The following is a 57671-nucleotide window of genomic DNA, read 5'->3' as shown; positions in this document are numbered from 1 at the left end:
AATGGAAATGCCGGTCCCAAATTCACCGTTGCCGATAACGGTATCGGTATCAGTCCCGAACATATTTCACGGCTGACAGAACGGTTTTATCGGGTGGATAAGAGCCGTTCCAGAGAGACACAGGGAACAGGGCTGGGATTGGCGATCGTGAAGCATGTGTTGTTGCGCCATAAGGCCACATTGCTGATTGACTCCGTACCTAATGTCGGCAGTAAATTTTCTGTTCAGTTTCCCGCCAGTGCGGTCATTGAAGCCTGATGAGGCTGATTAAGCCCCCTTCCTGTACGGAATAACAAACGATAAATTTTGTTATTCCCATTATTTCTCCAGATGTAATGCGGTACACTCAAAAAATATTGCTGCTGAAGATAGCAGGCTTACTGCTGACCAGAGTAGTCCTGGAGGGGATGTTCGATGAAGATGAACGTTTTAGTGCTCGATGATGCGCAGATTAACGTTACATTGTTGTGTCTGCTACTCAAAAAAATCGATCAATGTGAAGCGGTCAGTTTTGTTGAGCCAGAGCTGGCGCTGAAGTGGTGTGATAGCCATGTGCCGGATCTGGTGATGGTCGATTATATGATGCCAACGATGGATGGCGTCGAGTTTATCCGTCGCTTCCGGCGGCTTCCCGGCTGTCACGACATCCCGGTTTTGATGATTACCGCTAACAGCGAGCTGGAGCTTCGTTATCAGGCGCTGGATGTGGGTGCCAATGATTTTCTGATCAAGCCGATCGATAAAATTGAATTTTTGGCGCGGACCAAAAATATGCTTGCATTGCGCAAGAGTCAGCGTTTTTTGCTGGACAGAGCCAGCTGGCTGGCCGTCGAAGTAAAAAAAGCCACCACGGAAATTCGTGCCAGGGAAAGAGAAACTATTTTCCGTCTGTCTAAAGCAGCAGATTCCAGAGACCCGGAAACCGGAGCGCATATTCTGCGCATGGCAAATTATTCACGGATTATCGCGGAATACCTCGGATTACCCGAAGAGGAGCAGCAATTATTGCTGGAAGCAGCACCCATGCATGATCTGGGAAAAGTCGGTATTCCCGACAGCATCTTGCTCAAACCTGGAAAACTGACCGAGGATGAATTCGAGATCATGAAACGGCATGCCCGGATGGGGTACGATATTCTTGCCGGAAGCGCATCGGAAATGTTGCAGGCAGGGGCACTGATTGCTTTGTCGCATCATGAAAAATATGATGGCACAGGGTATCCGGATGGCTTGAAAGCAGAAGAAATCCCCTTATTGGCCAGGATTGTTGCTGTTGCAGATGTGTTTGATGCATTGACATCCGAGCGTCCTTATAAAGCAGCCTGGGACGTGCATGATGCGCTGACCTTCCTGAAAGAGGGGGCAGGAAAACATTTCGATCCGGGCTGTATCAACGCGTTCATTGCCGGCTGGGAGCAGGTGCTTGAAATCCGCAACCGCTATCGGGATGAAACCTCAGGAAGCACTGTTGCATCTCAATAAGCTTTCGCGTTAATCCAATAAAATGATTTGCCCGGTCTGCGTTTCTGATTGATCAGAGTGATCCGACGGTAAAAAGCAGATGGCTTTTTACCTGGCCTCCTGACATGCCTATGAAAATCGCACAAATTCTATTAAAAAATATCCCGGTAGATATTTCTATACCTTCCAGACTGGAAGAGTTGTCTGCTATTGATCCACAGTTGTTATTGATTTTTGGCTGTGTCAGACATTTGACTGATCCGTTATTCGTTGAGTCTATCAACCGGGTTTTCCCGTCGCTGGCCAAAATCGGTTGCACAACCGCCGGTGAAATTAACCGGGACGGCGTTCATGATGAAACAACGGTCATCACCGCATTGCATTTTGAGAATAGCCGGTTTCAGATCGCTACTGCGCAATTGGCGAATATGGATGCCTCATTTCATGCCGGGCAGACGCTGGGCGCAGGACTTTCACGTGAAGGACTGCGGGCTGTCATGCTGTTGGGACAGGGGGTCAATATCAATGGCAGTGCGCTGATCGATGGCGTTGTGAGTATTCTCGGTCAATCTATTCCGGTGACCGGCGGTCTGGCTGCGGATGGCGGTGCTTTTTCCCGGACGTATACCTTCTCTCCGGCAGGGGTGTCATCTGAGGCGGTGATAGCGATAGGGTTTTATGGGGAGAAATTATTTTTTTCTCATGGCAGTTATGGTGGCTGGAAAGCCTTTGGCCCGATCCGGAAAATTACCCACTGCGCCAACAATATCCTTTACGAGCTTGATGGGAAACCAGCGCTGGAAATTTACAGGCGATATCTGGGGGAATATGCAAAGGACTTACCGGGCTCAGGGTTGCTGTTCCCATTTGAAATGCTGACGGACATGCGGGAGTCTTCAGGAAGTATCCGCACGATATTAGGCATTAATGAAACAGACGGCAGCCTGATTCTGGCAGGTGAGATCAATCCAGAAGGATATTTACGCCTGATGCACGCACATACCAATGACCTGGTTGATGGAGCGGAAATCGCTGCGCAGGCCGTCAGGAATAACCACGAAATGCGTCAGGGGCAGGCGCTGGCAATGTTAGTCAGCTGTATCGGACGCAAACTGGTGATGGGGGGGCGGGTGGAGGAAGAAGCTGAAATCGTCGGCGAAATTCTGGGAAATGATGCGGTCTTATGCGGTTTTTACTCCAATGGTGAAATTTGTCCCGGCCACCAGTTGCATGTCTGCAGCCTGCATAATCAGACCATGACCATCACTTATCTTGCAGAGAATCGCTGATGTTACACAAGCTCTCTCTGCGCCAGTACAAGCGCTTGTTCGGTATTCATGATGAAGACCAGCTGGAACAGGCGCTGGCCGAGCTGGAACTGTTTGCCGCTTCGGAGCAGCTCAGTATCACCGCGCGAAAGATGCTGGGCGGCTTGCGCAGTTTTTTGATTCAGGCAGATGACGCCTATCAGCAGGCTGACCGTGATCTGGCGCTGGGTAAGCTGAGTCTGGAGCTGAGTTCTGCAGAACTGGTGCAGCTCAATGAAACCCTGCGTCAGGACGCAGAGCAGAAAAAACAGGTTTTACAGACACTCAGAAATACGGTGAACCAGCTGCTGATGCCGCTGGGAAAACATCTGCAGGATGACAGTGATCTGGAAAGCCTGAGTCAATTATTGTCCGGACTGGTGCAGGAATTGCTGTCCACCAGAAAAGATCTGGAAGATGCGCTTGAGAAAGTCCAGAATCAACAGTTTGCCCTCGATCAGCATGCGATTGTCAGCGTCACCGACGCGAGTGGAATCATTCTTTATGCCAACGAGAAATTCTGCCAAATCAGCCAGTATGCGGCCCATGAACTGGTCGGTAATAATCATCGTATCGTCAATTCAGGTTTGCATTCAGAAGCATTTTTCCGCAATCTGTGGCTGACGATTTCGTCGGGGAAAGTGTGGCACGGGGAAATCCGGAACAAAACCAAGAGTGGCAGCTTTTACTGGACTAATGCGACCATTGTCCCGTTTCTGGATGGGAATCATCAGCCGTATCAGTATATTTCGATTCGCACGGATATTTCAGAGCAGCTGCGCTTGCGTGAAAAAATCGAATCCAGTCAGACATTACTGCAAAATGTGATGAATACACTGGGGCAGGGTATTTATACGCTGGATGTGAACGGATGCTGTACCTACTTGAACCCTGAAGGTGAAAAAATACTGGGGCGCCGGTTTGGAGAAGTGCAGGGAAAAATTCTGCATAACCTGATTCATTCCATCAGACCTGATGGCATGCATGTACCCGATGCGGAATGCCCGATTTCGCTGGCGACACAGAGTGGCGAGGTTTATCGCTCCGAGCTGGAGTATTTTCAGCATCAGTCGGGTATTTTGTTTCCTGTCTCCATCGTGGCGTCGCCGATTTACGATAATGATGTGCTGGTCGGATCTGTTGCCGCATTTAAGGATATTTCGGAACGTATTGCTGTCAGCCGTGCATTGAAAGACAGCGAAGCCAAGCAGAGGATGTTGCTGGATAACGCGGCCGATGCCGTGTTTGTGGCCGACTCCAATGAGTGCTGGATTTACGTGAACGACCTCGCACTCGATATGCTGGGCTACCGCAGGGAGGAGTTGATTGGCACCAGTATGTATGAAGTGCTTCCCCCTAAAGACAGACCTGCAGCCAAAAAACATTTCCTGTTTAAAATTCTGTCCGAAAAGGCATTGCGCACTGAACTGACTCTGATCAGCAAAAGTGGTCAGCTGATTCCTGTTGAACTGAATGCCGCACTGCTGCCTGATGGCAGTATTTACGGTTCCTGCCGTGATATCACCGAGCGCCTGCGTTTTGAGGCAGACCTGGTGCAGGCAAAGAATGATGCCGAATCAGCCAATAAAGCAAAAAGCGACTTTCTCGCCACGGTCAGCCATGAAATCAGGACGCCGATGAATGGCATTATCGGGATGACGGAATTAGCGCTCGATACCACCCTGACGGCAGAGCAGCGAGAGTATCTGGAACTGGTCCGGCTCTCCTCGCAATCACTGATGAGCATCATTAACGATATTCTGGATTTCTCAAAAATAGAATCCGGGAAGGTTGTGCTTGAACGCATTGATTTTTCCTTGCGTGAGCTGATTGCTGCGACACTGAAAGGAATCGCGGTCCACTCCTCTGAGAAAGCCATTGAGCTGGTGTATAAAATCGACCCGGCTATTCCGGAAATGCTGGCTGGCGATCCGGGACGTTTGCGCCAGATTATGGTCAATCTGGTTGGTAATGCGATCAAGTTCAGCGACGCGGGCGATATCATTATTGATGCGCAACTGGTACATGAAAATAATGACTGGATCGATATTTACTTTTCGGTCACCGATCATGGCATCGGGATTCCGAAGGACAAGCAGGCAACGATCTTCAGCGCATTCAGTCAGGTGGATGCATCTACCACGCGCAAATATGGCGGAACGGGGCTGGGGCTCAGTATTTCTTCCCGGCTGGTTCAGTGCATGAACGGGCTGTTGGAAGTCAATAGTGAGCCCGGAAAGGGCAGCACTTTTTATTTCACCGCCAGGTTTGGCAAGGCAGATGAACTGTTACCGATGCAAAAGACCGTGAATCTGTCCGGTTTGCATGCACTGATCGTGGATGACAATGCAGTCAACCGGCTGTTTTTTTCCGATACGCTGAAAAAATGGGAAATGCAGATAACGCTTGCTGCATCCGGACAAGAGGCCCTGACAGTGATAGAGCAGCAGGCTCCGGACAGCCAGTTTGATGCGGTATTGCTGGATGTCTGTATGCCTGAAATGAATGGATTTGATTTTTGGATGCGGTTGCATGACAGGCACGAAGTGCTGAAAAAACGGATTATTTTATTGTCCTCAGCCGGTTCCAGAGAGGATTTTGCGAAGTGTCAGGAACTGGGTGTCCAGCATTACATCACTAAACCGGTGAGTCAGTCGGAACTGTACGACGCAGTGGTGTCTATGCTGGCAGGTGGAAAAGAGCGTCATGAAGAACTGCACGTATATAAAACCGTCAGCCAGTCAGAAGACATGCCCTCATTGCGCATATTGCTGGTTGAAGATAATCTGGTTAATCAGAAGCTGGTGTTATCGCTGCTGAATAAATGGGGATTCGTTGCCATTGTTGCTGAAAATGGTTTGATCGCTTTGGAGAAGTTTTCGCAGGAGCCGTTTGATGTGATTCTGATGGATATGCAGATGCCGAAAATGGGAGGCATTGAGGCAACGCAGCGTATTCGTCAGACAGAGGCAGAGTGGCACTTGTCACGGATTCCTATTATTGCGATGACCGCGAATGCGATGCCGGGCGACTGGGAACGCTGCCAGGCGGCGGGAATGGATCAGTATGTGTCCAAACCGATTAAGGCTGAATTACTCAGGGATTTGTTAATTCAATTTCAGACAGAGCTTAAAAAGAATATGAATGAAAAATCACAGGAAATAGAATCTGCTGCGAGTCTGCTGCAAGGCCAGCATGTGCAGGAATTTGATTACGATAAAGCACTGCTGAGTGCCGATGTGGAAATTGTCCGCATCATTGGCGACAGTTTTTTAGAGGCATGTCCGCAGTATCAGGATGAAATCATGGACGCCATCCAGCGACAGGATAGCGAATTGCTGTATCGTTCCGCGCATACCCTGAAAGGTCTGGTGGGGAATTTCGGGGCGGAGCCAGTGGAATTTCTGGCGCGAGACCTGGAGTTGTCCGGGAAAAACAATCGCTTTCAAGGCACGACAGACACACTGCAGCATTTGTTGAGTGAGCTGGCTTTAATGAATCTCGCCCTGAGAAAATTCCTGGCGTCGCAGGAATAACAATGATTGAACGGCATCGTGCGGTGAAGTGCTGTCACCGTACTGCTATTTCAGCGGCGTCAGATTCAGCGGCGTCAGATGGCGATCAGCAAATAATTCACCAATGCGCCCCCTGCGATGAGCCATATCCATAAACTGGCGGATAAAAGAAATGGCGGCCAGCCGGCCTTCAGCACGGTGCTGATCTGCGTATTGACTCCCAGGGCAAACATTGCCATGGACAAGGCAAAAGTATCCGCCTGAATCAGGCTGACCCGGTACGCTTCGCCGATCCATCCAGTCGAGTTAATCCCCACGACCAAGATAAATAACACGGCAAACCACGGCATCCGGACTGAGGTCTGTCCATTTTTCTCGCATGGCGTATGAAAGTGACGCAGACCGGCGGGCAATAAAAGAAGAAATGGCGCCAGCATCATCACTCTGACCATTTTGGTGATGATCGCCGTGTCTGCCGCCAGATCACTGACGGCTTTTCCTGCGACGATGACTTGTCCTGCTTCATGAATGGTCGAACCGGCATAAATTCCATACGCTGTCGGACTCAGGTGAGTCAGAAGCCGCGGGAATATGGGGTAGAGCAACATGCTGCAACTGCCAAACAGAACGACCCCGGCAATTGCCACACTGACTTCTTCCGATTTACCTTTGACGACCGGCTCCGTTGCCATGATGGCTGCAGCCCCGCAAATCGCACTGCCAGCGCCGATTAGCATACTCAGCTCCCGGTTCAGGCGGAATACTTTTGTTCCCAGGAAGAGGGCGATTCCAAACGTGCTGCAGACAATCAATGCATCAATCAATACAGCCAGCAGACCGATATGGGTAATATCCTGCAGGCTCAGACGTAATCCGTATAAAACAATGCCTGAACGCAGTAATTCCTGACGTGAAAATTGTATGCCCTTGCCAAATTGGGCGGCATGCTGCCTGAACAGGCTGTTGCCGAGGCAGATTCCGGCAAGCATCGCGATACTCAATGCGCTGAGACCGTGTTGCTGCATCCATGATTGCTGCGCCATCAGCAACGCACCCAATGCGAAGCACGCGCACAAAAACACACCAGGGGAAAAAAGAGAGACATTTTTACCGAAACGGCGGGCAGTGCTGAAGGTGGTGTATGCGGGCATGATCTCTGTGTCCAATGAAGATGCTGTGCAGCATAGGGGAATATATTAAAATTAAAAAACGGATTATTTTTGTATAATCAACCTGAAAAACAGGTTAATTAAATTTATTTAAATGAAATTAAGTCTCCGTCAATTACAGGTATTTCTCGCAGTTGCAGAATCGGGCAGCACGGTCGCCGCATCGGAAGTCGTTTCCTTATCGCAATCGGCTACCAGTGCGGCCTTGAATGAGCTGGAGCATGTTTTGTCCCATCAATTGTTTGACCGTATCGGCAAGCGTCTGATGTTGAATGACAATGGACGGTTGCTGTTGCCGCAAGCGCGTCTGCTGCTTGATACCGCATCTTCCGTCGAGCAATTATTTACGGAAGGAGATGATCGCTGGTCCGGCATCCGGATCGGCGCCAGCATGACGATCGGGAGTTACTGCTTACCGGCATTGCTGGCGGATAGTCAGAGGGAGCGCTCATCTGCACGGCAGCAGGCTGATTTGCCGGATTATCCCCAGTTATACATCGCCAATACGGCAGAGGTCGTGAGTGCAGTCGCAGGATATGCTGTGGATTGTGGTTTTATCGAAGGGGCCTGTCACGATACGGAATTATCCGTGGAGCCGTGGCTGGAAGATGAAATGGTGATTGTCTGCGCACCAGATCATGCCCTGGCAACACGCAATCATGGCCGCGTTACTTACCAGGATTTACAGTCGGCAAGGTGGTTGTTGCGGGAACCCGGTTCCGGCACCCGAGAACATGTTGAACAGATGTTGCTGCCCCATTTTTCTTCCCTGAAAGTTGCGGGAGAGTTTGGTAATCCGGAAACGATCAAACATGCGGCTGCCGCAGGTCTGGGACTGGCGTGCATTTCCAGAATCGTCGTGGAGGATTTGCTGGCGCTTGGACGCTTATGCGAACTGCAAACGGAGTTGCCTGCCTTGCGAAGGCATTTTTATCTGGTTTATCACCGGCATAAATTGCTTTCCCCCCGGTTGCAGCACTTTCTCCGTTATTGCAGGGAATGGGTATAAAAACCATGCCGCATGGTGATGCGGCATGCAGGCTTAATGCGAAATTTAATGCGAAATAGGTTCGGTACGTTCCAGCAGCCAGTTCAGGGCGGCGCCGGAAAGTCTGGACGCGAGACGTTGCCGGACCGTTGCATGGTAATCGTTCAGCCAGGTGATTTCATCGGCTCTCATCAGTGCAAGCTGAATGCAGCGCGTATCAATCGGGCACAAGGTGACTGTTTCAAATTTCAGGTAATCACCAAATTCCGTGCTCACAGCCGGAACCGTCAGCAGCAGATTTTCAATCCGGACACCCCATTTTTCAGGGCGGTAGATCCCTGGTTCATTAGAGGTGATCATGCCTTCTTCCATGGCAGTATGTGCTTCTGCCAGCGCACCGGAAATGGATTGTGGTCCTTCATGGACATTCAGAAAATAACCGACGCCATGACCAGTACCGTGACCGTAATTGATTCCTGCCTGCCAGATGGGCGCGCGCGCTACCGTATCGAGCGCCGGGGAAGGGGTTCCACGCGGGAATTGCATCTGCGACAGGTTGATCATACCTTTCAGGACCAGTGTAAAGTCATTTTTCTGTGCTTCGGACACTTGGCCGACTGGCATGACGCGGGTGATATCGGTGGTGCCATTCAGGTACTGCCCACCCGAATCAATCAGTAATAAACCATCACCTTCAATCACGGCATGCGATTCAGGCGTTGCCCGGTAATGCGGCATGGCGCCGTTACCGTTAAAACCGGCTATCGTACCAAAACTGGGGGAAATGAAATGGGGCTGACGGGCGCGGGCCGCGCAGATTTTTTCGTCGATCGTGAGTTCGGTCACTGTTTCCGTTCCCAGCGCAGATTCCAGCCAGCTGAAAAACTCACAGAGCGCTGCGCCATCCTGCTCCATGGCTTCCCGTATATGAGCGATCTCTTGTGCATTTTTCCGGGATTTTGCAAAGACGGAAGGATTAATGGCTTCAATGACGTGTACTTGAGGCGGCACGGCTTTTCTGAAGCCATCAGTCATGCGCCGCGGATCGATGAGCAGACAAGCATCGTCCGGCAAGCTGCTGACGGCTTTCCGGGCATCGGAATAATCCTGCACCGTGATCTGATCCTCTGCCAGCCGGGCAGCCAGTTCGGGGCTGATCTTTCCGGAAGAAACAAATAGCGTGGCAGCGTTTGTGCCGATCAGCGCATGTGCCACAAATACAGGGTTGTAACTGACGTCTGAACCGCGCAGATTGAAAATCCAGGCGATGTCATCCACGGTGGAGACAAAATGCCAATTGGCTCCTTTGATCTGCATTTGCCCGCGAATCAGCGCCAGTTTCTCCCGGCGGCTGGTGACGGCAAACGGTGCGACATGTTCAAAGACCGGAGACTGTGGCAGCGGTGGTCGCTGATCCCAGGTTGCCTGCAGCAGATCATGGCTGGTATCGAGCCGTATCCCGCGTTTTTGCAGGGTAGTTTCCAGCGCTCTTGCCGTTGCCAGTCCCAGAACCATGCCATCCGCACCAACGGTCTGACCCGGTTGCAGATGGTTGGCCAGCCAGTCAATATGCAGGGTTGCCGCCGCCGATGCGATCTTCATCATCTGGATACCGGTTGGTGCCAGCTCTTTTTCCGCCTGGCTCCAGTAACGGCTGTCCACCCATAATCCAGCAAAATCCGCAGTGACCACCAGTGTGCCGACCGACCCGGTGAATCCTGAAAAGTAAGTTCTGCCTTGCCAGTGGTCTGGCAGGTACTCTGATAAATGCGGGTCGGCAGATGGAATAATGCAGGCATCCAGTCCGCGTGATTTCATTGCATTGCGGAGTTGCAGCAGACGTGCAGGGATCGGGGAAATCACTGCGTGGGCAATAGTCGGGTTATTCATGAAAGAGTATTCCGGATCAGGGTCAGGACGAGTTAAGCAAGTCCGGTGAGTATACTGTAAATATATTAGCGCGTTGAAACTGTGCGTATTTCGTCAGCTTTTCAGAAAACGACGCATAACATAAGGCGCAGGTTCCGCAGGGTTGGCATGTGCATATGCCAGCCCCGGAGCCAGTTCAAACCCATAGCCGGCATAAAGCTGCAGCAAACGGGGCTGATCATGCCGAACAGCGAGGCGAAGTTCAGGAATGGAACAAATACCGGCAGCATGGATCACTGCTTCCAGCAACAGTCGTGACAGTGCCTGCTGTCTGTGCGCAGGCAGGACGCCCATGCGGCGTATTTCCCACAGATGAGGATTTGTATCCGGTACGGCCCAACGGACAGAACCGACCGGCTCTTGAGCGGCGAACAGTAAAAATGCTCCGCCGCCAGATAAATCCTGCGCCACGATAGCTGGCGTCTCACGATGCGCAGCCGAGCTGGCCGCTACGATTCCTGCCCAGCACGAGCGGGTGAGTGCCGCAATTAAGGTTGCATCTGTAATCGTGGCTTCTCGTATCGTCAAGGTCATTGCGCCGGACGATATGCTCAATGGTGTTACCGTACCCGCATCCCAGGTTGCGCACCCGGCCAGGCTTCCAGAATGTAAAGGCCCGGATTGGCTTTTTCATCGGCGGCGGATGCGGCCAGCACCATGCCTTCGGACATGCCGAATTTCATCTTGCGCGGTGCCAGATTCGCGACCATCACGGTGAATTTGCCGATCAGCTGTTCAGGCTGGTAAGCTGATTTGATGCCGGAAAACACATTCCGTGTTTTACCTTCACCCACATCCAGCGTGAGGCGCAGCAGTTTGTCGGAACCATCAACATGTTCGCAATGGACGATCTTTGCAATGCGCAGATCAACTTTGGCGAAATCGTCGATCTTGATTTCTTCGGCCAGTGGTTCGATCGTACTGGTTGCCGTGGATGCGGCGTCTGCAACCGCCGCTGGAGCCGCCGTCGGCGCATCAAATAACTGATCGAAAATCAGAGGATCAACACGCTGCATCAAATGTGTATAAGGGTGGATCACATGCTGATCCGGCATCGGTGTGGTGACATCGGCCCATTGCAGTGGTGCGAGATTCAGCTGTGCTTCGACCTGGGTGGTGAGTTGTGGCAATACCGGTTTCAGGAAAATCGTCAGGATACGGAAAGCCTCCAGCAGGCGGCTGCACACTTCTTGTAACTTGGCATCGTTTTCCGGTTTTTTCGCCAGTTCCCAAGGTTTGTTCGCGTCGACATAAGCGTTCACCAGATCGGCTTGCTCCATCGCTGCACGCAAGGCTTTACCGTATTCACGCGCTTCAAACAATGCCTGAATTTCTGGCGCGGCATTGCGCAGATTGGCGAGGAAGGCATCGTCAGACGTTGCCCAAGCTGTACTGATGACGCCGTTGAAACGCTTGCTGATGAAGCCGGCAGCGCGGGATGCGATGTTGATGTACTTACCGATCAGATCGGAATTGACACGGGCAACAAAATCATCCGGATTCAGATCTAAATCCTCGACTTTCGCGTTCAGTTTAGCCGCGAAGTAATAGCGCAACCATTCCGGATTCATGCCGATTTCAAGGTAGCGTAATGGCGAGATGCCGGTACCGCGCGATTTCGACATTTTTTCACCGGAAACGGTCACGAAGCCATGTGCATACACATTGTCCGGCGTTTTGTAGCCGGAGAATTTCAGCATTGCAGGCCAGAACAGCGTGTGGAAATAGGTGATGTCTTTGCCGATAAAGTGAATTTGTTCGGTGGACGGATCGGCCATGAAGGCGTCGAAATCGCGTCCGGTTTTACCGAAATAATTTTTCAGTGAAGCCAGATAGCCGACCGGCGCATCGAGCCAGACGTAAAAATATTTACCCGGCTGATCTGGAATTTCGATACCGAAATAAGGAGCGTCGCGGCTGATATCCCAGTCGCCCAGGCCATCTTCGCCTTCCAGCCATTCTTTGCATTTGTTCGCTACTTCCGATTGCAGGCGGTTATCTTGTAAAGCCCAGCCGCGCAGGAAATCAACGCATTGCTGGTCAGATAGTTTGAAGAAAAAATGCTCCGACGATTTCATGACTGGTGTAGCACCAGTCAATACAGAGTAAGGATTCACGACTTCGGTCGGCGCGTATACGGCGCTGCAGACTTCGCATGAATCGCCATACTGATCTTTGGCGCCGCATTTCGGACATTCGCCCTTAATGTAGCGATCCGGCAGGAACATGTTTTTGACCGGATCGTAGAATTGCTCGATAGTTTTGCTGGTGATGAAACCGGCGGCTTTCAGTTTGCGGTAAATGTCCTGCGACAGCGCATGGTTTTCCGCGCCGTCAGTCGAATGCCAGTTGTCAAACTGAATATGGAAACCATCCAGATATTGCTTGCGGCCAGCCGCGATCTGCGCAACGAACTCTTGCGGCGTGATGCCGGCCTTTTCAGCGGCAATCATGATCGGTGCACCGTGCGCATCATCCGCACCTACGAAATGCACTTCGTTACCCGACATTCGCTGATGCCTGACCCAGATGTCAGCCTGGATGTATTCCATGATGTGGCCGAGGTGGAAGGGCGCGTTAGCGTAAGGGAGGGCGGTGGTGACGAACAGCTTACGGGTCATGTTGATGCACTTTGAAAATGAAGGGACAAGTCTGTTATTTTAACAGTGAAATCCTCTTGCGATATTGATGGAATGCGTTCGACGGTTTTTGCGTCATTTTTACCCATATTGATGGGACTTACCGAAAATTATTTTGGTACAGGCGGAGCGTCGCAGGCAGCGCATCGGTGCGATCGGGTACGGCAATAACGTCATGTCGGTTTTGCGTAAATCCGGTGACAGGCACCAGATGGTTACACCAGCCAGCGGCCATCCCGGTAAATATTTTCTCCATCCAGCAGGACTGCTTCTGTAATGGCAAATACGTCGACATGATGCCTTCCTTCTCCGCGTTTAATATGCGACTTGGCGTAACTGCCATGTTTGGATCCCAGTGACAAATGGATTCCACACATCCTTTCATAGGTTCCGATGTCCTGTACGGTGCGTTCCCGGCTGAATGCCCGGTTCATACCAAAGCCAAGTTCCCTGACCCAGACAACACCGTCGTCTTTTCGTATATTGGCCAGAACCGTTTCAAATTCGGGTGTGGAATTTTTTGTCTCTGTAACCTGACCTTTTTCTACGATCAGCGTGATTGGCTGTGCTGGTTGGTTGATGCGGAAAGTGGTGTCGCCAAAGATGAAAATCCGGATACTGCCATGTACCGCTTCCAGATCAATCGATTCAGTAAACACTTCACCGATGGGAAATTGCCCGCCCACATTTTTCATGCCGCTGTAATCACCGATATTCATTTTGGCAGGCTCGAAATGGCCGCTGAAAATGAGTTGCTCACCTCCGCTGTCGATTATTCCATGCGATGCATGATCAATCTTTTGTTTGAGAGCCAGCCCGGTATGTCGGTAATACGCGGCATCGTAAGCCAATGAATCAATGTAGTAATCGATTTCCTGTCCGGTCATACGTGCGAGATGCGGATGTTCAATGACTTTCAGTCCTTTTTTAAACAGTTCGACCCGCAGGCGGTAGGCTTCCAGTCTGAAATTGGTGGACTGTATGAGGATCACCAGATCGTGCTCATGCAATCCATGTAAGGTATTCAGCACTTCTGCGGCAGCGCTGGCCTCAAAGTCGATCAGGCTGGCATCCGGCAGGCAGGCACGATAGGCTGCAGTCAGTATGCATGCCAGAGGGCAAGCCTGATCGTAGACGACGACCGCCTTTTGCGAACCGGTATGCTGGAAGACTGTTCTGATGACGGTATCCAGATAGCTTGTCGCCGTGATGACCTGATTGTCAGTGTACGTCGCAGACGAGCTGGCAGGTGCAGGGAGCGGATGGGTGTTCATGGCAGGATCAATACAAAAACAGGCGGGTTTGTGACGAAAGGGCTGCAAGGAGTGGTGGCAAAGTTATTGCATCATTTTAACAAGCCCGCCCGGTCTGATTGCATATTTCACTATGTATGCATGATTTTAGTCAGATATTGGATGGCATACTGCGTGATCGGGCAACTTTATACTCATCTGCCCTGATCTGCAGGTATGATCTCGGACTGATGAAAACAGGAAGCTGGGTGCGTGCTGTAATGTGCCTCCGGACAATGAAAACGACTACTAAAAATATTATTTATCTTGTCATGGTCCAGGGGCTGATTTACCTGGCACCGTTGCTAACTCTGCCGTATCTGACCCGGACGCTGGATGTGGATGATTTTGCTGCGCTGGGTTTTGCGCAGGCGGTCGTGCAATATTTTATTTTGCTGACGGATTATGGTTTCGGCATTACGGCAACCCGTTTGATTGCGCTCGACAGCGCCAATAAGCAGGCTGTGTCCGGTGTGGTTGCGAACACACTGGCGGTCAAACTGTTGCTGGCATGTCTGTCTGCGCTGATTTGCCTGCTGCTGGGTGTGTTGTTTGCTGATGTGCGGCATTACGGGGTGTTGTTGCTGGCGTGTTTTGTTGGTGTATTGGGTAATGCGTTGTTTCCTGTCTGGCTGTTTCAGGGATTGGAAAAAATGCGGGTGCTCGCCATCATCACCAGTCTTTCCCGCCTGTTGCCCTTGCCGCTGGTATTCTGGCTGGTTAAGCGGCCGGAAGATGTGGTCATCGCCGCTGTGCTGCAAAATATTCCAGGCATACTGGCGGCATTGCTGACGTATGCGTATGTCCAGAAAAATCACTTGCTGAGCAGCGCGCCGATCAGTATCAGAAGCGTCAAAGCAATGCTGGCAGAGGGATGGCCGGTATTTTTATCGAATATTTCTACCAGCTTTTATACGACCATCAATATTATTCTCCTCAAGTTTTTTGCCGGCGCAGAGCAGGTCGCCTATTTTGCCGCGACAGATAAACTGCGTGTGGCGGCACAAGGGTTTATCCAGCCGGTGGCGTCAGCGCTGTTTCCGCGTATTGCCGCGCTTGGTGCGGAGCAGCAGGCATGGCCCGAGGTACGGGGACTGATCCGTCGTGGCGCCTTGTTTTTGCTTGGTATACAGCTGGCTGGCGGACTGGTTTTGTTCTGTTTTGCGGATATGATCGCACTTCATTATCTGGGAGCAAAATTTCAGCCGGCGGCGATTTATCTCAAAGCACTGGCATTTCTGCCGCTGGTGATTGGCGTGGCGACGATTATTTCTCAATGGCGTTTCCTTGCGTTGGGACAAAGCCGTATATTGAGCCGCATTTATGTGTTCGCCGGACCGGCACATGCTCTGTATGCGGCATACCTGACCTGGAAATGGCAGTCGACAGGATTGATTGCCAGTTTGTATCTGACGGAGATCATGATTACGCTGGCAATGATGGTGGCTGCCAAGAGAAAAGGCATGCGGCTGTGGTGAATACCGCTTACCGGGTCTGATAAGATCGTTTTTATCTTACTCATACAATATTCAAGGGCGTTGCTGGTTGTTGTAACGGGTCTGTCAGGTGCACTGCCAGTCATGCCCGGCCTGACCAGATCAATGCCATCTGAATCTGCTCACCAATTCAATATCTGTTTTTTTTAGTTTTTATGCCTGTTATCGACATTGCACTTGCTGCTTACTGCGGCGATCACTATATTGCTGAGCAACTTCATTCCATTTTCAGCAATCAGCTTCCTGATCAGGATATCTGCCTGGGCAATGTGATTGTTTCCGATAATCTTTCGCCAGACCGGACCAGCGAAATCGTTCGTGAACTGAGCGCACGGTATCGGAACTTACACTTGCTGAGCAATCCTGAAAAAGGCGTGATCGCCAATTTCAATCATGCACTGGCAGCGACCGCTGCTCCGTATGTCATGCTGGCCGATCAGGATGATGTCTGGATGCGCGATAAAATTCACCTGACATTTCAGCGCATGCGACAGCTGGAACAGGAATATGGGCAGGATGTGCCGCTTCTGGTGTTCACTGATCTGGCGGTAACTGATGATGGCCTGAATGTGACCGCACCTTCTTTCTTTATATTTCAGAAAATCCTGCCGGCGCAATACCGGGGGACTGAGCGGATGTTTTTGTATAACATCGCTCCCGGCTGCACGATGATGGCGAATCGATGTCTGCTGGAGATGGCATTGCCTGTGCCGTCAGGAGCCGTCATGCACGACTGGTGGCTGATGCAGGTGGCGGCTGTTTTTGGACAGGTCGCTTATGTTGACCGGGCGACGATGTATTACCGTCAGCACCAGAACAATCAGATCGGCGCAAAAGTCAGCAGTTTTTGGGAAAAACTGTTTTCCCCATTAGAAAAATACCGGCTGGCACAAAAAAATCTACAAGATGCCAGTCGTCAGGCCAGTTTATTCCTGGCGCAGTTTCCGGATGTTAATGGTCGGAATAAAGCGGTCATTGCGGGTATTGCGCAATTTGAATCTTTGTCGCGCTGGCAACGCATCTGCAAACTGGCTGACCGTATGCTGGTCAGCCCGACTTTCTGGGGGCAGGTGCTGTTGTATGCTGTGGCGGTGTTCATGCCAGTGACCTCGCAATCGCATTCTCTGCATTAAAAGCCGGTGACGCTCATTGAAGGAGCTGGCAGGAAACCAGCCTCCTTTTGAGCTGCGGTTCAGGTCAGAACTCAGGCGCTGCTGGTGACGATATTGCCGGTCTGTGCGGCACCGTGCAGACTGTTATTCAGTGTCTGCAGGAAAGTCGTGAGATTGACGTTGCTGCCGGATTTACCTTCTGCAGTCAGCAGATTGGAAAAGCTTTGCTGCAACGCATCCAGTGTCGAGCTGCTGGTGCTGGCAGATGTGCTGCTACCACCGGTGGCGCTGCCTGAGCTGCCAGAAGATGCTGATGCGCTGGACGATAGTTGCTGGATCAGATTTTGCAGGCCTGTCTCCAGTTGGCTGATGCCACCTCCATGATGATGCCCATGATGTCCGCCGGTGGCTGTGACGGATGCAGTGCTGCCGCTGTTGCCGGAGCTGCTGTTTGAGTTGCTGCCTGAATTACTGCCGTTTTGTGCGCTGATCTGGGACTGTAAAGCAGCAAACAGGCTCTGCGCAAAAGCTGCAACGGCTTGTTGTTGCGCAGATGCGTTGGTGTCGGTGCTCGTCGTGCTGCCAGTTGCTGAACTGCTGCTCGTGGTGCTGGTAGTGCCGGAATCCGGTGCCGATGCGCCAGACGTCGTTGTGGTGCCGGTAATCCCCAGTTGCGCCAGTGCCTGGCTCAGGGCAGCTGTAAATTTGCCGCCGCTGCGCTGAATACGGCCGCCGCCGTCATGATCGCCATCCACATCACCTACCTGATTATTTGCGGATGAGACACCTGAAAGTTGCTGGGTCTGAGTGACATTCCAGCTTCCACCAATGGATGAAATTGACATAATTTTCCTCGCTGATTGTGACAATGATTTGAACTACAGGCCTTCGTTCCCGATAGCCTCCATTGTTATAAAAGCAGTCACGGCATTTCAAAACGAGGAATAGAGCGGTTTTCAAAGAGAGTTGTACAGTCTTGTAACGCTTTATGTGGAAGTGATAAATATCGGCGAAATTGTATAGAAATAGGCTGATTTTATTTACATTTTGATGTTTTTTCTTACATGCGGGAAAAGGGAGTGCACATTTTTCCCTGCTATCTCAGTACCGGAATGATAAGAATATGGCCCTTCATTTCTTCTGCCTATTCCGGTCTCTGCGGGTGTTTTGCGCTAGACTTGCGGGCATTGAATGGAGAAATACATGACACTTACCGTCGACGATATTAAAAACGCACTTTCACAGGTGATTGATCCGAATACCCAGCTTAATCTGATCAGGAGCAAGTCAGCCAAAAACATCACATTTGACGGCGCAGATGTGAGCCTGGATGTTGAACTTGGCTACCCGGCAAAAAGCCAGTTTGATCTGATCCGTAAAAGCGTCATCGCAGCAATCCGTGCGTTACCGGGTGTTGGTAATGTCAGCGTCAATGTCAGCTCGAAAATCGTTGCACATGCGGTGCAGCGCGGTATCAAACTGATGCCGAATGTGAAAAATATTATTGCGGTGGCATCCGGCAAAGGTGGTGTCGGTAAATCGACAACGGCTGTCAATCTGGCGCTGGCGCTGGCGGCAGAAGGTGCTGCAGTCGGCATACTGGATGCGGATATTTACGGTCCGTCGCAACCGATGATGATGGGCATTCATGGCCGTCCCGAGACTGTTGATGGCAAAACCATGGAACCGATGGAAAATCATGGACTGCAAGTTTCCTCCATCGGCTTCATGATTGATCCGGATGAGCCGATGGTCTGGCGCGGCCCTATCGTCACCCAGGCGTTACAACAATTGCTGGAGCAGACTAACTGGCGTGATCTGGATTATCTGATTGTTGATATGCCACCGGGCACCGGCGACGTACAGCTGACCTTGTCGCAAAAAGTGCCGGTCACGGGCGCAGTGATTGTGACGACACCACAGGATATTGCGCTGCTGGATGCACGTAAAGGATTGAAGATGTTTGAGAAAGTCGGCATCCCGATTCTCGGCATCGTTGAAAACATGAGTACGCATATCTGCTCGAATTGCGGCCATGCGGAAGCAATTTTTGGTGAGGGTGGCGGGCAGAAAATGTGTGCGGATTACGGTGTTGATTTCCTGGGCGGATTGCCATTAACGATGGCAATCCGGGAGCAGGCTGACTCCGGCAAGCCGACCGTCGTCGCCGACCCTGATGGAAAAATTGCTGCAATCTACCGTGAAATCGCACGCAAAGTCGCGGTCAAAGTCGCGGAAAAAGCCAAAGACATGACCAGTAAATTCCCCAGCATCACAATCCAGCATACCTGAGATGAGTGATACGCAGACTGACCGGCACTATCTGCAAAGCGCTCTGGCATTGGCGCAGCGCGCCACGATTGAAACTTCACCAAATCCACGGGTTGGATGCGTGCTGGTCAAAGAGGGGCAGGTGATTGGTGAGGGGTGGACCCAGCCAGTCGGTCAGGCGCACGCGGAGGTGCAGGCGTTGCGCGATGCCGCAGCCAGAGGATTTCATGTTGAGGGTGCAACCGCCTATGTGACACTGGAGCCATGCAGTCATTACGGCAGGACGCCACCCTGCGCAAGTGCGCTGGTTCAGGCCGGCGTGGCCCGTGTGGTGGCGGCGATCGGAGACGCCAACCCGCAGGTGGCGGGAAAGGGTATCCGTATCCTGCAGGAAGCCGGTATCCAGACCGAGTGCGGCAGCTATCCTGATATCGCGCAGGCTGCCCGTGAAATGAATCTCGGATTTTTTCAGCGCATGGAAAACGGCAGGCCGTGGGTCAGGATCAAGATTGCTGCCAGTCTCGATGGAAAAACTGCTTTGCCGAACGGCCAGAGTCAATGGATTACCGGACCTGAGGCGCGGCGTGACGGGCACCTCTGGCGTGCGCAGGCTGATGCCATATTGACCGGTATTGGGACTGTCTTGGCTGATGATCCTCAACTGAATGTTCGGGAGGTGGAGACGCCGCGTCAGCCGCTGAAGATTGTGCTGGATTCACAACTGCAGATTCCGGTGAGTGCCAGATTGTTTGATTCAGGACGCAGCTTGATTGTCTGTGCCGCTGATCAGCCGGAAAAGCGGAAATTACTGGAAGCAAAAGGGGCAGAGGTGCTATGCATGCCAGATATTTCAGGACAGGTTGATTTGCGGGAATTATTGCAGGAACTTGGCCGGCGACAGCTCAATGAGGTGCATGTCGAGGCTGGAGCAAGGCTGAATGGCGCTTTGCTCCGAGCCGGACTGGCTGATGAATTATTGCTGTATCTCGCCCCCAGACTGCTGGGAATGGGCGCTGGTCTGGTCTCTATTCCTGAGCTGACGCATGTGGATCAGGCAACATCGCTGGCTTTTCATTCGGTTACTCCGCTCGGTGCGGATATGCGGATTCTTGCCCGCTTTATCTGAACTGCCGGGATGCAATCAGCGCTTGTCAGAAAAATAAAGGGCTGAATGATGGGCTGAAAATGAAAAAAGCCGCTGAAAGTTCAGCGGCTTTTTTTTCTGGTCGGAGTACAAGGATTCGAACCTTGGACCCTCTGCTCCCAAAGCAGATGCGCTACCGGGCTGCGCTACACTCCGAAAAACGAATTTTCCTGTAATCAGTTTAGCCTGATTATTCAGAAATAAAAGGGATCGTTTTCACGATCCCTTCAAAACTGGTCGGAGTACAAGGATTCGAACCTTGGACCCTCTGCTCCCAAAGCAGATGCGCTACCGGGCTGCGCTACACTCCGAAGACCAACATATTAGCCTTATCAGGGGACACTGTCAATAGCCGGGCCGGTTCTGTCGTGTGCGACACCGGTCTGCAGGCTGCGCTGGCTGATGAATTCGCGTGTTTCTCCGCTCAGAGGATCATCAAATGCGATCGCTTTTGCCAGTAACTGCAAGGGCGCTGAAAAATCGTCGCCCCGGCAGGCCTGAGTAACGGGATAAAAACTGTCGTTGACGATGGGAGCACCGATGCTCGCAAGATGAACCCGCAACTGATGTTTTTTGCCGGTTACCGGTTTTAAAAGATATAAATTGTATGCACCGTACGATTCTGCAATGTCGATCCATGTTTCAGAATTAATGATGCCAGGTGCTTCCTGCATGGTGAAAAAATGTTCACCTTCACGCATGTGACTTTGATGAGTGCAAGGGAATTGTGTTTCCGGTAATGCCGGTGCCAGGGCGTAATAGGTTTTACGAATCGCGCGTTGCTGAAACAATGCCTGATACCGGCCCCTGGATTCCGGATTGTGTGAAAACAGAATCACGCCGGCAGTTTCCCTGTCCAGCCGGTGAATCGGTGTCAGATGCGGCAGCCCGGTTTCTTTTTTCAGTCTTACCAACAGGGTTTCATGCAAAAAACGGCCGCCGGGTGTGACCGGAAGAAAATGCGGCTTGTCGGCGACCAGCAAATGATCGTCCAGATGCAGGATTGATGCTTCAAAAGGAATCGGTGTTTCGTTTTCCAGTTCACGATAATAATAAATACACATTCCCCGTTTGGCCGGTGTGTCTGGCTGACAAGGAACGCCATGGGCATCGACGACTTCATTTCTGGCTATCCGCAACTGCCATGTCTCTGTGCTAACGTCCGGAAAGTAACTGGTCAGGAAATCCAGGATGTTGTGCCATTTCCCTTCCGGGAGCCAGATGTAGCTGGGGGCAACGCCATCGCGGGCAGGAAGTGGTGCATGCATGGGAAAGATGATTTTTAATCGCTGGACGAAACTTTTATTACTCTGTAATACTAGCATGATGGAAAAAAACACGACCTTGCCCCTGACACTCAGCATCATCATGCAGCGGAGAGCGATCAACAATCGCTGGCAGCCATTTCAGTGGAAACCCATTGAAATTCTGCCGGATATGTCTGATGCCGGAGTCCGCCTGCTGATGTCGGATGAGCATGAACAGCGCTGGATATTTCCAGGATTTGCAGCGCAGCTATTTGCCGATGAAACGCCCGGCTATTTTCTGAATCTGAGCTCAGAAATCCCCTGCTGGTTTGTCATGTGGCGCATGGAGGAAATCAGTGGTGCTGAAGTTGCGGTGCCCAAGACGATTTCCTTGTCCTATGATGAAGCGGCAAGGCAAATGGATGGTGGGGAGCAGGTTGATACCTTACCGCTTTCTGCGGAAGTGGCGGCCTGGCTGGCTGAATATACGCAGCAGCATTTTCGCTATGAAGGTAAGAAGCCACGCAAGCGTCCATCCTTTGAGGGCGGGGAGGGTGTGCAGAAAATGGCTGATGCGGAAAATTCTGCTGCCAGGTTTGTCACTCCGGAAAAAGACCGTCATGGCCGCTGAAGATTTTTTTAACCGCTGGAGCAAGAAACGACCTGCCCGGGAGCTGGCCACAGAGTCGCAGGCAGAGATTTCCGGTGGAAATCTGGCGCGCCAGGATGAGTCACAGCCGGATCAGGGCGTCACGGCAGCGTCACAGGCAGAGACAGAATCCAGATCCCTGACGATGGAAGATGTAAAGACGCTGTCGGATGAATCCGATTTTTCCAGATTCATGGCGCAGGATGTGGATGAGTCTGTGCGGCGTTCCGCAATGAAAAAATTATTTACCAATCCTCATTTCAATGTGATGGATGGGCTGGATATTTATATCGGTGACTATAGCCAGCCCGATCCCTTGCCGGAAGGGATGCTGGAGTCTCTGGCACACGCAAAAAATTTGCTTAACCCGCTGGGTGTGATCGGGCAGCAGTTGCAGCATTTGCTGGAGCCTGAGCCGCAGCCTCGGGTATCTGAGGCAGTTCCGCATACTTCCGCATCATGTGCTGCACTCCACGAGGAAAGTACAAGCGGCGATCCGGATGACGCCGGCATGTCGGCTCAGTCAGTGATCCCGGTTTTACAATCAGCAGAAATACCGACAGAAAAAGATTCCAAGAATGAATCCACAGATCAAAATTTGCAGTTGTAATCACACATTACCGATCAATGCGGCTTCAGCCAGAAAAATCGCAGACGCCATTGGGGCGGAAGCGGTGCAGCACAGCGATATGCTGTGCCGTCGCGAAGCGGGGCAGTTTTTGCAGGCAATGCAAGGTGTGGAGGATGTCATTGTCGGCTGCACTCAGGAACGCGCTTTGTTTTCTGAGTTGGGCCGTGAATCGGTGGCGCCGCTGCGGTTTGTGAATTTAAGAGAGCAGGCCGGATGGTCAGAAGAGGCTCCCAGCACCATTCCCAAGATGGCGGCACTTCTGGCGGCTGCAGCACTGCCGGAGCCGGAGCCGGTACCGGTGGTTAACTATACATCCGATGGTAATTTGCTCATCATTGGTCCGGCCGATGTGGCGATTCCCTGGGCCGATAAACTGGCTTCGCAAATGGCGGTGAACGTGTTGCTGACCGAAGGTGCCGCACATGGTGCGCGGCTGACGGAAAGAACATTCCCCGTCTGGTCCGGTCGTGCAATCACCGTCAGCGGTTATCTGGGGCAGTTTGAGGTTCGCTGGCAGCAGCAAAATCCAATTGATCTGGAAGCCTGCACGCGCTGCAATGCCTGTATTACGTCGTGCCCGGAAAATGCGATTGATTTCAGTTATCAGATTGATCTGGATAAATGCCGGGATCACCGTGATTGCGTCAAAGCCTGCGGCCCGATTGGTGCGATTGATTTTGAACGTGTCGCAACCGGGCGCGATACACAGGCCGATCTGGTGCTCGACCTGTCGCGCAATGCTTTACTGAAAATGTCTGATAAGCCGCAAGGATATTTTGCCCCCGGCGCGGATGTTGCCGCGCAGTTTGAGGCAGTGCTGACACTGACGCAAATGACCGGAGAGTTTGAAAAACCCAAATTTTTTCATTACAAGGACAAACTTTGCGCGCACAGTCGTAGTGGAAAGCAAGGCTGCACGGCATGTCTGGATGTCTGCTCCACGGAGGCGATTTCTTCGGCCGGTGACAAAGTTTCCGTCAATCCGAATCTTTGTGCCGGCTGTGGCGCCTGTACGACCGTGTGTCCGACCGGCGCCATGAGCTACGCTTACATGCGTGCACCGGATACGGGGTCGCATATCCGTACCATGCTGCAGGCTTATCATCGTGCCGGCGGACAGGATGCGGCACTCCTGTTGCATAGTAAGCAGGCAGGTGCAGCATTGTTGCTGGAAGTTGGTCAACTGGCACGGGCAGGTGGCCGCGGCTTACCGGCACGTATGATTCCGCTGGCTTTGCATCACACGGCTTCGACTGGTATGGATCTGTGGCTGTCCGCCGTCTGCTATGGCGCGACCCAGATCGTGATTCTGATGACTGACGAAGAAGCGCCGGAATACCGTGCTGCCCTGGAAAAAGAAATCCGCGTTGCGCAGACAATATTGAATGGGCTGGGATATCAGGGGCAGCACATAGTACTGCTGGCGGATTCCTCGGCAAGTCGTCTGCCGCAGCAGTTGTACGCGATGAGTGCCGCCCATACTCCGCCGGTGGCCACTTTTCATGTCGCGAAGGATAAGCGGGAAGCGCTGGACTTTGCACTCAGCCATTTATTGCTGCATGCCCCTGTTGCTGTTTCAGAAGTGGCCTTACCCAAGGGAGCGTTGTACGGTAGTGTGGCAGTCAATCAGGATGCCTGTACCTTGTGCATGTCCTGTGTCGGCGCCTGCCCGTCTTCTGCGCTGATGGATAATGCCTCGATGCCGCAATTGCGTTTCATTGAGCGTAACTGCGTGCAATGCGGCTTGTGTGAAGAGACTTGCCCGGAACAGGCGATTACCCTGACGCCGCGTCTGCTGCTGGGGGAAGAGGCAAAACAAACCAGAATACTGAATGAGGCGCAACCCTATCACTGCATTCGTTGCAGCAAGCCGTTTGCGACTGCCCAGATGATTGAGAGCATGTTGTTGAAGCTCTCCGGGCATCAGGCTTTTGCCGGACATCTGGACCGTATCCGCATGTGCGCAGATTGCCGGGTGGTTGATATGATGAGCACGCAGGAAGCGCGCCGCCCGCAATGACTGCGCCGGTACGCGCCCGCTTTTCCCCTACTTAGGCAGGTATATGGAAACATCGACACAGATTAAATTTGAAACTCCCGATCAGGGCGAGGAGACGGCGCGTGCTGATTTGTACGGTTTGCTGGCCGCCTTGTTTTATGCACCACCTTCACCGGAGTTATTGCAGACAATGCGGTCATCGGCAGTCGCGGGCGAGGGGGTGCTGGGACAGGCGTGGGCGGACATGGTCAATATGGCAAACCAGCTGGATGTTCAAACCATCAGCGACGAATATGCACAGTTATTTATTGGCACCGGGAAGCCTGAGATTTTGTTGTACGGATCTTATTACCTCAGTGGATTTCTGATGGAAAAACCACTGGCTGCGCTACGCAGTGACCTTCAGCAGCTTGGTCTTGAACGCGCAGATCAGGTGATGGAAACGGAGGATCATATTGCGTCATTGTGTGAGGTAATGCGTTACCTGATTGCCTCGGAAGACATACTGCAAGCTAATCTGGGGACACAAAAGCAGTTTTTCTCGACCCATCTGCAAAGTTGGGCGGGTGATCTGTGCGGGACGATCATTGCGCATCCTCAGGCTCGGTTCTATGCAGCGCTGGCACAACTCACGAAAATCTTTCTGGAGGTGGAAGCACAATCATTCGACATGGAATAAGGGACAACACGTATTTTCACGTTTCAATGAAAATTTTTACACCAAAGAAATGAAAATTTGTATTAAATTGAAAAATCAAAAGCAGGTGATTTTTTAAATTTCGAGTAGACTGAACAATCAGACGCCAGAGACGTCAACCCGTTGCCAGAATAAAGAGCTATGCACGGGAGCAGATACCGCATGAGCATGTCTTTTCTGCAAGCTCTGCCGATCAGCCTACCTTACCGGAGACGGACATGGAACAAAAAATAAAACGCCGTAATTTACTGGGCGGACTGGGCGTGGCCGCTGCCGGACTGCTGGCATTCAAATCGGCACCAGTCGTACAGCAAAAAATCACGGAAGCGGTTGCTGCAGAACCCGCAGGCGATGGCTATCGCCTGACTGAGCACATCAAGAAATACTACCGTACCACCACTATCTGATAGCGAGGCGAGCTATGCTATTAACCCGCAAAGGCGATGCTGCATCGCGCACAAACAACCGTTTTTCGTCCGGTCTGGCCGACACGCTGTCGCGTGCGCTGCCCACGATGGACCGACGCGGATTCCTGAAACGTTCCGGTATCGGTGTCGGTGCCGGGATTGCGGCTTCGCAGCTGGGACTGATTCAGAAGGCACGTGCCACCGGTGCTGCCAGTGAAAAATCTGGCAACAGCAAGATTGAAGTCCGTCGCACAGTCTGCACCCATTGTTCCGTCGGTTGTGCGGTGGATGCCGTGGTGGAAAATGGCGTCTGGGTGAGGCAGGAGCCGGTATTTGATTCACCCATCAATCTCGGTGCGCATTGCGCGAAAGGTGCTGCACTGCGCGAGCACGGGCATGGTGAATATCGCCTCAAGTATCCGATGAAGCTGATTAACGGTAAATATCAGCGCATCAGCTGGGATCAGGCGCTGACAGAAATTGCTGACAAGCTGCTGGAGATTAAGAAAACTTCCGGCCCAGATTCTACCTTCTTCGTTGGCTCATCCAAGCACAATAATGAGCAGGCGATGCTGCTGCGTAAATTCGTCTCTTTTTACGGAACGAACAACACCGATCACCAGGCACGTATCTGCCACTCCACCACGGTTGCGGGTGTGGCCAACACCTGGGGTTATGGCGCGATGACCAACAGCTACAACGATATGCAAAATGCGAAAGCCGCGTTGTATATCGGTTCCAATGCCGCCGAGGCGCATCCTGTTTCGATGTTGCATCTGTTGCACGCCAAAGAAAACGGCTGCAAGGTGATCGTGGTTGATCCACGTTATACCCGTACTGCGGCAAAATCGAACCAGTACATCCGCATTCGTTCCGGCTCCGATATTCCTTTCCTGTACGGCATGATGTATCACATCTTCAAGAACGGCTGGGAAGATAAACAATACATCCACGACCGTGTGTACGGCATGGAAAAAATTAAAGAAGAAGCGCTGAAGTGGACGCCGGAAAAAGTCGAAGAGGCTTGCGGCGTACCCGAGGCGCAAGTGTATCAGGCTGCTGAAACGATGGCGCTGAATCGTCCATCGACCGTCGTATGGTGCATGGGGCAGACCCAGCACACCATCGGCAATGCGATCGTGCGTGCATCTTGTCTGCTACAACTGGTGCTCGGTAATATCGGTAAATCCGGTGGCGGCACGAATATTTTCCGCGGTCACGACAACGTGCAGGGTGCGACCGATGTGGGTCCAAACCCTGATTCATTACCGGGCTATTTTGGTCTGGCAGCGGGCGCCTGGAAACACTGGTGCAATGTCTGGGGTGTGGATTACGAATGGGTCAAGAAGCAGTTTGCCTCTCAGGCCATGATGGAAAAATCCGGCACCACGGTATCGCGCTGGATCGATGCGGTTCTGGAAAAGAGTGAACTGATCGATCAGGAAAACAGCGTCAAGGCGATGGTGTTCTGGGGTCATGCACCTAACTCCCAGACCCGTGGTCTGGAAATGAAAAAAGCGTTTGATAAGCTCGACATGCTGGTGGTGATTGACCCTTATCCATCCGCTACGGCAGCGATGGCCGCCATGAAAGTTGATGGACAGGAGCTTAATCCCAAGCGTCAGGTATATCTGCTTCCGGCCGCTACACAGTTTGAGACGTCCGGTTCAGTTACCGCGTCTAATCGTTCGATTCAATGGCGTGAAAAAGTCATTGAGCCGCTGTTTGAATCCCGCACTGATCACATGATTATGTATCAGCTGGCAGAAAAACTCGGTTTTGCCAAAGAGCTGGTGGCAAAACTGAAAATGGTGCCTGGTAAAGGTGGCATGATGGAACCTGAGCCTGAATCCATGCTGCAAGAGATTAATCGTGGTACGTGGACGATTGGTTATACCGGTCAGTCGCCGGAACGCCTGAAGGCGCATATGCGCAATATGCATCTGTTTGATGTAAAAACGCTCAAATGCAAAGGTGGTAAGGACTCGGTCAGTGGTTACGACATGACTGGCGATTATTTTGGTTTGCCGTGGCCTTGTTATGGAACGCCTGAACTGAAACATCCGGGTTCGCCGAATTTGTACGACACCTCCAAGCACGTGATGGAAGGCGGCGGTAATTTCCGTGCCAATTTCGGGGTGGAACGTGATGGCGTCAGCCTGCTGGCGGAAGATGGCTCACATTCACTCGGTGCTGATATCACGACGGGTTATCCGGAATTCGACCATATTTTGCTGAAAAAACTGGGCTGGTGGGACGATCTGACCGAAGCCGAGAAAAAAGCTGCAGAAGGTAAAAACTGGAAAACCGATTTGTCCGGCGGCATTCAGCGCGTGGTTATGCAGGTACATGGCTGCCATCCGTTTGGTAACGCCAAAGCGCGTGCTGTGGTCTGGAATTTCCCTGATCCGGTCCCGCAGCACCGCGAGCCTTTGTTCGGTACCCGTCCTGACTTGGTGGCGAAGTATCCGACCCATGACGATAAAAAATCTTTCTGGCGCTTACCGACACTGTACAAATCGGTGCAGCAGAAAAATATCGAGGCAAAGCTGTATGAAAAATTCCCGATCATCCTGACTTCCGGTCGCCTGACTGAATATGAGGGCGGTGGTGAGGAAACCCGTTCCAATCCGTGGCTGGCAGAACTGCAGCAGGAAAATTTTGTCGAGCTGAATCCAAAAGCAGCATCCGATCGTGGTATCCGGAACGGTGAATTTGTCATCGTCTCCACCCCGACCGGGGCGCGCATCAAGGTACGTGCCCTGGTAACGCCGCGTGTTGCGGAAGACACGGCATTCATTCCTTTCCATTTCTCTGGCTGGTGGCAGGGCAAGGATATGAAAGAGTTTTATCCGGAAGGCGCGATGCCGATTGTGAGGGGTGAAGCCGTGAACACGGCCACCACTTATGGTTATGACTCGGTCACGATGATGCAGGAAACCAAGACCACGATTTGCAATATCGAACGGTTCTCAGCGTAATTTCACAGGAGAGAAAAATGGCAAGAATGAAATTTATCTGTGATGCAGAGCGCTGTATCGAATGCAATAGCTGCGTGACGGCGTGTAAAAACGAACATGAAGTCCCATGGGGCGTGAACCGTCGGCGCGTAGTGACGGTGAATGATGGCGTGATCGGTCAGGAAAAATCAATTTCCGTCGCCTGCATGCATTGCTCGGATGCGCCCTGCATGGCGGTTTGCCCGGTGGACTGCTTTTACCGCACTGACGAAGGTGTGGTGTTGCATAACAAGGATATCTGCATCGGTTGCGGCTATTGTTCCTACGCCTGCCCGTTTGGTGCGCCGCAGTTTCCGTCGAATGGCACATTTGGCCTGCGCGGCAAAATGGACAAATGCACGTTCTGTTCTGGCGGACCAGAAGAAGACGGTTCCGAGAAAGAGTTTGAGAAATACGGACGCAATCGTCTGGCGGAAGGCAAGCTGCCTTTGTGTGCCGAAATGTGTTCCACCAAGGCTTTGCTGGGTGGCGATGGTGACGTGATCTCTGAAATTTTCCGTAATCGCGTGGTCAAGCGTGGCAAGGGCAGTGAAATCTGGGGCTGGGGAACTGCTTACGGCAAGGCACCGCATGCGGATGCGAAACCGGAATTGCAGCCTGCAACGGAGAAATAATCATGAAAACCATTTCCTTCAGCATGATGCTGGTTGCAGCATCCGTGCTGCTTTCCGGCTGCGGGGAGCGCGATCAGGCCACAACGACTAAGCGTGGACTGGTCGATGAAAAGGCATGGAATGGCGCGCACAATGAATTTGTCGCCAAGGGCTGGAACAAGGGCGATAAAACCAGTTGGGAAAATCAGGTGCGCGCTCGCGGTCAATACCAGAATGAGTATGTCAAAACCAACTAAAGACATGGAGCTGGCATGAAAGCTTTAATACTTGCCATGACGCTGGCGCTGGCGTCCCAGTTCAGCATGGCGCAGCAGGCGAATGCCGGAAGCAGGGAGGCGCAGGCTCAGTCTGCCCAGACATCTTCAGCGCAACCGCCGGCGGCGACATTGCCCGGTGTCGAGTCGGTCGATATCCTGAAACAGAATCAGGCCGAGCGTAGTCAGACCCAGCCGGGTAATCTGGCGCCGGTTTTCCGCAGTGTGGCAGATGGTACCAAACACTATTCCAGCCTGCCTGCGCTGGAGGCCGGTGTGCTGATACAGGGCAAAACGCAGTTTCCCGGTCAGAGCCGTGCCACGACAGCCGGTGAAGCATGGCGTCAGTATCGCAACGGACCATTGACGATGATCGGCGGCACGCTGTTGCTGGTGGCGCTGGCAGCGGTGGCTGCCATGTACTTTTTCCGTGGACAGATCAAGCTGGACGGCCCGCGTACCGGCAGGCTGATTGAACGATTTACGCCGACCGAAAGAACGCTGCACTGGAGCATGGCAATCAGCTTCGTCACGCTGGCAGTTTCTGGCGGGATTATTTTGTTTGGCAAGCATATTCTGTTGCCGTTTTTTGGCCTGACCCTGTTTGGCTGGCTGGCTTTTCTGTGCAAGAACATCCACAATTTTGCCGGCCCGGTATTCACCCTGTCGATCATCCTGTTTTTCATTCAGTTCGTGCGAGATAACCTGCCGGATGCTTCTGATATCAAATGGCTGAGCAAAATGGGCGGACTGATGAGTGGTGAACATGTGAGTTCACACCGTTTTAACGCCGGTGAAAAAATCGTTTTCTGGGGCGTGGTCGTTGCGCTTGGTCTGGTTATCAGCGCTTCCGGATTTGTGCTGGACATGCTGATTCCCGGATTTGAATACTCCCGGGCGTACATGCAGATCGCCAGTATCGTGCATGTGGTTGCGGCAGTATTGGCGGCATCGGCAGTGATCGGGCATATCTATCTCGGCACGCTCGGGATGGAAGGCGCTTATGAAGCCATGCGTACTGGCTATGTGGATGATGTCTGGGCGAAAGAGCATCACGACTTGTGGTATGCCGATATTGAACAGGGAAAAATTCCACGCGTGCGAAGCGCAGAACAAGGCGTTCCTGAGCCGGTTGCCCACTCAGGTGCCGGTGCCTGATTTTCTGGAGAATAGGATGAATGTACCTCAAAACATGGCGCATCTGATGCGCGCTGCCGCAACGCTGCTGCTGGTGGGCAGCGGTGCCGTACAGGCAAAATTGCCGGAGCCTTCACCCGAAGCCAAGGCAAAGGCGGAGGAAGCGAAGGCAAAAGCTGCCTGGTCGGATAAGGTGGCGGCATTCCAGCTGTGTAAAGCGCAGGATCGTGTCGCAACCCATTATCATAAAGAAAAAAACAGTCAACCTGCCACGGTGACGACCCCAGCCTGTGCTGATCCCGGCCCCCATGTTCCGCCGGAAGCCGCTGCAGCGCCAGCCCCAGTGACGTCCGTGTCCGTGCCCCCATCGGTTGCTCAGAAAAAGTAATGTAAAAGCGGTATTGATGCTGTAAATTACCTGCTAAATTACATACTCCCCCGGATTTTCGCCTTTTTGCTCCTGAGGCCGTTGAGAATAAAAGGGCTTTTAGTATACTCCGGGGGAGTATATTTGAATGTCTTTATGCCTGCTGGCAGATATTTTCCTCATGCCTGATACCTTGCCTTTGCCGGAACTGAGCCAGTCGACCATCGCATTCACCAGAGAAGTGCAGGTGACGGATGAACGCGGTCGTTCCAGCCTGATTTCGATTCCAGCAGAAAGACCATTGACCGTGTATCTGGATAAGCGTGAGCTGGTCACGCTGATGAGCATGGGGTGTAATCCTGAAGCACTGGTGCTTGGCTATCTGCGCAATCAGCGTCTGGTCAGGGATATTCACCAGATTGCAGCGGTGCAGGTGGACTGGGAGGTCGGCGCAGCGGCAGTCACGACCCGAAACGGCGTCGTGGATATTGAAGAGCGCACGGCCAAGCGGGTCGTGACCACGGGTTGTGGCCAGGGCACGGTATTTGGCGGATTGATGGATGAAGTTGACCAGATCGTGTTGCCGGATCAGGCACGTATCCGGCAGTCGGCACTTTACCGGATCATCGACACCATCCGCACCCAGCAATCCGTCTATAAAAAAGCAGGCTCCGTGCATGGCTGCGCCTTGTTTTCTCAGCATGGCGATTTACTGTATTTCGTTGAAGATGTCGGTCGCCATAATGCGGTCGATGCCATCGCCGGTAAGATGTGGTTGGATGGCATGGAGGGCGGCGATAAAATTTTTTACACGACGGGCCGACTGACTTCCGAAATGGTGATCAAAGGAGCGCAAATGGGTATTCCTATTCTGTTGTCGCGTTCCGGTACGACAGAAATGGGACATCAGGTTGCCGAGCAGGTCGGTATGAGTTTGTTTTCCCGCTGCACAGGCAGGCACTTTCTGTTGCTGACGCATGCGCAGCGGATGGTGTTTGAGCCAGAGTTATTTGCCGAAGTCATGACGGTCACCGAACAGGTCTGATTGATTGTTCCGGCAAGCTTGGCGTTGGCTGCCGGTATCCCGATGAGAGCGAAAACGGTAAAATACCGCTTTTAACTTTTCTGTATGCTCAGGTCGCTTGCTTCTGTTTCGCAGTCAGACCGCGCATTCCATTCCATGACAGTCCGTACCCGTTTTGCTCCCAGCCCGACCGGCTATCTCCACGTTGGTGGTGCCCGCACCGCTTTGTTCAGCTGGGCATTTGCCCGTCATCATGGCGGCACATTTGTACTGCGTATCGAAGATACCGATCTGGAGCGCTCCACACCGGAAGCGGTACAGGCAATTCTGGACGGCATGAACTGGCTGGGGCTGGTGCATGACGAAGGTCCTTTCTACCAGATGCAGCGTATGGACCGTTACCGTGCCGTGCTGGCGGAGATGCTGGCGAATGGTACGGCCTACCATTGTTATTCTTCGCCGGAAGAAGTCGAGGCCATGCGCGAACGCCAGCGCGCTGCCGGTGAAAAACCGCGCTACGACGGCACCTGGCGTCCGGAAAGTGGTAAAACCCTGCCAGCGATTCCGGCAGACCGCAAGCCTGTGATTCGCTTTAAAAATCCGCTGGATGGCGATGTGACCTGGCATGATGTCGTCAAAGGCCAAATCACCATCAACAACCGCGAGCTGGATGATCTGGTGATTGCCCGTCCGGATGGCACACCCACTTACAATTTTTGCGTTGCAGTCGATGACTGGGATATGCAGATCACGCATGTTATTCGCGGCGACGATCATGTGAACAACACCCCACGCCAGATCAACATTCTTAATGCACTCGGTGCGACGCTGCCCCAATACGGCCACGTGCCGATGATTCTCGGAACGGATGGACAGAAATTATCAAAGCGCCGTGATGCCGTTAGCGTCATGGATTACTCCGATAAAGGTTATCTGCCGGAAGCGATGTTGAACTATCTGGCTCGCCTGGGCTGGAGTCATGGCGATGATGAAATTTTCTCCATGGAGCAGATGTGCAGCTGGTTTGATCTGACCCATTTATCCGGGGCTGCGGCGCAATTTAATCCCGAAAAACTGGCATGGATCAATAATCACTACATCAAGGCGGCAGACAATCAGCGTCTGGCGGATCTGGTGCAGCCTGCCATGCTGAAAGACGGCGCTATTTTTGACGGCGCTCCGTCATTGCCAGCAGTGATCGCCTTACTGAAGGAAAGAGCGAACACCACTGTCGAGCTGGCGCAGTCGGCAATGCTGTTTTACCGGCAGCCGGCTCCAGATGCCGCGTTATTACAGCAGCATCTGACCGACGCGATCCGTCCGGCGCTGAAGCAATATACCGAATTGTGCCGCACAGTCGAATGGAATAAGGCCGCGATTTCCGCCGCATTGAAGCAGGTGCTGGCGGAGCATGGTTTGAAAATGCCACAACTGGCGATGCCGTTGCGTCTGCTGCTGACCGGGCAGTTGCAGACACCATCGATTGATGCGGTGATTGAATTGTTTGGCCGGGACGTGGTTCTCGCTCGCCTGACGAATACGGCCGACTGAGCATTTTGACCGGGGAGGGCTTTACAATATAACGCCTATCCCCTATAATCTTTCTTCTGTTCTGCATCGGGGGTATAGCTCAGCTGGGAGAGCGCTTGCATGGCATGCAAGAGGTCAGCGGTTCGATCCCGCTTACCTCCACCAAAAAAGCAGAACAAACACTTGTTGTCCCCATCGTCTAGAGGCCTAGGACATCACCCTTTCACGGTGAGTACAGGGGTTCGAATCCCCTTGGGGACGCCAATAAATTTTATTGCGGACAGCAAGTGCAGGTCAGTACGGACAGAATATGTCCCCATCGTCTAGAGGCCTAGGACATCACCCTTTCACGGTGAGTACAGGGGTTCGAATCCCCTTGGGGACGCCAGGATTCAAACCAGTCATTTATCCGGTTCCACAGATAAGACTGTCAATGGACATAGGTCCCCATCGTCTAGAGGCCTAGGACATCACCCTTTCACGGTGAGTACAGGGGTTCGAATCCCCTTGGGGACGCCAGAATATCAAGAAAAAGCCCGTTTTTGACGGGCTTTTTCTTTTTGCCGTTCGAGTTATCTATGGAAAAAAAGTAGCGCCTCCTTGCTGTTTTTTTGCGATCAAAATTGATTTCTCGTTGTAAAGCAGGTCAATTTTTTCGCCAGCGTTCAAATATTTTTCTAGCCTGTTTTCCGGCTGCGCAAATTTCATGACACTTGCATCAGGTAAGGGCAATGAAATGCGCTCCCGTCTCTCTGACGCAGATGCACCACAGGGAGCGGCGACAATATGGCTAAATGAGGATTTGTCGGAACAGGCGCAGGAGATTTTAAGCGGCGCATCTGAAAATCGTTTTGCAAAAAACGCGCACTGCATAAGCTTCCTCGAAAAGAGTCTGAACCCAAAACCTGCCAGACGCGCTTTGCTTAATATATCAATGCTACACTGATTACCCTTCTGATTTAATTAATTGACATTCCATGAAGACAAGCGATTTCCTCTCGATTCCTGCGCTGGTCGGTCTGGTGTTGGGCCTGGCGGCATCTCCGGATTTACTGGCGATTGAAAAAGCGAGCGCTGCAGCGCATGCGGACGGCATAGATTGGCGTAAAGATAATAATCTGGATGCTGCATTTGCACAGGCAAAAGCATCCGGTCGTCCATTATTTCTCTATTGGGGGGCTGCCTGGTGCCCTCCATGCAATCAGGTAAAGGCAACAATTTTTAACCGGCAGGAATTTATCGATAAATCACGTCACTTCGTTCCGGTTTATCTGGATGGCGATAGCCCTGGTGCGCAGAAGCTGGGAGCGCAATTTAAGGTTCGCGGTTATCCGACCATGATCTTGTTGAAAGCCGATGGTACCGAGATCACACGTTTGCCGGGTGAAGTTGACTCAGGGCGTTACTTGCAAGTGCTGACGCTGGCACTAAATACCTCGGTGTCTGTGAATGACACGCTGAAAATTGCGCTGGGCGGTGGGAAGTCCTTGCGCCATGATGACTGGAGTTTGCTGGCAGACTATTCATGGGATGATCCTGAACAAAAACTGGTGGCGCCGAAAGATGTGCCCCAGACCTTGTATCGGCTGGCGGAACTCAGCCCGGCGGGCCCGGATGCTGCGCGTTTATATTTCCGTGCTTTACTGGCGATTGCCTCAGCTAAACCCGGACAGACCGTGCCCGAACTGGATAAAGCAGTGGCGACCCAACGGCTGATCAAGATCCTGAACGATGCAAAAACGGCGCGCGACAATCTTGATCTGGTGGCTGGTGCCGCAGCTGATCTGAGCCGTTTTCTGACTATGCCTCAGTCAGCGCCGCGTAATCAACTTGTTGCAGCATGGAATATCGCTTTGGTCCGGTTGGCGGATGATCAGCGTCTTTCCCGCACTGACCGGCTGGAGGCGCTGAATGCGCAGGTCGCGCTGGCTGCTCTGGATGGCGCGAAGCCGCAAGCCGCACTACAAAATGAGATCCGCAAACGGGTTACCCAGATTGAACAGGCAACGACAGATGCGTATGAACGCCAGTCCGTGGTGAATTCAGCGGCGCATGCGTTGAGTGATGCCGGTTTGCTGGACGATGCGGATCAGTTGTTGAAGGCCGAGTTAAAACGTTCCCATTCACCTTATTATTTCATGTCGTCCTTGGGGAGTAATGCGAAGAAGCGTGGCGATAAGACAGCGGCAGTCAGCTGGTATGAGCAGGCTTATCAGGCATCCAGGGGACCTGCGACCCGCCTGCAGTGGGGTTCCAGTTATGTGATGAATCTGGTCGACCTGACTCCGGCGGATGATGCGAAAATCTCCAGCGTGACATCTGCCATATTTGATGAACTGGATAAAACTGACCATGCATTTTATGAGCGCAACCGTGCCTATCTTGAAAAAATGGGTAAAAAGCTGAACGACTGGAATAAGGATGGTAAACATCAGGCCGCGTACCAGAAGCTGCGCACTCAGTTAAATGGGATCTGTGCCAGATTGCCTGATGCAGATGATCAGAAGGCTGTCTGTCAGGGCGTTCTGGGCAAGGCCTGAATTGTTGGCCGCCTAGGCCTGCTGGCCGGTTAGGCGAAGCAGTCCGGAAACAAAAAATGCGGCGTTTTGCCGCATTTTTTTATTCCATCGGCCTTATCGTGCAAGCGTATTGCGCATTGGATTCATATAACAATATTGGTATAAGTAACTGACTTTATATGATTGGATTGCATTTTCATGATTCGCTAAAATTGTGAGCTGAGTAATCAACCGATTGTATGCAGTGATTCAGATTGAACATTTAGAAAAGCATTACCATGCCGGCGGGCGCACTATCCACGCATTGCAGAACATTCATCTGCAAATTCAGAAAGGGCAGATTTTCGGTATTATCGGCCGTTCAGGAGCAGGCAAAAGCACGCTGCTGCGGACACTGAATCTGCTTGAACGCCCCTCCGCCGGAAAAATTCTGATCGAGGGAGAAGACATCACGCAATATGACTCCCGGCAATTACACGCACTGCGGCAACGTACCGGAATGGTGTTTCAGCACTTTAATCTGCTGTATGCCAAAACGATTGCGGATAATATTGATTTTCCTCTCCGCCTGACCGGGCAGTACAGCAAAGAGCAGCGTCAGCAGCGCGTTACTGAACTGCTGGAGCTGGTCGGGCTGACAGCGCAGCGTCATCAATATCCGGCACAGCTTTCCGGCGGACAGAAACAGCGCGTCGGTATTGCCCGTGCATTGGCCAATTATCCGCACTTACTGTTATGTGATGAGGCAACTTCTGCTCTGGACCCCGAAACGACCCAGTCCATTTTGCGTCTGCTGTCAGAGATTAATCAGAAGCTGGGACTCACGATCGTGCTGATTACGCATGAAATGCAGGTGATCCGTTCTATTTGCGATCAGGTGGCGGTGATTGATGCAGGACAGATTGTGGAAAATGGTCCGGTGACGGATGTTTTTCTCCATCCGCAACACCCGGTGACGCGCAGCATGGTGGCTGAAAATCAGGATCAGGATATCGGCTTTCTGCGCGGAATGGAGCGCGACCCGGACAGTGTTCTGATGCGGCTTACTTATGTGGGTTCTGCTACTTATGCGCCGATACTCAGCCGCATTGCAGCGCAGACCAGTGCCGAAATTGCGATTTTGCAGGGAACTATTTCCCGTATCAAAGACACGCCATATGGACAGTTATTGATCGAACTCAGAGCAAATCCGGAACAGGTGACGCAGGTACTGAGTTTGCTGCGGAGCTGGCAGGTCACGGCAGACATCATCGAAACTGAAGCAGGAGTGGCGTAATGGATTTCTCTCACATCGACTGGCAGGATATTGCGCAGGCAACGCTCGATACACTGACCATGACCGGTTTTTCTCTTTTTTTCACGATCCTGCTGGGCTTGCCGCTGGGGATATTTTTATTCATGACAGGCAAAAAGCAGTTGCTGGAACAGCGTGGTGTGTATGCAGTGCTGTCGGTAATGGTGAACGTCTTGCGTTCAGTGCCGTTCATCATTTTATTGATTGTCCTGATTCCGTTTACCTTGCTGCTGGTCGGCACCTCACTGGGTGTGGCAGGTACGATCCCGCCACTGGTGATCGGGACGACTCCCTTTTTTGCCCGGCTGGTGGAAAACGTCTTGCGTGAAGTTGATCGCGGCATTATTGAGGCCTGCCAGGCGATGGGTGCCAGAACACATCAGATCATTTTGCAGGCTTTGCTGCCTGAAGCCTTACCCGGTTTGCTGGCCGCCGGAACGGTCACGACAATTACTCTGGTGTCATACGCCGCGATGTCCGGTGTGATTGGCGGTGGCGGATTGGGCGATCTGGCATTGCGGTATGGTTATCAGCGTTTCCAGACCGACGTGATGATCGTCACGGTTGCCATACTGATTTTGCTGGTGCAGTTGCTGCAATACGCCGGGGACCGGCTCGTCATTCATTTTTCCCGAAAATAAATTTATATCATTTCTATTAAGGATATTTCACATGGCACTTCAATTCAAAAAAACACTGCATCAATTACTGGCATCTGCGTTGGTCGTGACCGGACTGGTGTCCGGTATCTCTGCCATTGCTGCAGAAACGCTGACGATTGCGGCTACACCGGTTCCGCATGCGGAAATTCTGGAATTCATTAAGCCTCTGCTGGCAAAAGAGGGCGTCGATCTGAAGATCAAAGTATTCACGGATTACGTGCAACCGGCAGTGCAAGTCAATGAAAAACACCTGGATGGAAATTTCTTTTTGCATCAGCCTTATTTGAACGAATTTAAAAAGAGTCACAGTAACGATATTGAGGTGCCTGTTGCCAAAGTGCATGTCGAGCCATTCGCAGCCTATTCTGCTAAATACAAAAAAGTGGCGGATATTCCGGAAGGCGCCACAGTCGCCATTCCTAACGATCCATCAAATTCTGGCCGTGCTTTGCTGCTGCTCGCCAGACAAGGGTTGCTGAAGCTGAAAGATGTGAACAATATTTCAGCAACGAAGAAAGATATTATCGATAATCCTAAAAAACTGAAATTCAAAGAGCTCGAAGCGGCAACATTGCCACGGGTTTTGAATCAGGTTGATCTGGCTTTGATTAATACCAATTATGCGATCGAGGCGAAGCTGAATCCGGTAAAAGATTCTTTGTTTATTGAAGACGCTCATTCGCCATACGCTAATCTGCTGGTGGCGCGTGAAGACAATAAAAACGGCCCGGCTTTCAAAAAGCTGATTGCTGCGCTGAATTCACCGGAAGTAAAGAAGTTTATTGAGGAAAAATATAAGGGGGCAGTGGTTCCTGCTTTCTGAGCGTATTGACCAGCAATGGTGATAATAAAACGGGCAAGAAAAAACGCTGCCGGGATTTAACCGGGCAGCGTTTTTTTACAGCGTTCGCGCAGCTTTGCGCTGTCAGAAAAAGATCATTGGCGATCAGTTGCGAACGACCTTCTTGTATTCGTTAGTACGGGTATCGATTTCAATCATGTCGTCCTGGCTTACGAACAGCGGTACCTGAACGATATGACGATTGGCTTCAATCGCATTTTCGATTTTGGCTTCTTTCAGTACGTTACCGGAAGTGTTGCCTTTGACTGCAGGTTCGGAGTAGATCACCTGACGGACGATGGTTGTCGGTAATTCGACGGAGATTGCTTTACCATCATAAAACACAGCTTCACATTCCATGCCATCTTTCAGGTAGTGCAATGCATCACCCAGGTTTTCTTCTTCGATTTCAAACTGGTTGTATTCTTCATCCATGAAGACAAACAGAGGATCGGCAAAGTAAGAATAAGTCACTGGTTTTTTATCCAGAACAACAACGTCAAACTTGTCGTCGCCACGGAAAACGTTTTCCTGCGGGCTGTTAGTCAGCAGGTTTTTCATTTTCCATTTGTAAGTGAAGCCAGTACGGCTGGAGCCGTTAACATCGGAGCGCAATACGATCATTGGCTTACCATCAACCATAATAATGTTGCCAACGCGAATTTCTTTTGCAAATTTCATAGCGAATATACGTAAAAAGGTGGTTGCATAAAGATCATCTGTTGCCTGTTGGTTAAGAGCCACGCAAGCCGACGTTTGATCGAATCTGAAAACACATGAAAAAATAACCGTGCATTATACCGCATTAATGACGGTTTTTTCCTGAATGGCAGCGACAAACTGCAGAAGATTGCTGCACAAATCACCATGTTTGAGAATCTCCTGCTTCCACTGCAGGCTGATGCCGGATTGGGCAGCGGCGGCTATCATCTCTTGCCACAAGTTTTTCCATTCAGCAGCGGATGGCTGGGTGACGCCATTCCATGCGAGAGAGAAATTCTGAATATTGGCGGTCCAGAACGGCTGGGCTGACAGGGAGCCTGTATAGCGCTTGAGAAACGCCCGTAATTTAACGTGATGCAGCGCATTCTCTTGCGGATAAATGTGCCAGACGAACGGTTTGCCTGCCAGTTGCGCGCGGACGAAAGAATCTTCTCCCCGCACGAAATTGATATCGCACGACCAGAGCAGTTGATCATAGACAGTTTGCGGTATCAGCGGTATGACGCGCAATGTGAGCGCACCCCGGGTCACCATCGTACCCCTGACAGGTGGTGTATCAAGAAAGGCCGACACGATCTCGGAGGCCACACCCTCAGGAACCAGGCAGGTGACAGGATGGGCAGAATTTTTCCAGACGTCAAACAATGCCGCTACCGGCGCATGCGGATAGCAAAACAGGGAGATCAGTTCAGACTGTATTTCTGCCTCCGACAAGCCCAGCGATTTCAGAAAATCGGTTTTGCCATTGTTTGCTATAAATGCTGATTGCCGCTGTTCTATACCGGACTCAAAAAGCAGACCACCGGTTTTTGGGGTAAATCCGGGGAAGAAAAAATATTTGGTGAGCGAATAGCGCGGATGCGGCGAGGGCAGGCTATGGCAGCCTTCCACCCATTCTTCGGCGGTTAAGCCTTCAAGATTCAGCCAGACCGGTTGCGGTGAGCGCTGGGACATGGCAGCGATATAGGCCGGCGGAATATCGCAACCAAAAAATTCAATCACGATGTCTGCAATGTCATTTGCCGTGAATGTATCTTCCTGATGCGCCCAGTGCCTGATCTGGATTCCGGCAATTTCCTGTTGCGACTGGTCGGTGCGGATTTCCGGACAAAGACGCTGAAAAGTCAGTAAATCATCCACCCACAGTGTGACAGCGATCCCGTGCTCCGCCTGTAACTGACGTGACAGGCGCCAGCAGATGCCTATGTCGCCGTAATTGTCGACGACCTTGCAGAACAGGGCGAGAGTAGTGGTGTGCGGTTGATTCTGTGACATGCAAGGAAATTAAATAATTGGCAGGCAGCGTTCAGCTGTCCTGCCTGATGGATTACAGAGACTCATGCAAAACGATTTTTCCATTCGCGCAATGCCGCAAAGTGGCTGATATCGTCTTGTGGGAATGGGATTTTACCCTGAGCCAGAAGCGCATTGACAACACTGGTTTCCCGAATCCGCAGGAACGGATTAGTTTGTTTTTCCAGCTCCAGACGGCTGGGCACGGTCGGTATCCCTCTACTGCGCTTATTTTGCTCGTCCAGGCCTCTTTGCTGCAATATTGGGTTGTGTGGTTCAACTGCCGCGGCAAAGCGCAGGTTGGCAAGTGTGTATTCATGCGCGCAATACACCAGGGTCTGATCGGGCAGATTGTACAGCGTATCCAGCGAGTGCAGCATTTGCGCAGGAGTGCCGTCAAACAGCCGGCCGCAGCCTCCGGCAAACAGGGTGTCGCCACAGAACAGCCATTCCTGCTCCGGGCAGAAGTAGGCAATATGTTCTCTGGTATGACCCGGAACAGCGATAACCTGCAGCAGACAATCCGGGCTGGCAAGATGAATCTGCTGAGCATTGCTGACGACATGGCTGACCGATGGAATCGCCGGATGGGCAGGTCCATAGACCGGTACGGCATGCATTTTAAGCAGGGTGGCAATCCCGCCGGTATGATCCCCGTGATGGTGGGTAATCAGGATGGCTGAGAGTGCTAAATGATGCTTTTGTAACGCTTCTTCAACCGGCACGGCATCGCCCGGGTCCACCACGACAGCAGCATGCCCGTCATGAATGATCCAGAGATAATTGTCGTCAAAAGCCGGTACAGTCAATATACTCAGAGAATTCTTCATGAACAGTGTGAAATCTGTGGAAAAGGACATTATAGACCTCGATAGCTGGCTGGAGCTTCCTCCTGGTCAATACATCCGGAATTGGGAACAGGCATTCCTTGCGACGCTTACCGTTGATATTTTCGGGTTCAATGCACTGCAGATCGGCATGCCGCAAATTGATGCCCTGGCAGCCAGTCGTATGCCGCACCGCTGGTATACCAATCCGGTATTAACCGGTAGCAATTCAGAAGCCAATCAGCGGATTGCCGTAGTCCATGAATTCACTGAACTGCCGTTTGATGCGCAGAGCATCGATCTGGTGGTGCTGCCGCATGTACTCGAATTCGCTGTCGAACCGCACCAGATTCTGCGTGAGGTGGAACGGGTGCTGATTCCTGAAGGGCGCGTCATCATTACCGGTTTTAACCGTGCCAGTTTATGGGGTTTGAGGCAGTTTGCAGGGCGGATCAATCAGAATTATTACCTGCCCCGTGAAGGGGAATTCATCAGCCCGCCGCGCCTGAAAGACTGGCTGAAATTGCTGAGTATGGAAATAGCAGGCGTGGATTTCGGTTGTTATGCACCGTCCTGCCATACTGAAAAATGGCTGCAGCGCTTTCAATTCTTGGAAAATGCCGGGCGCCAGTGGTGGACACCGCTGGGAGCGGTCTATGTGATGCAGGCTGTCAAACGTGTCAGGGGTATGCATTTGGTTGGCCCCGCATGGAAACGGCAGCGGCTTACCCGTGCGCATGCTGTGCCGTTGGTGAATAAAATGAAAAAGTAATATGGATAAAATTGAAATTTATACAGATGGTGCTTGTAAAGGAAATCCCGGTGTCGGCGGCTGGGGTGCATTGCTGGTGGCGGGCAGCCGTCAGAAAGAATTGTTTGGCGGCGAACGTGAGACCACCAATAACCGGATGGAATTAATGGCGGTGATACAGGCGCTTCAGGCATTGAAACGTCCTTGCCACATCATATTGCACACGGATAGTCAGTATGTGCTGAAGGGCATGACAGAATGGCTGAGCGGCTGGAAGGCCAAGGGCTGGAAAACGGCATCAAAGGCGCCGGTCAAAAATGTAGACTTGTGGCAGGCACTTGATGCGGCGCAAGGCGTGCACCAGATTGAGTGGCGCTGGGTGCGTGGCCATACTGGTCATCCCGGCAATGAAAAGGCCGATCAGCTGGCCAATAAAGGGGTTGACAGCGTATTAAGCGGATCGTCCGGAGCAGCGCAGAGTTCTGCGGAAGATTAAGGATGCGCGGGAACGTTTGCAGCTGCGGTCAGCATGGTTGCTGTGGTAGCTGCAGATACCGGTCAGGGGCGCTGGTTGAGCCCCGCTTCAAATTGCTGCAGAAACTCATGGACATGGTAAGCATCGACTAAACCGTGGTGTACAAAGGTGGCAACCGGCATGCTCCATTCACCATGAATGTGCGAGCAGCGTCCGACTGAAATCTTGGGGACGCTGTCCAGTCCGTCGTGCCGGCGCGCGTGGGTGATTCCGGTGAACTGTAACCATGGCATCGCCGAAAAGTGAATCACATCGTCACGCTCGCAGTCCTGATTAAAACACAGACCGGCGGCGTTTTTGACCTGGTCCATGGCTCGCCGGGCATGCTGACTGAATGCCTGAAAGTCCGGGTTAAACTCAATCGGGCAAAAACCAAAAGTATGGTCGCTGCGGCCGATCGTGGCATTCGCATGGATGACCGCATAATCAACAACCTGCTGCCCCTGAATGCGGTAACGCATGGCTTCAGTTTTCTGGATAGCCTGCAGGCAGCGGTGAAGATAAAACAGGAAAAAGGAAATGCCTTCCTGTTGGCAATATTGATAGCCTGCGCTGCAGTTGACATCGGTGACAATACCGTGAAAAGGTTCATCCAGACGGGAAAAAAAATCAAAGTGCTCGCGGCGATTCCAGCTGGACAGATCAAGAATTTTTTTCATTATCCGGTGTTGTCAAAAGTTATCGGTGTGATCAGGTAAAAAAACGGGCAGAAAACTCTGCCCGTTATCTTTGCCCGTTATGGTATGCGATCCGCATGGCTCCTGTCATGTCAGATACAAAATGACAGCACGCCGGCGTTGTTAACGCATTGCTGCAATCATCTGCTCCAGCTTGATGGTATCGGCACAGAAGGCGCGGATACCCTCGGCCAGTTTTTCTGTTGCCATGGCATCTTCATTCAACTGGAAGCGGAACGCTTTTTCGTTCATCTCGATTTTGCTGATTGATGCGCTGGCTGCGCTTTCGGCACTCAGCTTCGGAGTGACTGGTGTTGCGGAGTCTGCCAGTTTCTGCAGCAGTTCAGGGCTGATGGTGAGCAGGTCACATCCTGCCAGCTCCAGAATCTGGGAAGTGTTGCGGAAGCTGGCGCCCATGACTTCGGTCTGGTAGCCGAATTTACGGTAGTAGTTGTAGATTTTTTTGACGGACAGTACACCCGGATCATCGGCACCGAAAATTTCCTGGCCGGTTTTGGCTTTGTACCAGTCGTAAATGCGGCCAACAAAAGGGGAAATCAGCTTGGCGCCTGCTTCAGCACAGGCAATCGCCTGAGCAAGGCAGAACAGCAAAGTCATGTTGCAGCGGATGCCTTCTTTTTCCAGAATTTCCGCTGCCTGTATGCCTTCCCAGGTGGAGGCGATTTTGATCAGTACCCGTTCGCGGGGAACGCCGGCGGCTTCGTACATCGCAATCAGTTTGCGCCCTTTGGCAACCGTTGCTTCGGTATCGAACGACAGCCGGGCATCAGTTTCGGTTGATACCCTGCCCGGAATTTCGTTCAGGATTTGCAGGCCAAAAGCGATGAGCAAATGGTCAATGGTGTCGTCCACGGATTGACCGGCTGTTTCTGCCACGGCCTTTTCCAGCAGATGACGGTATTCAGGCTTTTGCACGGCTTTCAGGATCAGCGACGGATTCGTCGTGGCATCGCGCGGCGCGTAAGCCTTGATGGCCTGGAAATCGCCGGTATCGGCAACAACGGTGGTGTACTGTTTCAGTTGTTCAAGTTGATTCATAGTAGTCATTCGTAGTTATTCCATGGTGAATTCAAAGCTTAACTTCAACAACCGGTGATCCTGCAACGATTTCACCGATCACGGCGGCATCATGAAAACCTTCCTCGCAGAAAATAGCCAGCACCTGTTCCACGGCAGACGGTGCGCAGGAAACCAGCAGGCCACCTGAAGTCTGCGGGTCGGTCAGTAAAGCCTGTTGATAAGCGGCCACGCCTGCATCAAGACGGACTTCATGCCCGTAGGCTGCCCAGTTGCGGGCGGATGCGCCGGTGACATAGCCAGCCTGAGCCAGCGGGCTTACCTGATCGAGCAGGGGGATGGCAGGCAGCGTCAGTCGGGCCTGCAATCCCGAACCACGGCAGATTTCCAGCAAATGGCCGAGCAATCCGAAACCTGTCACGTCGGTCATGGCATGCACATCTGCGAGATGGGACAAGCGCTGGCCGGGGCGATTCAGTTTGGTGGTGCTGGCAATCATACTGGCATAACCGGCATCATCGAGCGCCTGTTTTTTGAGTGCCGCAGATAAGATGCCAACCCCGAGACCTTTACCGAGGATAAGCTGGTCACCCGGCCTGGCATCCGCATTACGTTTCACTTTCGATGGATGAATCAGTCCCATGACGACCAGGCCGTAAATCGGTTCCACGGAATCGATGGTGTGGCCGCCGGCAATCGGAATGCCCGCTTCGGCGCAGATCGTTTCACCACCGCGGATGATCTGCCCGATGACATCCAGCGGCAGCTGACTGACCGGCATGCCTACCAGTGCCAGTGCCATGATCGGGGTGCCGCCCATAGCATAAATATCCGAGATCGCATTGGTTGCTGCAATCCGCCCGAAGTCGAACGGATCATCAACGATAGGCATGAAAAAGTCAGTGGTGGCAATCAGCGCCTGTTCGTCGTTGAGTCGATAGACGGCAGCATCATCGGAGGTTTCAATACCGACCATGAGCGCAGCAGGAACCGGAAAACCGGCAGATTTTTTGAGAATTTCGGCAAGCACGCCAGGCGCAATCTTGCAGCCGCAGCCGCCGCCATGAGAAAAGGAAGTCAGGCGCAGGGCTTGGTCAGGGTTGGAGCTCATGTATGCAGTAATGATGCGTTGGTCAAGATAGCGATTATACGCTGGCAGAGCAGTATAAAAAAAAGCGACCCCGGAAGAGATCGCTTTTTGATGATACGGTTTATTGCGGAAATACTATATGGTGTCCGGTGTACGTGACATCAGCAGCCAGATCAGTAATCGCCAAAACTGCGGCGGGCGCCGCCTTCAGCTTGACGGCTGCCTTTGTAAGCGCTGCCGCCGTCTTTACGCGGAGCAGTGCTGCTGCCCGGTTTGCTGAAAGAACGTTGTCCAGGTTTGCTGTTGCCGTAGCCGCTCTTGCGATTGTCACCCGGTTTCCAGCCTTGTGGTTTGCGGGCAGATGTACGGCCTGGTGCCGCAGTCTTTTTCGGCTCAAAACCCTCGATGACATCGACCGGAATCAGTTGCTTGGTAAAGCGCTCGATACGCTTTACGTGCATGCTTTCCGCATGGTTCACCAGAGATACGGCTACGCCTTTACGGCCTGCACGACCAGTACGGCCGATACGGTGTACGTAGTCTTCAGGGAATTTCGGCAGGTCGTAATTGAACACGTGGGTGATGCCTGGCACGTCGATACCGCGTGCGGCAACATCGGTCGCTACCAGAACGCGGATATGACCACGGCGCAAACCATCCAGTGTGCGGTTGCGCGCGCCCTGATGCATGTCGCCATGCAATGCGGCAGCAGCAAAACCGGCGATATTCAAACGGTCTGCAATCGTATCGGCGTCGCGTTTGGTTGCGGTAAACACCACGGCCTGATCCAGCGATACATCACGCAGCAAGTGGTCGAGCATACGGTTTTTGTGCGACAGATCGTCAACGAAGTGGACTTTCTGCTGAATGTTTTCATGCTTGCTGGCAGAGCCGGCAATCTGAATCACCATTGGTTCCGTAGTAATACGTTTTGCCATGTTACCGACAACGCCATCAAGCGTCGCCGAGAACAGCATGGTCTGGCGTGTCGGTGGTGTCGCGGCGACGATTTTTTCGATATCTTCAATAAAACCCATGTCCAGCATGCGGTCGGCTTCGTCCAGGACCAGCATTTGCAGTTCAGAAAAATCAATCTTGCCGGATTCCATGTGATCAATCAGGCGGCCAGGTGTGGCGACCAGAATTTCCGGATTGCGGGATAGCAATTGCATCTGCTTCGGATAAGGCATGCCACCCAGAATCGATACTGCTTTCAGACGGCGGGTATAAGCGCCGTATTTGTCTGTCGCGGTTGTTACCTGCAAAGCCAGTTCACGGGTTGGTGTCAGAACCAGCATTTTTGGCTTTGCCGCGACAAAGCGCGGACGGTCGCCACGGGAACGGGCAGACTGGCGTTCCTGATTCGGTGTTTTCTCGTTGCTGTAACTGACGACTTCGGCAGTGGCTAATTTGTGCAGGGCTGGCAGCATGAATGCGGCTGTTTTACCAGAACCGGTCTGGGAAGAAACCAGCAGGTCACGTCCTTCGATCGCAGCAGGAATCGCCTGCTCCTGTACTGGTGTCGGCTTGGTATAGCCAGCATCAGTCAGTGCGCGGATGATATTGACGTGGAGACCTAATTCTTCAAAATTCATGAAATTCTTTCGTAAAAATGGAGCACGCTGCGCAAACAGCGCGCGCAAATAAGCAGCGCCAACCAAACGAAATGAACACAGAAAATCCAACTACGGACGACAATGAAATTTCGGCACAAAAGCTTTGCGCCGGGATGATGTCTATCGGGTGTTACCAGACATGCAGGGCGGGAGGGCTTTTTTATGCATCATCCAACAGAGGATGTGCAGAGGCTTGCGATGCTACTCAGGTTTTACACTGATATTGCAGTGCAAAAATGAGATCATACATGAATTTATATACTTACGCAGAAAAATTTCACACAAGTATCCTGGAGACGGGAATGGCTGCGGGCGATTCAGCCGCCGGGAGTGCAGGATTTGACCCAGCTGAGCCGGACATCGCCGTTTCCCTGAAACCGGAAACGACGGGATTGCCAGCCGGATGAGAACAGGTACAGCGCCTGATCGTAGTAAACGTCAGCACGGATGCCTTGTTTTTGTACCCGCTGGCGCTGCTGTTCCAGTACGGAGTGCGCGTTGCTGCTTTCCAGAAATGGCAGCAGTGCTGCGGAGAATCCGGCTGAGGCCGGACTTTTGACTTCGCCAGTCAGTACATCGACATATTCGGGCGGGTAGGTTTTTGCTTCAGTCAGCACCGCCATGGGTTGCAGGGTTTTCAGCAGGGCAGGGCGCAAGTCATCGTGTTCCGACAGCATGCCTGCCCACAAATAAACACGAATCGCATCATAGCTGCCTTCACCCAGTCCGACCGCATCAGGTTGAAAACCCTTTTCCTGACTGTAAACAACCCAGTCTGCCGCATAACCTCTGGGAGCGGAGCTCAGAATGATCCGGTTTGAGGACTGGATCAGTTTATTCCAGCGGGAATCGCTGTCGTTTTGTGCGAACCAGCGTAATAACTGTATTGGCAGATAGCTCGCATTGAGTTTCCAGTTGCGATTTGGCAGGGTAAATCCGTAGGGAGCCGGCAACAGGGTGAGACCCAGGCCGGGAATGTTTTCCGTTTCTTCGTTCAGGATGCGCTGAGCCAGTGCATGTGACAGACGGCTGTAATGACGGTCGTTCCAGACTTCTCCCGCAATACCCAGCGTATAAGCCAGCCACAGATCGGCATCCGACGCAGAATTCATGTCCAGCACACCCCAGCTGCCATCATTACGCTGCCCCCATTGCCAGGCAGGAAGACGTGTCGTCAGGTCACCGCCCGCCAGATTGTTTTCGGTCCAGCGCAGCAGATTGTCAAAGCTGCTCCGGTCGTTGGCGGCCAGCGCAAAAAACATGGCGTACCCTTGTCCTTCGGAAACCGTTTGCTTATTGGGCGTGCTGTGGTCAACTACCCGGCCTTCCGGAGTGACAAACATTTGCCTGAAACGCAACCACTCCGGCCAGGAAGTCGAGCAGACGGCGTTGGCAGTGAGTACAGACTGATTACCTGAGCATCCGGGCAGGATAATCAGGATCAGTGAGAGGGTAATCGTAATCAGACGAAAAACGAGCATATCCTGGATACCGATCAGGTGATGTAAGGTATTTGCCGTATTGCTCAGTGAAAATATTGCACTAATTGTTAAAAATTGTTAACGATAGTTTTATTGAAAGTGTAGTCGATCAAAAAAGATTTGAAAACCTCTATTTTTGCTGATACAGAAGTTTTCTGACCTGTTTTGACCAGAAAGTAGAATATTGTCTTTTTTTAAATATATTTTACTCTGTAAATGCCAGGGAGTAGCCAAAAATAAGTCAATCTGTCATCACATCAAGTAAGCACATAAAAACGCGATTAAATAATATGTCGCCGGATCTTTCCTGATTTCTGCACATCCGGCAGACGTTGGTAATCAACCAGTGAGGTTGATTACTGAAGTTGGCAGCCTTGTTTTTGACAGGAAGAAAAGAAAAAAGCTGCAAATTCGATTTGCAGCTTTTCAGGGGAAGAAATGACGGTTGGTAATACGGTAGATCAGCGGTCGTAGGTGTCTGCGTTCAGACCCATGACGTGGGAGAAACCACCGTCAACATACGTGATTTCGCCTGTAATGCCGTTTGCCAGATGTGACAGCAGAAATGCTGCGGTATTGCCGACATCTTCAATCGTCACATTGCGGCGCAGCGGTGCATGGTCTGCAACGAAGCCCAGCAGTTTACCGAAATCCTTGATGCCGCTGGCCGCCAGGGTCTTGATCGGGCCGGCAGAAATGCCGTTCACACGGATGCCCTTTTTACCCAGGTCTTCTGCCAGATAGCGCACCGATGCTTCCAGCGAGGCTTTTGCCAGTCCCATGGTGTTGTAGTGAGGAATCGCGCGGATCGCTCCCAGATACGACAGGGTCAGCAGGGCGGAATCGGCGTGCAGCATTGGTAAAGCGGCTTTTGCCATTGCCGGGAAACTGTATGCGGAGATGTCATGTGCAATACGGAAGGCTTCGCGCGAAAAGCCATCGAGGAATTCGCCGGCAATCGCTTCACGCGGGGCAAAGCCGATGGCATGCACCAGTCCATCCAGCCGGTCCCAGTGCTGGCCCAGGTCTTTAAACACGGCTTCGATCTGTTCATCGCTGGCGACGTCGCAGTCGAAAATCAGTTTGCTGTCAAATTCTGCAGCGAATTCGGTGATTCTGTCTTTAAACCGGTCACCGACATAAGTGAATGCCAGTTCAGCGCCTTCGCGTTTGCAAGCCTGGGCGATGCCGTAAGCGATAGAACGGTTGGACAGTAAACCGGTGATCAGAATTTTTTTGCCTTGCAGAAATGCCATGTTGACTCCAGATAAAATCGCCGCACTGGCACGTCCGGAAAAACGTGCCGATACAACGCTTTGGTTGTTCGGGAAATGCGCCGGGCGGTCAGCCGCTGCGCATTTCCTTTGTTCATTGTTTCTATCCATCACAGTGACTGGACGGTGCATTTTGTTGTGTCTGCAGCAAGCTGACACAGCAACAGGTCGGAATTGTAGATGCTAAGTGTGAATCGGGCAAATGTCGGTGATTTCTCCTGGTGGTCAGTGAAATAAAAGCATGTCCGTACAGATTTCAGGGGCTTGCCGGAATCCGGGAGATTTGCGCGACGTAATTCCGGATAGTTTGAGACATAAAATATACTCGGGGGAGTATATTTTTAGCCTCTTTTTTGACGGCGACAATCGGCCTGATTTTTCAGATACTCCCCCTGCATTCATATTGATGCTACCGACGAGGTCATGCTGGCGGTGGAAGCCAGTCCACGCGGAATCGCACTGAGCAGCGTTCTGGTATAGGCATGCTGCGGCTGATGGTACAGATCGTCGGCATTGGCCATCTCCACGACTTTCCCCCGGTTCATGACCATGACCTGATCGGCGATGTATTTCACGACGGCCAGATCATGGGAAATGAAGATGTAAGACAGTCCGAATTCTTCCTGCAGATCCTGCAGTAGGTTGAGCACTTGTGCCTGTACCGAAACATCCAGCGCCGACACAGATTCGTCACAGATCAGCACTTCCGGTTTCATGGTCAGGCAGCGGGCGATGGCAATGCGCTGGCGCTGGCCACCGGAAAACTCGTGAGGATAGCGATGAAATGCGGCTGCCGGCAGCCCGACTTTATCCAGCAATTGAACCGCTAAGGCAGCGCGCTGGCCATCATTGTTGCCAATCTGGTGGATATGCATCGGCTCCATCAGAATCTGGCCGATCGTGAAACGGGGATTCAGTGAAGCATAGGGATTCTGAAAAATGATCTGGATACGCCGCTTATAAGGGAGAAAATCCTTGTCCGGCATGGCGAGGATATTTTTTCCGTCGAACATTACCTGACCGCTGCTGGCGCGGTGCAGCCGCATCAGAGTCAGTCCGACCGTGGTTTTACCTGAGCCGGATTCACCGACCACTCCCAGCGTCTTGCCGCGCGCGAGCCGGAATGAAACATCATCGACGGCTTTAAATTCTTTTTTACCGAATAAGCCTTCCCGGGTGAAGAAACTCTTACTCAGTCCGCGCACATCCAGCACAATGTCTTCACCGCCATGCAATCCGCGCTGCCGCTCCCGCTGTTCCGGCAGGGTATGGTCGTTTTCAATGAAATCCGCAATGACCGGCAATCGCCACGGGCGTTTGTCGAGCGAAGGGCGGCAATGCAGCAAGGCTTGCGTATAACTGTCTGCCGGGTGATTGAAAATCTGCTGTGTGCTGCCGGTTTCGCGGATTTCCCCATGCCGCATCACGATGACCTGATCGGCGATTTCACCGACCAGTGCCAGATCATGCGTAATAAACAGCACCGACATCTGATGCTTGATGCGTAACTTGTGAATCAGTTCGATAATCTGCTTTTGTATCGTGACGTCGAGTGCCGTTGTCGGTTCATCGGCAATCAGCAGCTTCGGTTCGCAGGCAATCGCCATCGCAATCATGACGCGCTGCTGCTGTCCGCCAGACATCTGGCTGGGGTAGGCATCTATTTTGCGTTCCGGTTCTGGAATGCCGACTTCCTCCAGCAGGGCAATGGCCCGTTTACGCGCCTGCTTTGCATTCATGCCCATGTGCAGTTGCAAGACTTCCGCAATCTGAAAACCGACAGTAAATACCGGGTTCAGGGAACTCATTGGTTCCTGAAATATCATCGAAATATCTTTACCGCACAGCTGACGGCGTTGTTCGGTGGACAGCTCCAGCAGGTTGCATCCTTCAAACAGAATCCGGCTGCCATTGCCAATCTGTGAGGTATCCGGCGGCAATAAGCCCATGACAGCCAGTGAACTCACAGATTTTCCGCTGCCGGATTCCCCGACCAGGGCGACGGTGCAATTACGCGGAATGGAAAAAGAAATGCCCTTGACGGTCTCTGTGCTGTCTTTTTTACTGATGCGAAATGAAACCCGCAGATCACTGACTTCAAGTAATGGCGTATCTGTCTGCATAGAAATTCCTTATTTCAGTTTGGGATCCAGCGCGTCGCGCAAGGCATCGGTGAACAAAGAGAAGGCGGTGACCAGCACAGCCATCGCACTGGTCGCTGCGACCAGCTGCCACCACTTACCCAAAATCAATTCGTTCTGCGCCTCATTCAGCATGCTGCCCCAGGAGACCGTGCCGACCGGTACGCCGAATCCGAGAAAACTCAGGATCACTTCCGATTTGATAAATCCAACCACCAGAATGGATACCTGGACCAGGGCGACATGGCTGACATTCGGAAAAATATGGATAAACATTTTCCGCCAGTGCGAAGCGCCGATGGCGTCCGCCGCCCAGACATACTCCCGGTTCTTGTGTTTCATATACTCGGCACGCATCAGGCGAAACGGGCCGGTCCAGCCGGTCAATGCCAGAATCAGAATGATGGTGCCAACTCCTTTTTGCTGAAGTACCGCTGCCACTGACAGCACCAGCAACAAATAGGGAATCGATGTGAAAATACTGTAAAACCAGTTAAAGAAATCATCTGTCCAGCCACCAAAATAACCGGCGGCAGCACCAAACAGCGTTCCCAGTAAAGTCGCCAGTAAAGCGGCGACCAGGCCGACGACGATCGAAGTTTCCGCGCCTTTGATCGTTTTCTTGACGATATCATGCCCCCATTTATCTGCCCCAAAGGGCAGGGTGGCGGCGCGCTGGACGACGCGCGCCTTGCCTGATTTCGCCAGTTCAGCCCGAATCTCTGCCATTTCTGCTGCCAGCGGATCAGCAATGCCGTAATCATTCAGGGCGTTTGTTTGTGTTCCGTTTTTCTGCCGCAATTCACGCAGCACATCTTTCAGCGGATCAAAGGGATTATCCGGCACAGCGGCGGTTGATTCGGGTGTTATTGCACTTTCAGGCTGGCTGGCGCCGATGAAATGCGGTGGTGCGTAGCTGACACCGGTTTCATTTTCCCAATCGGCGGCAATCAGTCCGCTGACTGACAATAAAAGCGTCAGCAAAAATGCGAGCACGACAGCGAGGGCGATCATGGCGGTATGGTCTGCACGCAGACGGCGGCATGCCAGTGTCCATAAACCGGGGGAAGTAGGTTGATTCATCGGAGAAAGATTGGAATGCATGACCGGTCCTTATTTCAGCTGAACACGCGGATCAACTGCCTGATACAGCAAATCGGTCAGGAGATTAAATAACATCGTTGCAGCTGCCACATACACCGTGATTGCCTTGATGACCGGAAAATCACTGCGTTCAACGGCCAGAATCACTTCCCTGCCAATGCCGGGGATAGAAAAAAACCGTTCGATCAGGAATGCGCCAATCAGCAATGCCGGCAGATTGGACATGACATGGGTGATGATGGGGATAGACGCATTGCGCAGCACATGCACCCATTTCACACGGCGCTCCGGCACACCTTTGGCGCGTGCCGTCCGCACATAATCCTGGTTCACTTCATCCAGTACAAAGCTGCGGAACAGACGCAGGCTGGGCGCCACGCCCACCGCCAGCGCAATTAATACCGGCAGCGCCGAATAGCGGAACAGATTTTCCGCCAGGCTGTTGCCCCATCCCTGTACAGGAAAAAATCCGAGTTGGTAGGCAAACACATATTGCCCGACGATGATATACACCAGAATGCTGATCGACATACCGACGGTACAGGTGACCATCACGGCCCGGTCAGTGATGCTGCCGCGCCGGAATGCAATCAACAGCGCAAGAGCAATCGCAATCAGCGTTTCAATCACAGTCAGCGGCAGTAATACTGTCAGCGACGGGCCAAGACGGCTGGAAATAATCGAAGACACCGCTTCTCCCGTGCTCCAGCTGTTACCAAAATTGAAGGTGGCAATCTGCTGAATAAATATCCAGAGCTGGACATAGTAGGGCTGATCGATACCTAACTGCTGGCGGATATTTGCAATCTGTTCAGGGTTCGACATTTTGCCGGCCAGGATATAAGCGGGATCACCACCGACCCAGTTAAACAGAAAGAAAACCAGCAAAATCACGCCCAGCATAGTCGGGGCCATTTGCCACAGGCGTCGCAGAATATAAGCAGCCATTTCAAAAATTCCTGAGGTATAAGTACAGTCTGTGCATTATTTGTTTTTATCGATGTCGATGAACGGCCATTCGACATGCATGATCGGATGTTTTTTGTAGCCGATCACACGTGGTTGTGCCAGCATATTGCGGTAGCGTGCGTACCCAATGCGCTGCGGTGCGTAGACCTCCAGAATGCGCGCCATCCTGTGATATAGCAGATCCCGCTCCGGCCCGGCCGGAAGCTGTTGAGATGCTTCGTACAGGCGGTCATATTCGGGGATCTCCATGCAGCCATTGTTATTCATATGAATGTTTTTTCCATAAAACAGCTGCATAAAATTATCCCCGTCCGGATAGTCGGCCATCCATGGAGAAATGCGCTGTGTCAGCTGACATTGTTTTTCTGCTTTCAGAATTTCGGCAAACGGACGGAAATCAGCCTGCATTCTGATGCCGACACTGTCATAGGTCTTTTTCCAGACTTCTGCCTGCAGATGGCCACGCGATTCGGTCTGGGTGGTGTAGTGAATTTCAAATGCTTGCCCGTTCGGCAGATTACGATAACCATCCTTTCCCTTTTTGTAGCCAAATTTATCCAGCAGGGCATTGGCTGCAACCGGATCGTATTGAATGCTGCTGCGGTAATCCGGATCATGGCCGACCACACCGGGAGGAATCGGAAATTCCAGCGGTACTGCTTCACCGTTATCAACAATACGGATTTCGTCTTCTACTTTGTGCGCCATCGCCACCGCCCGGCGCAGCGCGATTTTTTCTTTGCTGAGACCACCAAAAACAGGGTCCTGCATGTTCCAGTAGTAAATTGTCAGTTCAGGATCAATAATCCGTGAAAGCTGTATTCCTTTTTTCTGAAATTCCGGTTTCAGCTTGCCGTCTTTTAAGACTTGTGGCGCCAGTCCGCCATAAAGCTGGAACAGGTCGGATTCATCTTTCTGAAACGCCAGCAAACGCGACTGATCTTCCAGAATCACGTGCACAATCACCTTGCCTATCTGCGGCAGCCGCTTACCTTTCATGGTGCGCACAATCTGCTGATCAACCGGGTCCTTGCCCGGCTCAGCATCCCAGAATACCGGGCGATAATCCCGGTTGGCTTCCAGAACAATTTTTGAGCCACGCACCCATTCCGTCAGCCGGTAAGGTCCGGTACCGACCGGATTTCCCATGACCTGTCCTTGCAAGTCCTGATATTTCTCAATCACCTCGCGCGCAACGGCAGATGCGGCGGTATAAGCCAGAATCATCGGGAGGTTGAAATCCGGTCTGGTTAAGCGGATGCGCAAGGTATATTTGTCGATCACTTCAAATCCCGGAACTCTGGCGTCGTAATCAAATTTTCCGGTCTTTTTTGCCTTCTCCGCACAGGCGTCCAGACCAAGAATTTTTCCTTCGAGCAGCCAGCGGTGGCTGGAAGCGATTTTTGGATCCATCAGCCGCTTGAGCGAGTAAACATAATCATCCACCGTCAGCTCGCGTTTTTTTCCTTGAAACGCTTCGTCCGGGGTGAAGTAAATATTTTTTTTCAGCCGTATCAGATAAGTCTTTCCGTCTTCAGAAATCTCAGGCAGTTTCTCCGCCGTTTCTGGAACGATCCTGGCCGGACTCGCCAGATAGTCATAGCTGAATAAACGTTCAAAAATAACTTCGTTGACGGCATTGGAATATAAATCGCGTGTTGCAGCCGGATCAAAACCTGTTTCCGCGACCGGAAAAATCGTCCGCAATACTTTTTCCGGATCGGCAAATCCCGCGTTGTCCGGCGCGGTTTCAGCCTGCGCCGCATATATTCCCATACTCACCAGAAGCAGTACCGCTGGTAAACAACACTGGCGAAGAGTTTTAAACAGACCGGATTTCCCGGTTGTCATTGAGCGAATCATGCGTTGTTCTTCCTACTTGAATTAAGACGGGCAAAGAATGCGGACTGATCATGTCATCACGATGTCAAACGGGATGTTGAAAATCAGGAAAAACCGTTTCATGCCGGGCGCCGTAACCTTAGCTGAAGTTTTCAGTCAGTGCGATAGAGAAGAAAAATTTTTTATCAATAGCACTGCACCGATTACGTGCGTGACAGTGGAAATAATTCAGGAATGGCAGGTAAAAACAAGATGAGATTGAATTTCTTTGTTGTCATGCATAAAAAAGAATAAAAAAAACGGCGCAATTTTTGCCGTTTTTTTGATCGAATTGAAAGGGAAAGGAAATTTTATTCAGTTACGGCCATCGCAAGGCGAATAAACCGGATTGACATGGATTAAACATCCAAAATGCACCAAAAATATGCTGCGAAGCACAAAAATATGCGTTTCCTTTTCCTGTCTTTTTTTGGCAGAATGCGCGCTGTTGTTTTTATGAAAGAACAGGTTGGAAGATATTGACAGGCAGCAGACCGAAATGGTCTTATGCGCCTTCGGAAAATTTGGTGCAGGAATTTAATGCATTAATTTTCGGACTTAACTGAGTAACGTAAATTTATTTACATAAAAATATGCCTGTCAGATTCCGGAAAATCATATTTTTCTCATTAAACGAAAATTTGTGCAGCCAAAAATGATTGTATTGATAGTGAAATGTTATTGTTTACTATCTAAAAGATAATTAGTCTGTTCGGGCGGTCAATATGTCAGCAAGAATATTGCAAAATTAAATAAGCCTTTTCTTGCTAATTAAACGTCATATATTTTGGTCTTTCCCCCAGCGATGAATTTATAAGTGGTTTTGTACGTCAGGCTCTTTTTGACGCGTCACAACATTTATAATCGTTTTTTGTTCATACATGTTGACGCGAGTCAAATGGTAGACCTTGTTGTTTTGGAGGAGTATTAATGGATTTTTCAGATCGCCAGCAAGAACCCGGAAAGAAATTTCTGGGGATAGGGCTGGTCATAGCCTTTCACGTCGTACTGGTGTACGCCCTGGTCAATGGACTAGGAACCAAACTCGTCGAAATC

General features: G+C 51.8%; 48 protein-coding genes and 6 tRNA genes (1 of these 54 running past the window's edge). 31 read left to right on the top strand and 23 right to left on the bottom strand.

Annotation, left to right across the window (positions count from 1 at the left end):
- The 4 genes from phoR to H8K27_RS14880 form a co-directional block, all read left to right on the top strand.
- Nucleotides 1-258: the 3' end of a phosphate regulon sensor histidine kinase PhoR gene (phoR, locus tag H8K27_RS14895; protein ID WP_186863963.1), read on the top strand. It extends 1038 nt beyond the left edge of the window; only the last 258 of its 1296 coding nucleotides appear in the window; its start codon lies beyond the left edge, outside the window; it ends in the stop codon at nt 256-258.
- A 156-nt stretch (nt 259-414) separates the two neighbouring features.
- Nucleotides 415-1482 (top strand): HD-GYP domain-containing protein, encoded by a 1068-nt coding sequence (locus tag H8K27_RS14890; protein WP_329604415.1) that lies wholly within the window; start codon nt 415-417, stop codon nt 1480-1482.
- A gap of 110 nt (nt 1483-1592) precedes the next feature.
- A complete protein-coding gene (locus H8K27_RS14885) occupies nt 1593-2750 on the top strand; it encodes an FIST signal transduction protein (protein WP_186863962.1) in 1158 nt (385 codons plus the stop codon).
- On the top strand, nt 2750-6304 hold the full coding sequence (locus H8K27_RS14880; RefSeq protein ID WP_186863961.1) for a response regulator: 3555 nt from the start codon (nt 2750-2752) through the stop codon (nt 6302-6304). The genes H8K27_RS14885 and H8K27_RS14880 overlap by 1 nt, the downstream gene beginning before the upstream one ends.
- Nucleotides 6305-6378: 74 nt before the next feature.
- On the opposite strand, the gene H8K27_RS14875 is transcribed toward H8K27_RS14880, so the two are convergent.
- Nucleotides 6379-7434, bottom strand: a complete 1056-nt coding sequence (locus tag H8K27_RS14875) for a YeiH family protein (RefSeq protein WP_186863960.1) — start codon at nt 7432-7434, stop codon at nt 6379-6381.
- Between the two features lie 112 nt (nt 7435-7546).
- On the opposite strand from H8K27_RS14875, the gene H8K27_RS14870 reads away from it, so the two are divergent.
- Nucleotides 7547-8461 (top strand): LysR family transcriptional regulator, encoded by a 915-nt coding sequence (locus tag H8K27_RS14870; RefSeq protein ID WP_186863959.1) that lies wholly within the window; start codon nt 7547-7549, stop codon nt 8459-8461.
- Nucleotides 8462-8506: 45 nt separating this feature from the next.
- Here the strand turns inward: H8K27_RS14870 and H8K27_RS14865 are convergent, their stop codons facing one another.
- From H8K27_RS14865 to H8K27_RS14850, 4 genes are all read right to left on the bottom strand, one after another.
- Entirely contained in the window at nt 8507-10330 is a 1824-nt protein-coding gene (locus H8K27_RS14865; RefSeq protein ID WP_186863958.1) for an aminopeptidase P family protein, read from the bottom strand.
- Nucleotides 10331-10423: 93 nt separating this feature from the next.
- Nucleotides 10424-10903: a GNAT family N-acetyltransferase gene (locus tag H8K27_RS14860; RefSeq protein WP_186864030.1), complete on the bottom strand. Its 480-nt coding sequence runs from the start codon at nt 10901-10903 to the stop codon at nt 10424-10426.
- Between the two features lie 26 nt (nt 10904-10929).
- On the bottom strand, nt 10930-12990 hold the full coding sequence (gene metG, locus H8K27_RS14855) for a methionine--tRNA ligase (protein WP_186863957.1): 2061 nt from the start codon (nt 12988-12990) through the stop codon (nt 10930-10932).
- 233 nt (nt 12991-13223) lie between these two features.
- Nucleotides 13224-14282, bottom strand: a complete 1059-nt coding sequence (locus H8K27_RS14850; RefSeq protein WP_186863956.1) for a M29 family metallopeptidase — start codon at nt 14280-14282, stop codon at nt 13224-13226.
- Between the two features lie 254 nt (nt 14283-14536).
- Here H8K27_RS14850 and H8K27_RS14845 point away from each other — a divergent pair, with 254 nt between their 5' ends.
- Both H8K27_RS14845 and H8K27_RS14840 read left to right on the top strand, forming a co-directional pair.
- Nucleotides 14537-15778: a flippase gene (locus H8K27_RS14845; protein WP_186863955.1), complete on the top strand. Its 1242-nt coding sequence runs from the start codon at nt 14537-14539 to the stop codon at nt 15776-15778.
- A 173-nt stretch (nt 15779-15951) separates the two neighbouring features.
- On the top strand, nt 15952-16929 hold the full coding sequence (locus H8K27_RS14840; RefSeq protein WP_186863954.1) for a glycosyltransferase family 2 protein: 978 nt from the start codon (nt 15952-15954) through the stop codon (nt 16927-16929).
- Between the two features lie 71 nt (nt 16930-17000).
- On the opposite strand, the gene H8K27_RS14835 is transcribed toward H8K27_RS14840, so the two are convergent.
- Nucleotides 17001-17753: a hypothetical protein gene (locus H8K27_RS14835; protein WP_186863953.1), complete on the bottom strand. Its 753-nt coding sequence runs from the start codon at nt 17751-17753 to the stop codon at nt 17001-17003.
- A gap of 358 nt (nt 17754-18111) precedes the next feature.
- Between H8K27_RS14835 and apbC the strand changes: the two genes are divergently transcribed.
- Together apbC and ribD are read left to right on the top strand one after the other, a co-directional pair.
- On the top strand, nt 18112-19200 hold the full coding sequence (gene apbC, locus H8K27_RS14830; RefSeq protein WP_186863952.1) for an iron-sulfur cluster carrier protein ApbC: 1089 nt from the start codon (nt 18112-18114) through the stop codon (nt 19198-19200).
- A gap of 1 nt (nt 19201) precedes the next feature.
- Nucleotides 19202-20305 (top strand): bifunctional diaminohydroxyphosphoribosylaminopyrimidine deaminase/5-amino-6-(5-phosphoribosylamino)uracil reductase RibD, encoded by a 1104-nt coding sequence (gene ribD / locus H8K27_RS14825; protein ID WP_186863951.1) that lies wholly within the window; start codon nt 19202-19204, stop codon nt 20303-20305.
- A gap of 97 nt (nt 20306-20402) precedes the next feature.
- Here the strand turns inward: ribD and H8K27_RS14820 are convergent.
- From H8K27_RS14820 to H8K27_RS14810, 3 genes are all read right to left on the bottom strand, one after another.
- Nucleotides 20403-20479: transfer RNA gene (locus H8K27_RS14820), tRNA-Pro, on the bottom strand.
- Nucleotides 20480-20557: 78 nt separating this feature from the next.
- Nucleotides 20558-20634: transfer RNA gene (locus tag H8K27_RS14815), tRNA-Pro, on the bottom strand.
- A 21-nt stretch (nt 20635-20655) separates the two neighbouring features.
- A complete protein-coding gene (locus H8K27_RS14810; RefSeq protein WP_186863950.1) occupies nt 20656-21591 on the bottom strand; it encodes a pseudouridine synthase in 936 nt (311 codons plus the stop codon).
- A gap of 55 nt (nt 21592-21646) precedes the next feature.
- Here H8K27_RS14810 and H8K27_RS14805 point away from each other — a divergent pair, with 55 nt between their 5' ends.
- From H8K27_RS14805 to H8K27_RS14730, 16 genes are all read left to right on the top strand, one after another.
- Nucleotides 21647-22201: a DUF3305 domain-containing protein gene (locus tag H8K27_RS14805; protein WP_230419372.1), complete on the top strand. Its 555-nt coding sequence runs from the start codon at nt 21647-21649 to the stop codon at nt 22199-22201.
- Complete coding sequence (locus tag H8K27_RS14800; protein WP_186863949.1) at nt 22191-22829, top strand: DUF3306 domain-containing protein; 639 nt, start codon at nt 22191-22193, stop codon at nt 22827-22829. The genes H8K27_RS14805 and H8K27_RS14800 overlap by 11 nt, the downstream gene beginning before the upstream one ends.
- Entirely contained in the window at nt 22798-24870 is a 2073-nt protein-coding gene (locus tag H8K27_RS14795) for a 4Fe-4S dicluster domain-containing protein (protein ID WP_186863948.1), read from the top strand. Before H8K27_RS14800 ends, H8K27_RS14795 begins: the two co-directional genes overlap by 32 nt.
- Nucleotides 24871-24913: 43 nt before the next feature.
- The gene (locus tag H8K27_RS14790) at nt 24914-25528 is read left to right on the top strand and encodes a TorD/DmsD family molecular chaperone (RefSeq protein ID WP_186863947.1); all 615 of its coding nucleotides are present in this window, start codon (nt 24914-24916) and stop codon (nt 25526-25528) included.
- A 236-nt stretch (nt 25529-25764) separates the two neighbouring features.
- A complete protein-coding gene (locus H8K27_RS14785) occupies nt 25765-25953 on the top strand; it encodes a hypothetical protein (RefSeq protein WP_186863946.1) in 189 nt (62 codons plus the stop codon).
- Nucleotides 25954-25967: 14 nt separating this feature from the next.
- Nucleotides 25968-28934 carry a formate dehydrogenase subunit alpha gene (locus H8K27_RS14780; protein WP_186863945.1) on the top strand — a complete coding sequence of 989 codons (2967 nt, stop codon included), beginning with the start codon at nt 25968-25970 and terminating at the stop codon, nt 28932-28934.
- Nucleotides 28935-28951: 17 nt separating this feature from the next.
- A complete protein-coding gene (fdh3B, locus tag H8K27_RS14775) occupies nt 28952-29587 on the top strand; it encodes a formate dehydrogenase FDH3 subunit beta (RefSeq protein ID WP_186863944.1) in 636 nt (211 codons plus the stop codon).
- Nucleotides 29588-29589: 2 nt separating this feature from the next.
- Nucleotides 29590-29823, top strand: a complete 234-nt coding sequence (locus H8K27_RS14770; RefSeq protein WP_186863943.1) for a lipoprotein — start codon at nt 29590-29592, stop codon at nt 29821-29823.
- 15 nt (nt 29824-29838) lie between these two features.
- A complete protein-coding gene (locus tag H8K27_RS14765) occupies nt 29839-30999 on the top strand; it encodes a formate dehydrogenase subunit gamma (protein WP_230419371.1) in 1161 nt (386 codons plus the stop codon).
- Nucleotides 31000-31015: 16 nt separating this feature from the next.
- On the top strand, nt 31016-31366 hold the full coding sequence (locus H8K27_RS14760) for a hypothetical protein (RefSeq protein ID WP_408058459.1): 351 nt from the start codon (nt 31016-31018) through the stop codon (nt 31364-31366).
- Nucleotides 31367-31538: 172 nt separating this feature from the next.
- Nucleotides 31539-32390 (top strand): formate dehydrogenase accessory sulfurtransferase FdhD, encoded by an 852-nt coding sequence (locus H8K27_RS14755; RefSeq protein ID WP_186864026.1) that lies wholly within the window; start codon nt 31539-31541, stop codon nt 32388-32390.
- A gap of 135 nt (nt 32391-32525) precedes the next feature.
- A complete protein-coding gene (gene gltX / locus H8K27_RS14750; protein WP_186863942.1) occupies nt 32526-33920 on the top strand; it encodes a glutamate--tRNA ligase in 1395 nt (464 codons plus the stop codon).
- 68 nt (nt 33921-33988) lie between these two features.
- Nucleotides 33989-34064 (top strand) — tRNA-Ala (locus H8K27_RS14745).
- A gap of 23 nt (nt 34065-34087) precedes the next feature.
- Nucleotides 34088-34163: transfer RNA gene (locus H8K27_RS14740), tRNA-Glu, on the top strand.
- A 48-nt stretch (nt 34164-34211) separates the two neighbouring features.
- Nucleotides 34212-34287, top strand: a tRNA-Glu gene (locus tag H8K27_RS14735).
- Between the two features lie 55 nt (nt 34288-34342).
- Nucleotides 34343-34418, top strand: a tRNA-Glu gene (locus H8K27_RS14730).
- 57 nt (nt 34419-34475) lie between these two features.
- On the opposite strand, the gene H8K27_RS14725 is transcribed toward H8K27_RS14730, so the two are convergent.
- A complete protein-coding gene (locus H8K27_RS14725) occupies nt 34476-34772 on the bottom strand; it encodes a hypothetical protein (RefSeq protein WP_186863941.1) in 297 nt (98 codons plus the stop codon).
- 104 nt (nt 34773-34876) lie between these two features.
- Between H8K27_RS14725 and H8K27_RS14720 the strand changes: the two genes are divergently transcribed.
- From H8K27_RS14720 to H8K27_RS14705, 4 genes are all read left to right on the top strand, one after another.
- A complete protein-coding gene (locus H8K27_RS14720) occupies nt 34877-36439 on the top strand; it encodes a thioredoxin family protein (protein WP_186863940.1) in 1563 nt (520 codons plus the stop codon).
- A gap of 223 nt (nt 36440-36662) precedes the next feature.
- On the top strand, nt 36663-37694 hold the full coding sequence (locus H8K27_RS14715) for a methionine ABC transporter ATP-binding protein (RefSeq protein ID WP_186863939.1): 1032 nt from the start codon (nt 36663-36665) through the stop codon (nt 37692-37694).
- Nucleotides 37694-38353 (top strand): methionine ABC transporter permease, encoded by a 660-nt coding sequence (locus H8K27_RS14710; RefSeq protein ID WP_186863938.1) that lies wholly within the window; start codon nt 37694-37696, stop codon nt 38351-38353. The genes H8K27_RS14715 and H8K27_RS14710 overlap by 1 nt, the downstream gene beginning before the upstream one ends.
- A gap of 31 nt (nt 38354-38384) precedes the next feature.
- Entirely contained in the window at nt 38385-39197 is an 813-nt protein-coding gene (locus H8K27_RS14705; protein ID WP_186863937.1) for a MetQ/NlpA family ABC transporter substrate-binding protein, read from the top strand.
- 123 nt (nt 39198-39320) lie between these two features.
- Here the strand turns inward: H8K27_RS14705 and H8K27_RS14700 are convergent, their stop codons facing one another.
- The 3 genes from H8K27_RS14700 to gloB form a co-directional block, all read right to left on the bottom strand.
- A complete protein-coding gene (locus tag H8K27_RS14700; protein WP_176804404.1) occupies nt 39321-39896 on the bottom strand; it encodes an elongation factor P in 576 nt (191 codons plus the stop codon).
- 114 nt (nt 39897-40010) lie between these two features.
- Complete coding sequence (gene earP, locus H8K27_RS14695) at nt 40011-41213, bottom strand: elongation factor P maturation arginine rhamnosyltransferase EarP (protein WP_186863936.1); 1203 nt, start codon at nt 41211-41213, stop codon at nt 40011-40013.
- 62 nt (nt 41214-41275) lie between these two features.
- Complete coding sequence (gene gloB / locus H8K27_RS14690; protein ID WP_186863935.1) at nt 41276-42061, bottom strand: hydroxyacylglutathione hydrolase; 786 nt, start codon at nt 42059-42061, stop codon at nt 41276-41278.
- Between gloB and H8K27_RS14685 the strand changes: the two genes are divergently transcribed.
- A complete protein-coding gene (locus tag H8K27_RS14685; protein ID WP_186863934.1) occupies nt 42060-42830 on the top strand; it encodes a class I SAM-dependent methyltransferase in 771 nt (256 codons plus the stop codon). The genes gloB and H8K27_RS14685 overlap by 2 nt on opposite strands.
- 1 nt (nt 42831) lies before the next feature.
- Nucleotides 42832-43305 (top strand): ribonuclease HI, encoded by a 474-nt coding sequence (rnhA, locus tag H8K27_RS14680; protein WP_186863933.1) that lies wholly within the window; start codon nt 42832-42834, stop codon nt 43303-43305.
- Nucleotides 43306-43367: 62 nt separating this feature from the next.
- Here the strand turns inward: rnhA and H8K27_RS14675 are convergent, their stop codons facing one another.
- The 10 genes from H8K27_RS14675 to H8K27_RS14630 all read right to left on the bottom strand — a co-directional run bounded on the left by H8K27_RS14675 (nt 43368) and on the right by H8K27_RS14630 (nt 56510).
- Entirely contained in the window at nt 43368-44003 is a 636-nt protein-coding gene (locus H8K27_RS14675; RefSeq protein ID WP_186863932.1) for a CatA-like O-acetyltransferase, read from the bottom strand.
- 141 nt (nt 44004-44144) lie between these two features.
- Nucleotides 44145-45080, bottom strand: coding sequence for a transaldolase (gene tal, locus H8K27_RS14670; protein ID WP_186864025.1), 936 nt, complete (start codon nt 45078-45080; stop codon nt 44145-44147).
- A gap of 31 nt (nt 45081-45111) precedes the next feature.
- Complete coding sequence (gene selD / locus H8K27_RS14665; protein ID WP_186863931.1) at nt 45112-46170, bottom strand: selenide, water dikinase SelD; 1059 nt, start codon at nt 46168-46170, stop codon at nt 45112-45114.
- A gap of 152 nt (nt 46171-46322) precedes the next feature.
- The gene (locus tag H8K27_RS14660) at nt 46323-47744 is read right to left on the bottom strand and encodes a DEAD/DEAH box helicase (RefSeq protein WP_186863930.1); all 1422 of its coding nucleotides are present in this window, start codon (nt 47742-47744) and stop codon (nt 46323-46325) included.
- 338 nt (nt 47745-48082) lie between these two features.
- Nucleotides 48083-49246, bottom strand: a complete 1164-nt coding sequence (bcsZ, locus tag H8K27_RS14655; RefSeq protein WP_186863929.1) for a cellulose synthase complex periplasmic endoglucanase BcsZ — start codon at nt 49244-49246, stop codon at nt 48083-48085.
- Nucleotides 49247-49707: 461 nt separating this feature from the next.
- Nucleotides 49708-50502 carry an enoyl-ACP reductase FabI gene (gene fabI, locus H8K27_RS14650; RefSeq protein WP_186863928.1) on the bottom strand — a complete coding sequence of 265 codons (795 nt, stop codon included), beginning with the start codon at nt 50500-50502 and terminating at the stop codon, nt 49708-49710.
- A gap of 416 nt (nt 50503-50918) precedes the next feature.
- Nucleotides 50919-52643 (bottom strand): ABC transporter ATP-binding protein, encoded by a 1725-nt coding sequence (locus H8K27_RS14645; protein WP_186863927.1) that lies wholly within the window; start codon nt 52641-52643, stop codon nt 50919-50921.
- Between the two features lie 9 nt (nt 52644-52652).
- Nucleotides 52653-53765, bottom strand: coding sequence for an ABC transporter permease (locus tag H8K27_RS14640; protein WP_186863926.1), 1113 nt, complete (start codon nt 53763-53765; stop codon nt 52653-52655).
- Nucleotides 53766-53774: 9 nt separating this feature from the next.
- Nucleotides 53775-54713 (bottom strand): ABC transporter permease, encoded by a 939-nt coding sequence (locus H8K27_RS14635; protein WP_186863925.1) that lies wholly within the window; start codon nt 54711-54713, stop codon nt 53775-53777.
- Between the two features lie 36 nt (nt 54714-54749).
- Complete coding sequence (locus tag H8K27_RS14630) at nt 54750-56510, bottom strand: ABC transporter substrate-binding protein (RefSeq protein WP_222610691.1); 1761 nt, start codon at nt 56508-56510, stop codon at nt 54750-54752.
- Nucleotides 56511-57671: the final 1161 nt, after the last annotated feature.

The organism is Cognatundibacterium griseum, from assembly GCF_014284195.1.
GTDB lineage: Bacteria > Pseudomonadota > Gammaproteobacteria > Burkholderiales > Burkholderiaceae_D > Undibacterium > Undibacterium griseum.
The sequence above is the reverse complement of the archived record's forward strand: the minus strand, read 5'-3'. Positions and strand labels throughout refer to the sequence as shown.

Coding starts and splice junctions, on each gene's coding strand:
- H8K27_RS14890 (WP_329604415.1), top strand. CDS start 415: ATGAAGATGAACGTTTTAGTGCTCGATGATGCGCAGATTAACGTTACA.
- H8K27_RS14885 (WP_186863962.1), top strand. CDS start 1,593: ATGAAAATCGCACAAATTCTATTAAAAAATATCCCGGTAGATATTTCT.
- H8K27_RS14880 (WP_186863961.1), top strand. CDS start 2,750: ATGTTACACAAGCTCTCTCTGCGCCAGTACAAGCGCTTGTTCGGTATT.
- H8K27_RS14875 (WP_186863960.1), bottom strand. CDS start 7,434: ATGCCCGCATACACCACCTTCAGCACTGCCCGCCGTTTCGGTAAAAAT.
- H8K27_RS14870 (WP_186863959.1), top strand. CDS start 7,547: ATGAAATTAAGTCTCCGTCAATTACAGGTATTTCTCGCAGTTGCAGAA.
- H8K27_RS14865 (WP_186863958.1), bottom strand. CDS start 10,330: ATGAATAACCCGACTATTGCCCACGCAGTGATTTCCCCGATCCCTGCA.
- H8K27_RS14860 (WP_186864030.1), bottom strand. CDS start 10,903: ATGACCTTGACGATACGAGAAGCCACGATTACAGATGCAACCTTAATT.
- metG (WP_186863957.1), bottom strand. CDS start 12,990: ATGACCCGTAAGCTGTTCGTCACCACCGCCCTCCCTTACGCTAACGCG.
- H8K27_RS14850 (WP_186863956.1), bottom strand. CDS start 14,282: ATGAACACCCATCCGCTCCCTGCACCTGCCAGCTCGTCTGCGACGTAC.
- H8K27_RS14845 (WP_186863955.1), top strand. CDS start 14,537: ATGAAAACGACTACTAAAAATATTATTTATCTTGTCATGGTCCAGGGG.
- H8K27_RS14840 (WP_186863954.1), top strand. CDS start 15,952: ATGCCTGTTATCGACATTGCACTTGCTGCTTACTGCGGCGATCACTAT.
- H8K27_RS14835 (WP_186863953.1), bottom strand. CDS start 17,753: ATGTCAATTTCATCCATTGGTGGAAGCTGGAATGTCACTCAGACCCAG.
- apbC (WP_186863952.1), top strand. CDS start 18,112: ATGACACTTACCGTCGACGATATTAAAAACGCACTTTCACAGGTGATT.
- ribD (WP_186863951.1), top strand. CDS start 19,202: ATGAGTGATACGCAGACTGACCGGCACTATCTGCAAAGCGCTCTGGCA.
- H8K27_RS14810 (WP_186863950.1), bottom strand. CDS start 21,591: ATGCATGCACCACTTCCTGCCCGCGATGGCGTTGCCCCCAGCTACATC.
- H8K27_RS14805 (WP_230419372.1), top strand. CDS start 21,647: ATGATGGAAAAAAACACGACCTTGCCCCTGACACTCAGCATCATCATG.
- H8K27_RS14800 (WP_186863949.1), top strand. CDS start 22,191: ATGGCCGCTGAAGATTTTTTTAACCGCTGGAGCAAGAAACGACCTGCC.
- H8K27_RS14795 (WP_186863948.1), top strand. CDS start 22,798: ATGAATCCACAGATCAAAATTTGCAGTTGTAATCACACATTACCGATC.
- H8K27_RS14790 (WP_186863947.1), top strand. CDS start 24,914: ATGGAAACATCGACACAGATTAAATTTGAAACTCCCGATCAGGGCGAG.
- H8K27_RS14785 (WP_186863946.1), top strand. CDS start 25,765: ATGGAACAAAAAATAAAACGCCGTAATTTACTGGGCGGACTGGGCGTG.
- H8K27_RS14780 (WP_186863945.1), top strand. CDS start 25,968: ATGCTATTAACCCGCAAAGGCGATGCTGCATCGCGCACAAACAACCGT.
- fdh3B (WP_186863944.1), top strand. CDS start 28,952: ATGGCAAGAATGAAATTTATCTGTGATGCAGAGCGCTGTATCGAATGC.
- H8K27_RS14770 (WP_186863943.1), top strand. CDS start 29,590: ATGAAAACCATTTCCTTCAGCATGATGCTGGTTGCAGCATCCGTGCTG.
- H8K27_RS14765 (WP_230419371.1), top strand. CDS start 29,839: ATGAAAGCTTTAATACTTGCCATGACGCTGGCGCTGGCGTCCCAGTTC.
- H8K27_RS14760 (WP_408058459.1), top strand. CDS start 31,016: ATGAATGTACCTCAAAACATGGCGCATCTGATGCGCGCTGCCGCAACG.
- gltX (WP_186863942.1), top strand. CDS start 32,526: ATGACAGTCCGTACCCGTTTTGCTCCCAGCCCGACCGGCTATCTCCAC.
- H8K27_RS14725 (WP_186863941.1), bottom strand. CDS start 34,772: ATGCAGTGCGCGTTTTTTGCAAAACGATTTTCAGATGCGCCGCTTAAA.
- H8K27_RS14720 (WP_186863940.1), top strand. CDS start 34,877: ATGAAGACAAGCGATTTCCTCTCGATTCCTGCGCTGGTCGGTCTGGTG.
- H8K27_RS14710 (WP_186863938.1), top strand. CDS start 37,694: ATGGATTTCTCTCACATCGACTGGCAGGATATTGCGCAGGCAACGCTC.
- H8K27_RS14705 (WP_186863937.1), top strand. CDS start 38,385: ATGGCACTTCAATTCAAAAAAACACTGCATCAATTACTGGCATCTGCG.
- H8K27_RS14700 (WP_176804404.1), bottom strand. CDS start 39,896: ATGAAATTTGCAAAAGAAATTCGCGTTGGCAACATTATTATGGTTGAT.
- earP (WP_186863936.1), bottom strand. CDS start 41,213: ATGTCACAGAATCAACCGCACACCACTACTCTCGCCCTGTTCTGCAAG.
- H8K27_RS14685 (WP_186863934.1), top strand. CDS start 42,060: ATGAACAGTGTGAAATCTGTGGAAAAGGACATTATAGACCTCGATAGC.
- gloB (WP_186863935.1), bottom strand. CDS start 42,061: ATGAAGAATTCTCTGAGTATATTGACTGTACCGGCTTTTGACGACAAT.
- rnhA (WP_186863933.1), top strand. CDS start 42,832: ATGGATAAAATTGAAATTTATACAGATGGTGCTTGTAAAGGAAATCCC.
- H8K27_RS14675 (WP_186863932.1), bottom strand. CDS start 44,003: ATGAAAAAAATTCTTGATCTGTCCAGCTGGAATCGCCGCGAGCACTTT.
- tal (WP_186864025.1), bottom strand. CDS start 45,080: ATGAATCAACTTGAACAACTGAAACAGTACACCACCGTTGTTGCCGAT.
- selD (WP_186863931.1), bottom strand. CDS start 46,170: ATGAGCTCCAACCCTGACCAAGCCCTGCGCCTGACTTCCTTTTCTCAT.
- H8K27_RS14660 (WP_186863930.1), bottom strand. CDS start 47,744: ATGAATTTTGAAGAATTAGGTCTCCACGTCAATATCATCCGCGCACTG.
- bcsZ (WP_186863929.1), bottom strand. CDS start 49,246: ATGCTCGTTTTTCGTCTGATTACGATTACCCTCTCACTGATCCTGATT.
- fabI (WP_186863928.1), bottom strand. CDS start 50,502: ATGGCATTTCTGCAAGGCAAAAAAATTCTGATCACCGGTTTACTGTCC.
- H8K27_RS14645 (WP_186863927.1), bottom strand. CDS start 52,643: ATGCAGACAGATACGCCATTACTTGAAGTCAGTGATCTGCGGGTTTCA.
- H8K27_RS14640 (WP_186863926.1), bottom strand. CDS start 53,765: ATGCATTCCAATCTTTCTCCGATGAATCAACCTACTTCCCCCGGTTTA.
- H8K27_RS14635 (WP_186863925.1), bottom strand. CDS start 54,713: ATGGCTGCTTATATTCTGCGACGCCTGTGGCAAATGGCCCCGACTATG.
- H8K27_RS14630 (WP_222610691.1), bottom strand. CDS start 56,510: ATGGGAATATATGCGGCGCAGGCTGAAACCGCGCCGGACAACGCGGGA.